The following is a 57,671-nucleotide window of genomic DNA, read 5'->3' as shown; positions in this document are numbered from 1 at the left end:
GCGGGTGTAGCCGTTGTTGGCGATGTAGGTTTGCTTGAAGCGAGCGCGCAGCGCGTCATAGTCAAAAGGAGCGACATCGCGGGGGCCACCTGTCGCGCCTTCCACGACATGCAGATAGACAATCCCGAGGGCACTGAGCTGCTCCGCGATGTAGTTGTACTGAGGCTGCGGCTCGCTGATAGAGATGCCATTGGCGGGGGAGACTGGAGAAATGCGCACACCGGTGCGCTCAGGTCCAATTTCCTGGGCAACGGCAGCGGTCACCTCTAGCAACAGTCGTGCACGGTTTTCCACTGAGCCGCCGTATGCGTCCGTGCGTTGGTTGGCTCCATCCTTGATGAATTGCTCCAGCAGGTAGCCGTTGGCACCATGCACCTCCACGCCATCGAAGCCGGCACTCATGGCATTGGCGGCAGCTTGACGGAAGCTCTCCACGATGCCAGGGATCTCATCTAAACCCAGAGCGCGGGGCTCAGATGCTTCCGCAAAGCCATTGTTCACGAAGGTCTTGGTTTGTGCTCGGATGGCAGAGGGGGCTACAGGCGCTGCGCCATCCGGCTGCACCGACACATGGGACACGCGACCCACATGCCACAGTTGCACAAAGATCTTTCCGCCCTTGGCGTGCACCGCTTCGGTGACTTTGCGCCAGCCAGCGACCTGCTCGGCTGTGTAGAGACCGGGGGTGTCTTGGTAGCCCTGCGCCTGTGCGGAGACCTGAGTCGCTTCCGAAATGATCAAGCCAGCGGAGGCGCGCTGTGCGTAGTAAGTGGCCGCAAGTTCATTAGGCACCAGGCCTGAACCGGCGCGGTTGCGGGTTAGCGGTCCCATCACAACGCGATTGGCAAGTACCAGGTCACCCAAGACATAGGGTTGAAAAAGCGTCTTCTCAGTCATTTTGCATCCACAGCAATGTTCTAGAAGACTTAATGATGATGATCGTAATCTAAAAAGTCAGCACTTTAATTACGATCGTAATCAATATATAGTAGAAGCTCCGCATGCACACAGACACTCCACGGTAGAAAAATGAAGCTCACCAAAGCACAGGCTCAGGCAAACCGAGCACATGTCGTGAAAACGGCGTCAGCGCTGTTTCGCGAGCGTGGATACGATGGCGTGGGCGTGGTCGACTTGATGGCGGCAGCGGGGTTCACTCAAGGCGGTTTCTACAAACAATTCCGCTCTAAGACGGACTTGATGGCGGAATCTGCCGCTTGCGGGATAGAGCAGACTGTTGAGTTGACGAAAGGTATTGGCCTGTCGACTTTTGTGAACAGCTATCTGTCTCGTGAGCATCGTGACAATCGGTCGGCGGGCTGCACTATGGCCGCTCTGGGCTCCGACGCAGCGCGCCAGACGCAAGAGGTCAAGAGAACATTTGCTGCAGGCATCGACAGTTTGCTGCAAGCCCTTGAGAAGGAATGTCCGACCTCGGAGCGAACAGGAAATAACGAGGCACGGGCCAAGTCCATCAATACCTTTGCGCATATCGTCGGAGCCCTGGTCATATCTCGGGCCTGTCCCGATGATTCACCACTTGCCGACGAAATCTTGGCGGTGTGCCGGGACAAGATCCTTGACACGCTGGCGGAGCAAGAAGGCGTACCGCCTCCCGCAGCGGCTCACGCTGCTCAATCTGATGTGGCCTGAGCTTTAACGTTCATCGCTTTACTGCGGCCCCAAACGTCACCAACGCCATCAGCAAGCTGGTGGCGATGACAGCGCTGAATGCCAAATAGGGAGAAAGCGGCAGTGCAGAGGTAATTGCAATGGAGATAGCAGCACAGCCCATTTGCAGAAAACCCAGTAAAGCAGAGGCTGCCCCAGCGTTTTGCCCAAAGGGTTGCAGGGTCACGGCAGTTCCTAGGGGATTGATCAGGCCCATTCCAATCAAAAACACCGTCAACGCCGCCGAAAAGTAGTAAACCTGCTCCGGGGCAGCCAGCAAGGTCGCACCAGCGGCAAAGGCAATGACAATGCCTGCACGGGCAGCGCGCAGTGTGCCAAAGCGGTGCGCAAGTCGAGGAGCGAGCAGGCCAGCTCCAAAGACAACAAAGACGGTCGACGCGAAAAAAAGTGCGAGTTGCAAGGGCGAAAAACCAAACCCTTCCATCAAGATCGCCGGCGCCATTGCAAAAAACAGATACAGCGAGCCCAAGACCAAGCTGACAGATACTGCAGGTGCAATGAAACGGCGGTCAAACAAGAGTGCTTTGTAGGTCGCGACGACAGCACTGAGCGCCAACGGGCGGCGTAAGTCACAGCTATGTGTCTCCCCAAGTCGCGACACATAGTGGATACCCAGCAAGATGGCGAGAACCCCGACAACGCCAAACGTTGCGCGCCAGCCCAAAAAACTGTTGAAGGCACCACCCAGTAGCGGAGAAAAGCCAGGTGCAGCTGCCATGGCGACCATGACCAGTGAAAGCGCACGCGCAAGCGTATCGCCTTCAAACAGGTCACGTGCAATGGCGCGAGATAGCACGGACGTCGCGCAAACGCCAAGGGCTTGAATCACTCGTCCGACGATGAGCTCAGGAAGGCTTGTGGCAAAGGCACATACCGCGCTACCGACCACAAACACGCACAAACCGCATACCACCAATGGTTTACGTCCAAAGCGATCTGACAAAGGCCCGACGAAAAGCTGACCCAACGCGAAAGCCACAAAGAAGGTGCTAAGAGTGGAACTAAGGTCTTTGACAGATGTCCCAAGCTCGGCGCCCATGGAAGGAAAGGCAGGCAGGATGATGTTGGTGGCCAACGATCCCAGCGCTGCCAGTCCAGCGAGCATCACCAGCAATTCGCCTGAGAGGGATTGAGTGGATTCAGCCGGCTTTTGCATCATTGCCTTCCTCATCTCCGTCAAGGCATTCAATGCAGGAGTCGAGTAGGTCATGCAGCGCCGCCACACGCTCCGTGCCCAACTGCGCGTTCAAAGCAAGCTGTGCGGCTTTCCAAGCCTGTTGTGCTTGTGCTTGTTTGTACACGCCAGTTTCTGTTGTGGCGACTAGACGACTGCGCGCGTCGGCTCCAGCGCCAATCGTCAGCAATCCCATCGCCGACAGCGGCTGAAGATTGCGCGTCAATGTTGACGCGTCCATCTGCATGCACTTAGCCAGATCCACCGGCCGTATCGGCCCCAGTTTGACGACGTGGGAAAGCAGGGAATACTGCGTGATCTTCAAGCCCACCTCCGCAAAGAAATGGTCGTAGTGCCGCGTCACCATACGGCTGAGTTGGCGCAACTTCAGATTGGTGCACCCCTGGGGCTTGATGCTGTTCTTCATTTGATATATTGTAATTACAACTGTTGTAATTACAAGTTTTAAAAATGAAGGAGACTGAAATGTCTGTGGATCAAGTTATCGAGAGTTGGCGAGCGGATGAAGCTGCGGTGCGTGCTCATCTAAGAGCTGTGGATACGGGGCTGCACGGAAGTGTCACTGGTCGTTCTGGCATGGAAATGTTCGAGGCCATCTTTGCTGGCGAGCTTCCGCCAGCGCCTATAGGCGATACGCTCGACTTTGTTCCCATTCGCATGACGACTGGGGAGGCGGTGTTCCAGGGGAGCCCAAAGCGTCGTCACTACAACCCGCTCGGTACGGTGCACGGGGGCTGGTTTGCGACCTTGCTCGACTCTGCAGTGGGTTGTGCCATTCACACGACCTTGCCGGCGGGAAAAGCCTTCACCACCTTGGAGCTGAAAGTGAACATGGTGCGTGCGTTGACCGACGGTGTGCCGTTGGTGCGCGCGGAGGGCAAGGTGATCCACGCAGGCCGGCAGGTAGCCACAGCGGAGGGGCGCATCGTTGGACCCGATGGAAAGCTGTATGCCCACGCAACCACAACCTGCTTGATCTTTGATCAGCCCACTGGCGCGGAGCCATCATGAAGAATACCGACATTTTCGGCGTCCAGAACGAGGAACAGTAAACCTTGCATAGCGGTCATTGCCTGTCGAATCTCGAAGGTCCGCAAAGGGTCTATAGCACCACTTCTGCGCACGCCAAAGCTCTGACTCCGCCTGAGTAAGCTCCGGTGACAGCTTTGGGGAGTAGAGCGGACCAGCAACAAAGATTAAGTCCAATGACCGGCTTGAAAAGCAGCAGTCATTCGGTTTGCGGACTTGACCGACTGCAATCAGCCTTTAGCCGCTTGGTCAGCGGCAAGTCTGCAGCGATTCCGATGTTTCAGGGAATCTGCATGGACGACAGACTGGGCTGCGGCTAGTTTGGAAGAAGCCGTGCCTGAGCCACAACGCAATGGCGGACAAACCGCGGCTTCTGCCTCTCTCAGACAGGCCAATGGTCTGCTCTTCGGTCAATTGCTTCTTCAAGCTCAATTTCCTGTCATTGGAATTGAATTCCAAAGGCATGCGCTACTTAAATATAAGCAGTCACCGGGCACGGCTGGTTTTTTGTGGTGAATCATTTCAGCCCGGATGCACTCAACTGCGCCACTCTCACTATTGCAAAATTTTTAATAATAGATTTTTTTATTCAAATTTACATCAAATTCTTTTTAAAAGAAGATGAATGCATGAAAAAAAGCATTCCATGTACCTTAATGAGAAGTGGCACTTCCAGAGGACCATTCTTTCTAAAAGATTGGTTACCTGAGAAAGAGCAGCAACGTGATGCTGTTTTGTTAAATATCATGGGGGCACCCCATGCTTTACAAATTAGCGGTTTGGGGGGAGGAAGCAGTTTAACCAACAAGGTGGCAATTGTTTCTAAATCAACACAACCCGATTGCGATGTTGATTATCTGTTTGCACAAGTTTCTATTGAATCCAATACTGTAGATACGAAGCCAAACTGCGGAAATATGCTGGCGGGCGTCGGGCCATTCGCAATTGAACAAGGCTTGGTTGTGCCCGAGGCTTCGCAAACATGCGTACGTGTCTACAACATTAACACGCGCTCAAAAACTGATTTACTTGTTTGCACACCACAGGGCAAAGTCGCATACGAAGGTGATGTTCTGATTGATGGTGTACTCGACCCCGCTGCGCCTATTCACCTTAATTTCAAGCAAATGCTGGGAAGCTCCACCGGACGACTATTCCCAACAGGGCTGCTCAAGCAGAAGATATTGGGAGTCGATGTCACCTGCATTGATGCTGCCCAGCTCATGGTGCTTATTGATAGCAAGCAAATGGGCTTGCAAGGCGATGAGACACCTTCCCAATTGCATGCGAATGCCGATGTTATGGCAAAAATTCGCGGTATCCGACTTGCGGCTGCGCAAGCTATGGGTTTAGGCGATGTTACACACACGGTATTACCAAAACCTGTATTAATCGGCAAAACCAATGATTGGAAAATCATTAACTCTCGTTACTTCACGCCACATGTGTGTCACAGCACCCATGCCGCTACAGGTGCAGTTGGAATTGCTATTGCCGCATTAATCAATGGCACGATTGTTTTTCATGAATCCACAAAAATCAAAGATAAAAACCATTTATTTATTGCTCACCCCAGTGGAAAAATAGAAGTTTGCGTTGATTACAATTCAAACCGACATGGTTTTGAAAAAATAACAAATGCAAGCCTGATAAGAACGGCAAAAAAAATATTTGAAGGCCAAGTTTTTGTGGGATAACCCGGTTATTAAAAGGAGACAAACCATGCCAACAAAGTTTTTAAAAAATATTTTGACAATTTCTGCATTGAGCTTACCTGCTTTGGTCTTGGCACAATATCCAGAAAAGCCTATCACCATCGTAGTGCCCACCGCAGCTGGGGGAGGCAATGACGCCATGGCACGCATCATTTCGCAGCGCATGGGCGAAAAACTCAAGCAAAGCTTTATTGTGGAAAACAAAGCGGGGGGCAACGGCGCTATTGCTTCGGAATACGTAGCCAAGGCTAAACCCGATGGTCACACCATTTTGTTTGGCTACATTGCAACGCACGGCATGAACCCCGTATTGCAAAAGCTTCGCTATGACCCCATTAAAGATTTTGAACCCATCGGTTTGGTCTCTGAGTCCCCCACTCTTATGGTGACAACCAAGGGCTTCAAAATTGACAGCATGCAAAGCTTTATCGCTGAAAGCCAAAAGCATCCCGACAAGTTCAACTACGCATCAGCGGGCAATGGCACTGCACCCCACTTTGCAGGGGAGCTATTCAAAGTCATGACAGATGCACAAATGCTGCAAATTCCCTATAAGGGCTCTGCACCTGCCATGACTGATACGGTGGGTGGGCAGACGCAAATCATGTTTCCCAGTCTGTTTTCTGCCTACCCCTATGTGGAATCCGGTCAAGTCAACGCTGTCGCTATCGCTGGCAAGCAACGCGTTGCAGTATTGCCCGAGGTACCTACTTTGGCCGAGCTGGGTGTGAAAGGTGTGGAAGTGGAGCAGTGGTATGCCCTTTTCGCGCCAGCCAGTACACCCGCCCACATAGTGCAAACGCTCAACACCACGCTGAATGAAGTACTACAAGAAAAAGAAGTCATGCAAAGGTTCGTTGCTCAGGGCGCTTATGTAAAAACAGGTACACCCGAAGACTTGAAGCAGCTCGTGATCGCCGAGTTAGAAAAATGGCGTGGCGTTGTCAACACTGCCAAGTTGCAAAGTCAGTAATACACCCATCAATTTTGAGATTGAGTATGGGTGCCCCGCAGAGGTCAACACCCATGCGTCACCATCCATGCGGCCACATCGCTGAGAGCCAACTTCCGGGAGAGCAACAGCTCTCCTTTTTTTATTCCACTGCGCTGGCCCGCAGGATGGCGTCATAAAAATCTTGCGCAGTCTCCTCCAGAGCCATGCCTTTACGCTTGATCAACCCAATATTGCGTGTAACTTTGGGTGCGACCAACGGCACAGAAGCCAATACTGGGTGATTCAATGCTGGCATGGCCAAACTAGGTACAGCCGCCACCCCTATTCCGGCCTCCACCATTCCCACCACCGTAGTCACATGTTTGGCTTCAAACTGCAGCGCCAGCGAAACCCCATGGCTGGCCAAGGCAATGTCTTGCAGCACACGGTTGCCCGATGTCTTGCCCACACCGATGAGCGTCAATCCTTCCAGCTCTTTCCAGTCAATACGTTTGCGCTGGGCTAAGGGGTGGTCTTGCCTGCAAGCCAGCACAAACTGATCCGTCGCAATCGGCAGAAAGTCCAAGTCCAGCTCTTGGTTGCCAATGAAGTTAATGCCAAAGTCCACTTCACCTTTGGATACGGCAATCAGCACATCGTTGGCGCTGGCATCAAAAACATTGATTCGCACATTGCCGCGTGTACTGGTGAATGCGCTGATGTACTTTGGTAAAAAGTAATACGCCACCGACGGCACACAGGCGATGGTGATCGTGATAGTTCTTTGCTGTTGCAACGCACTGGATTTGGCAACAATGTGATCAAACCCATCAATCCACTGTGAGACCTCTCGGTAGAACTCACGTCCAGTGACGGTCAACTCAATGCTGCGGGTATTGCGCTCAAATAATTTGACACCCAGCGAGTTTTCCAGGTTTTGGATTCTGCGCGTAAAAGCGGGCGCGCTGATATGCATCTTATCTGCAGCTAATTTAAAGTTCTTGGTCTCAACCGCTTTTAGAAACGACTCAATCTCTAGCAGTTTGAATTTTTTTCTAAGACCCATACTCACCCTAAATTCTGCATATTTGCAGTAGCTCATTCTAGGGCTGCGTCAGCCGCAAGCGGCTACGGGTTTGGCTCTACTCCAAGCTTCTGGTCAGGGTGAAAGAAGCAATGACCTGCAGTCAAAAGTGCTGAGATTATTTCAATTTCAGCTTCAGCGCGGAACTCAACACATGTTCAAACTTTGGGTAGAAATCAAAGTCAATCCGCATACGACACGCAAGACCTCTGCATCAACCGGCATTTTCCTGGGCGCCCCATCCATTGAACCAGATGGCATCAGAGACAAATGTGGGCTGCGTGACTCTTGATCGCCCCACCGCATCGAACTGCGCACTCACAGCACCGGGCTGAGCATGGCCAGCAGGTTGTTCCAGATGCGCTGTCTGCGGGGCCAGCCGTGCACTTGCTCTGCCGTTATCTGCAGGGATTGCGCAATGTACGCCGCCTGCCGTGCGCGAATGGCTTGCGTGGTGTCCGCATCCTGCAGCAGCACGTTGTTTTCAAAGTTCAAGTCAAAGCTGCGCAAATCCAGATTGGTCGATCCAATCAGGCTGACCTGCCCATCCACACACAGGGTCTTGGCGTGCAGCAGGCCCGGCTGGAACTCGTAGATCGTAATCCCCGCTTGCAACAACCGGTGGTAGTGGCTGCGGCTGGCTGCGCCCACAATGGCTGAGTCATTGCGTGCAGGCACGATGAGGGTGACTGGCACGCCACGCCAGGCTGCAGCGCACAGGGCATCAAGCACCGTGGCATCGGGGACGAAATATGGGGTGGACAGCACCAGCTCTTGGCGGGCACTGGTGATCAGCGTGGCAAACAGTTGCGGGCAGGCACGGGCACGCTCGGATGGGCCTTCGGCAATGGCCAGCGCCACAAAACCCGGCGATGCCAGCGCCTGCGGCTGGCTTTGCGGCAGATATGGGGCATGTTCGGCCGTGGCGTACTGCTGCCAGTCACTGGCAAACACCAACTGCATTTGTGCCACAACCGGCCCCTGCATGCGAAGCATGATGTCCACCCACGGCCCATAAGCGGCCTTGGCTGCAAACACTTCGTCCACACAGTTCTGGCTGCCGCAATACGCAATGCGTCCATCAATCAGCGTGAACTTGCGGTGGTTGCGCAAATCCAGACGGCTGTTGAGCATGACCTGCAAAGGCCGATTGATGGGCAGTGCCACGGCCAGTTGCACGCCTGCCGCGCGCAGGCTCTCCCACAGTGCAGAGCCGACCAAGGGGCGAGAACCCAGTCCATCGACCATGGCCCTGCAAACCACGCCGCGAGCAGCGGCACGTATCAAGGCCTGCGCCACTTGCGTGCCCATCTGGTCATCGCGCCACAGGTAGTACAGCAGGTTGATTTCGTGCTGTGCGGCATCCAGATCCATCAGCATGCGCCGCAGTGTCTCGCCGCCATCGGCCATCAGCTGTGCACTGTGGCCGGGCTGCGGCTGAAAACCGTTGACTGACGCTGCATAGCTGAATGCCGCCTGCCACTGCGGCGCAACGTGCGCAGCCATGCGCTCTGTGGCACCGGCCACAGCAGGGTGTGGCCGAGATTTACCCACCAAAGAGGCTTGCTGCACAACGTGCGCCTGCACTGCAAAATCTTGCACCTGCAGCAGGTGCCCGCGCCCCCTTCTGCGCTGTGCAACCTCGCCAAACAGGTAATACAGCACGCAACTGACATACGGCAGCAAAACCACCAAAGTGAGCCAGCCCATGCGCACATCGGGCTGCAGGTCATTGCGCAACAAAATACGCAAGCCCAGGCAGACGATGAGCGCAACATGCAAGGTGAGAAACAGCCAGGTCATGGGGCCAGCATATCGGCTCCATGAATAAACAGCGAACGTGCTGCCACCAACGCATCTACCGGCCAGAAGGTTATCAATCCTCTGGTGCTTGCCTGCGTTGCACAGGCAGCTATATTTTTCAGCTGCTTAGATAGAGGTTATTGCGGCAGAGGATCTTGCGGCAGGCACAGCTTCTGCAGCACATCCCGTACTTTTTGCCCCCGCACCAGATAGCGATGGCTTATGTTTTCTGAAACACCAGGCTGCGGTTATTGGCTGGCATAGGGTGGTCGTGCTGCAGGCTCCAGCCATGCTGCTGCGCCAGTTGCACCACGGCTTCAAAGTCACGAATGCCACTGGCCGCATCCCGCGCGCGCAGCCACGCATCAAATGCCTGATTGCTTGCGCTGGTGAACGTGCCGCCGTAGTTAAACGATCCGTACACCACAAACACCCCACCTTGCGGGACATAAGCCCCAGCCAAAGCAAACAATCGTTGCACCAGCGGCCACCCGACAATGTGCAAGGTGTTGCTGGTGAAAACGGCGTCAAAGACTCCTTGTGCCGTCTGCGGCCATGCGCTGGTGCGCACATCAAAATGCAGCGGCGTACGCAGATTAGGGGCTGGCAAATGCGCATGCCAGGCGGCAATACCGGCATGGTGCTCGGGCAGCTCACTGGTCTGCCACACCACATGCGGCAAGCGCGGTGCAAAGTACACCCCGTGCTGGCCAGTGCCACTGCCTACTTCCAGCACATGGCGGCTGTGGGCAAATGCGGTTTGCAGCACTTTCGCAATAGGTGCTTGGTTGTTCTCACAAGATTGGGCAAAGGGACGTGTCATGCGCGCCATCATGGCATGCATGCACTGAATGACACGGGCACACAGCCTGTACCTGTAGACCTTGTGTGCAAAGCACTGGCGGCCGCCTTGCATGGTGAGCAACCCTTATCACCCAGCAAGTCGAGGGTGAGCGACCAAGTCAAAGCAAGTACCTTGCAAGCACATAGCAAGGGCCACGTTAACCGCTCCAGGATTATTTAGATAGCTACTAACGATTACAAACAAAGGACTTCAGATATAAAACTATCTGAAGTCCTTATTGGATAAGCGCTAACAGCTCTTATTTTCGCCTATTGCTTGCTGTGCTCAGCCAGCACAAGGCTAGCGGTGCGGCGCACCAAGGCTTGTGTGAACGGCCCCAGGCAATGCGTTGCTGGCCAGCCCAGCCGGCACTGCCCGGTGGCCCATGGGCATCAGCCGCCGCGCACCATCGACAAAATCTTGGCCGTATTCAGTCCACGCGCGGTTTCCTGCATCTGCGGCAGGTAGCGCGCCTGAAGCTGGCGGCCATCTTGCATGACATGCTGGTACGCGTCTTTGAGCATATCGGTGGACAATGTGCGCCCGCCAGCGTAGTACTGGTTGGCTACATGGCCCAGCGCATACGTGCTGGCAAAGCTCATGCCGCTGCTGACGGCCTGTTTGCCCAGCCCGCCAAAAATGCCCTTGCCCGCCTTGCCCAGCAAGCCACCCAGCAGTTTGCGCCCGGCTTCTTCCAGGTACTGCGAGGTCAGACCCACACCCAGCGCGGCCAGCAGGTCTTTGATGTGGCCACGGTCCAGCTCATAGCCGTAGCTCTGCCCGATCTGATAGACCAAGCGCATCTGCAGCGGAATGATGGCCAGTGTGGACAGGTTTTCGGGCAGTAGCTCAATGGCGCCATTCATGATGGACGCCTTCAAAATTTTGCTGTCCATCTCTGGCGCAGACAAGGTGCCGGGGCGACGCTGTGCAGCCGTGGAAGGCAAGGCATCGACCGCCGCAGGGTGCGGCACAGCAATGCCCTGAGGCAGCGCCGCTTCGGGCACAGCCACTTGCAGCGGTGCATCGGCCACCGCCTGGGCTTGCTGGTCAAAACTGGCATAAGCGCCCACTGCTGCGGCACCCGCAGTCACAGAAGCTGCGGCAGACCCACTCGCCTGTGCTGTGGTTTGCGATGCCCCACCCATGCCCCAGGCTTGGCGTACCTGCGCCAAAAAGGCTTCTTCCTTGGGGCTGGTATGGCCGTCGGCATCGCACACGCACACGGCCATTTCATAGGCAAGCTGGCGTGCTTCGGTGCCCGTCAAACGGGCCAGCACATCTTGGAGGCTCACGCGGCGCAGCAGCACATCCTGGTACAGGCCGGGCAAATTTACATGGCTGTCGCCAGCCAGCCCTTCGGCTACCTGGCGAATTTGCTCGCGTTCGCGGTCATGTTTTTCACCATCAGCGAACGAAGCCAGCAGACACAAAGTCAAGGTAGCGCGAATATCTTCAGTGGTCATGGTGTTCCTAGATTGGCACAAAGATTGGAGCCCGGCAAAGATGGCTGGCTCCATATCGTACGATCGCTATCAAAAAAATAGCTTCTCGCGCGCATCTGGATTTGACTCTTGGCCCATTTTGTTGTGATTTTTGAAAGCCAAGCCACAGATGACGCCCTCTGCACATAAGGGCAGGCAGCGCTTATTTCAAGCCCGTAGCCCCAGCGCGGGCGCTGCTAGCTGCCACAGCACGCGCCCCCCATCGCCTGCCCTGTCACAACACATACCTGGCGAATGCGAACAAATCAGCCCCTGCTGCCATGCATGGCCTGCTCAGCCAGCGCCTGTGCGCGTGCAATGCTGATGCCTTCATGCTGGTCCATCACCAGCGCATCGCTGTCTGCGCCCTCGGCGTTGCGGTGCAGCACCACCAGCGGGCGTGTACCGTCGGCCTGAATATAGACATTGGCCGGGCGCGACTGCTCCCAGGGGTAGACGCCGATGTGGTTGCTCAGCCAGCCAAAGAAGCCATCGCCCTGCACCGCATGCTCGTAACTCTCCACATAACGCTCAAAGCTGCTGGCGCTGGCCGACACCCACACACCCCACAGAAAAGGCTCATCCACGCCATGGATGGGTACCTCCAGAATGGCACGCACAAAGTACTGCGTCCCTTCGGGGTGCTGTATCACGCACAGGTCATCACTCAGTTCAGCGATGGAAGCCTGCTCGGCCTGCGTCAGCCGGCTATAAGGCGCAGGAGCCGCAAAGCCAAAGCTGGGAGACCCCTCATGCACCTCGCCACAGCAGGTGCAGGTGAATGCAAAGATGGCAGCCATGGTTAAAGCACCGGCACGGCAGTCCAAGCGGCCAAAGCTTCGGTGCCAGCGCAGGCATCCATCAGCAAGAACTGGCCTGGCTGGCTCTGGTAGCCGTTGATCTGTGGCACCAACCGCTGAAAATGTTCGGTGGCGCAATGCATATCCAGCGCAGCACGGTCCGGCCAGGTTTCAATAAAGATGAAGTGACCCGGGTCCTTGTGGTCCACAAACAGCTCATAAGACAGGCACAGCGGCTCTTGCCGGGTTTTCTCTACCAGCTCTTTGTACAGCGGCATCACGGTCTCAATGTGATCGGGGTGTATGAAATCCTGGGCAATGACTTTCAGCATGCAGTGCATCTCCTGTTCAAGCAGCAAATTGGTAAAAAACTGAAATCTCGACAGACCGCCGGGTGAATCACCCAATGCCCAAAGCCGTGTAAAACCGTGCAAAGCGGCACTGTTCACACAGCAATCAAGCCGGGGTGGAAAGCATGTCAACGCAGGCAGTGCTTACATGAAAAAAGCGTTACGCAGCCTCGTAAATGGCGCGCGCCACTTCCAGCTGGCCGTTTTGGATCAGGTAGAAAAACCCACGCTCCACATCCACCGCGCGCGGCTGACCATCCAGGTACTGCTGGCTGATCGCCTGGCACTCTGCGCACCAGCTGGCATAGGCCGCGCAATTGACTGCAGTTGGTGTGATGGCGCTGTGAAACCGCAGCGTATTGAGCGCCTTAGGGCCGCCCTCGCGGCGCATGCGGGCAATCAGCAAATCCAGCACACCGCACTGCGCGGGGTTTAAAAATGCCGTGATCTTGGAGATGAATGAAATACCCGAAAACTGCGGCATGCCCAGCTTCTTGATGGCGTCCAGCCCCGGCACCTGCGCCTGCCGCACCAGCGCCTGAAACGCCTGCACCTGCTGGGCAGTGACGCCCTGCTTGAACTTCATCACCCGGTGCATTTGGTAGCCCGCATTGGCATTGCCCCAAAACACAATATTGGCCAAGCCGTTTTCTACCTCCTGTGCCACCGGCGACGTCAGCAGCGCGTGGATATAGCGCTCCACCTCGGGCATGCCCTGCACCACACACTCGGCCTGCTGTGCAAAGTCGTAATACGTGGCCGGAAAGTTATAGGCAGCCATGGCAGCACGCAGTTGTGCCACCTGTTCAGAGGTCAGAGACATAAGCGAAAGGAAAAGCGATCAGGTCAGTCCGTGCAAAGTTGCACAGAGGGGGCAAAGTATGCCTTGCCCACCATGGCTGCAAGGCTTCGTTATCTGCAAAGCTTGCTTCTTTGGCATTCACACGCAGGCATGTCTGCACGCCGTGTTTTCAATCAGCCGGTGTCTGGGCCGATTCAGCCTGGCGCGAGCGCGCCAAGGCAATCGCTGCCTGAATGGCGGCCCGCGCCTGCGGGCTGTTTTTCCAGCAGCTAGAGCCAACAATGGCCGATGCCTTGGCCACAATATCCAGCGCGTTGGCCTTGCTCAACTGCGCCAGTGATTGAAACCCCATCTGCTCCAGACGTGCCACTACGGTGGGCCCAACCCCTTTGACGGCCAGCAAGGCCTTGCGCTCTTCGTGTGAAAACGGCATGCATTCCCTCTCTTGTGTGTAATTTCTCGCGTCTTTGATTTTCCGCACCAGGATTGGTTGCAGGCACAGGTACGAGCCAGCGCCCCCATCAACCTAGGTGTGCATCAGGTATCGCTGCGGCGCAAAACCACCTCCCACAGCGCCTTCTGGTGAATGTACTTTGTCGTGACCCTGTGTTCTTTGGACAGCACCTGCCACCCACGCTCAAACAGTTGATCGACACTGGCCTCATCAAAGAAACGCTTGGGCTGACCATCAACCAGGTAGTAGCTGGGCTCAATGACCGCATGCCCGCAAGCGCCAAAATGCTTGTCGTGCGTAGAGTTCAAGCGGCACAGAAAAATGCCCCCCGGCTGGAGCGTGCTGCGCACCCGGTCTACCAGGTCCAGCGTCTGCGCCCATGGAAAGTAGTGCAGTGTCAAGCTGGCAACAACACAGCCAGCGCTGCCCTCAGCCATCGGAAATGGGTCACGGATATCGCGGCATTCCACCGTCGCTGCCGGGGCGCGCAGCCGTGTTGCGACAACACCGGTTAACGCCTTGTCAAAGGCCGTCACGGTCAAACCTGCACCAACCAGCGTGACGGTGTCATCCCCCATGCCACACCCAATCTCCAGCACAGGCGCTGCGCCATTGCTTTCAAGGACCAAAGGAAGCCAGCGGTGAAGCCAAGGATCAGAAAACATGGTGTTTGTACCGCCTGAGAATCAAAAAAACTACGCCCCAGCACTCAACGCTGTCAGCAGCCCTGCGCATTGCGCTGAACGCAATGTACTCATCGAAGAGGCTCGGGCCCGGCCAGTCACGCATCCAGCGCTTACTTTGCAGCCTGCACTGCCCGCTTGAACTCACTGGCTTGTGCTGCAGATACCGACAACACAGCAGCCTCGCGAACGCGGTCATCCACCACGCGAGACTTCTGTGCGAATGCACTCACGTCATGCAAGGGCGCAGGCACGCGTTGCAGATCCATCATGACCTGACCTTCTGACATTCCAAAGAAAGCACAAGCGTGCCACACGCTGACGGACTCGCGCCAAAGATGGGTCACCCATTCTCCAGCTGCAGCTCCAGCCCCAGTCCCTGCGGTAACTGGTGACAAGCATCCAAGGCTTTTACCCCCTAATGCCACCGAACTGGCAAGTTGCGACAACAATCCCAACATCCGTGTACACCACGCAAGTGAACTTGCGTTCACCGCCAGCGTTGCAATCTGCATCGCTCCAGCTGCAAACACAACACTATTCATAGCCATGCAAAAACTGACAAGATCGCAAAAGGCACAGTTGCCTTACACCTTGCTGCTCGACCCCGAAACCGGTCGCGCTGCCGCCTACAACAGCACCAACCAGCTCATCACAGAACGGGCCAGCAAAGAGCTGGTGGCCTTTGCCCTGGCCAATGCCCGCCAGGATTTGCCTTTTGACGTGGCAGGCCACGCCGCCACGCCTACCCGTCGCCCTCCTCCTGCCTGGGCCACCGCAGAGGTGCAAGAACGCATGCGCCTGATCTGGATTCAGCGCCCTGCCAGCGATGCCCCCGCGCAAGAATGGCTGGAGATTCCTGCCAAATAATGGGCTTTGCCTCCCACACTGCGCCATCAGTCTCAAGCCGCAAGACATGGCAATGTCTGGGGTATCCATCAAAAAACCGCCTTTCGGCGGTTTTTTGATGTTCACACTGACGTGATCACGCTTTGAGCAAAGCTTGCAGCCCAACAGCGCAGAGACACGCAGTCTGAAAGAAAATCGTTGCGTGAATGCGCACGGCCCGCCCGACAAGGCATGCCCCTCAGGTTGGTGCACCAGTGGTCTGAGTCGCGCTCACCGCGACTTCTTGCGGCTGCACAGGCACAGAGGCTGACTCTGGCTGATGGATACGAACAATGCGCACCGCTTCTGGCTGCTCAACCACCACACAAGCCTTGCCTGTGCGCTTGCAGTGGTCTTGCACGCGCCAATAGGCACCATGGCTCAGGCAACCGGTCTGGCAGATCACCAGATCGGCAGCAATCAGGCTGGCTTCCAGTTGGGCGATGTCATCGGCGGCTTGCTCCAATACGGCTGGGCCAGTCAGCCCATGCGCCTGCACAGCGCTGGTGGCCGTTGATGTAACTGCCGTGCCCGTGCTGTGCATGACCACCGCATGCTGTGCGGCATCCCCCCACTTCCAGCGCAACCGTTCCTGCATCAGTGATTGCACCTGGGCGGTGAGATTTTTCACCTCCTGCAGCAAGCTGGTGCGGCGTGGCAGGTCAAGGATGCTGGCTTGCAGCTCGGCACGGTCCTCACGCGCCCAGGCCAGAGCAGATTGACTGACAATCGCGTGACCGCGCTGGCGCATCAACTGGGCCTGCAAGTGCGCAATCTCGGCCGCCTGGCGAAGCAGCAGGTCACTGCAGTGCTCTTGCACTCGTGCATATTGGCACAGCAGCGTGTGGTGCTCGGCAATCAGCTGTTCCAGATCAATATCGTGCGTAGTTGTGTGCATCGGAGCCCCAAGGTACTTGGTCAAGGCGCAATCGGCAGCCAGCCTTGTGCATAGTGCGACGACACAGATCGACGCAGTGCTGCGCTGACAGAAGTGACCATGTCCGAATGTCCCTAGCGCGCAGGCCCCAGGCAAGGGCAGCACCATCTTATATGAGAACAACTCTCATTTACAAAACAAGCACAGCAACCGTATGGACACTGGGCCTTAGGGCTGCGAGGTCATAAAAAAACCGCCCGAAGGCGGTTGAAGGGAAATACGCAGCGCGCAGTGCTTACTTGGCACCCGCCACTTCAATACCCTTGAATTGGCCCGTCGCAATCTTTTCCTTCCAGACAGCGGGGCCTGTGATGTGTGCGCTGGTGCCGCCAGCATCCACAGCCACAGTCACGGGCATATCGACCACGTCGAATTCGTAGATGGCTTCCATGCCCAGGTCTTCAAAGCCCACCACCTTGGCGTGCTTGATGGCTTTGGAGACAAGGTAAGCTGCGCCGCCCACAGCCATCAGGTAAGCGCTTTTGTGCTTCTTGATGGCTTCGATGGCAACCGGGCCGCGCTCGGACTTGCCGATCATGGAGATCAGGCCAGTCTCGGCCAGCATCATCTCGGTGAACTTGTCCATGCGGGTAGCGGTGGTGGGGCCTGCTGGGCCAACAGCTTCGTCACGCACGGGGTCCACAGGACCGACGTAGTAAATCACGCGGTTGGTGAAATCCACAGGCAGTTTTTCACCCTTGGCCAGCATGTCCTGAATGCGCTTGTGGGCAGCGTCGCGGCCGGTCAGCATCTTGCCGTTGAGCAGCAAGGTGTCGCCGGGTTTCCAGCTGGCTACTTCCTCTTTGGTCAGCGTGTTCAGGTCGACTTTTTTGGACTTGTTGTAGTCAGGCGCCCAGTCAATCTTGGGCCATGCGTCCAGCGATGGTGGGTCCAGATACACGGGGCCGCTGCCGTCCATCACAAAGTGGGCATGGCGGGTGGCTGCGCAGTTGGGAATCATGGCCACGGGCTTGCTGGCTGCGTGCGTGGGGTACATGTTGATCTTGACGTCCAGCACGGTCGTCAAGCCACCCAGACCTTGGGCACCAATGCCCAGGGCGTTGATCTTCTCGAACAGCTCCAGGCGCAGCTTTTCCACGTCATCCAGCTGTGCACCGCTGGCAGCCTTTTGCTGCAGCTCGTACATGTCCAGGTCTTCCATCAGGCTTTCCTTGGCCAGCAGCACGGCTTTTTCCGCCGTGCCACCAATGCCAATGCCCAGCATGCCCGGCGGGCACCAGCCGGCACCCATTTCGGGGACGGTCTTGAGTACCCAGTCCACGATGGAATCGCTGGGGTTCATCATGATCATCTTGGACTTGTTCTCGGAGCCACCGCCCTTGGCAGCCACGGTCACGTCCACCTTGTCGCCGGGCACGATCTGCACGTTGATGACGGCGGGGGTGTTGTCCTTGGTGTTCTTGCGCTTGAAGTGGGGGTCTGCCACCACCGAGGCACGCAGCGTGTTGTCTGGGTGGTTGTAGCCACGGCGCACGCCTTCGTTGATGGCGTCTTCCAGGCCCATGGTGAAGCCGTCCCACTTCACGTCCATGCCCACCTTCAGGAAGACGTTGACGATGCCTGTGTCCTGACAGATGGGACGCTGGCCGGTCGCGCTCATCTTGGAGTTGGTCAGGATTTGCGCCATCGCATCCTTGGCCGCAGGGCTTTGCTCGCGTTCATAGGCGCGGGCCAGATGCTGGATGAAATCCGGCGTGTGGTAGTAGCTGATGTACTGGAGGGCACCTGCGATCGAGTCGATCAGGTCCTGCTGGCGGATGGAGGTCGTCATCGTGAAGCTTCTCTGGTTGTTATAGCGCCGCTTGCGCGCAAGAAATCTGCTCGATTATCGGCGCAACTGACTGGCTGCGTCAGCCAAAGACCGACAAGTCTTATAGAGGACTTGGGGCTTGTGTAGCCGCCATGCCCGGCATTGAGAATGGCTCTCAAAGACTGCGCTAACATGGCTGCCTTCTTCCCCCATTCAGCGGCAAGAGAAGGCAGCCAGAACTTGCGTTCCAGCAACCCATGCCGCAGCACCCTTTCAGGAGCTTTGACCATGTCTGCCACCCGCCTCGAAAAAGACACCTTCGGCCCCATCGCCGTACCCGCCGACAAACTGTGGGGCGCGCAAACCCAGCGTTCGCTGCAAAACTTTGACATCAGCGGCGAGCAGCAGCCGCGCGAAATCATTGCGGCGCTGGCGCAGGTCAAGAAAGCCAGCGCCACGATCAACTGTGCGCTGGGCCTGCTCAATGCCAAGACGGCCAGCGCCATCAACGCCGCCGCCGATGAAGTGCTGGCCGGTCAGCACCCCGACGAATTTCCGCTGGTGGTCTGGCAAACTGGCTCGGGCACACAAACCAATATGAACGTCAATGAGGTGCTGGCCAACCGAGCCAGCGAGCTGCTGGGCGGTGAGCGCGGTGAAAGCCGCGTGGTGCACCCCAATGACGATGTGAACAAAAGCCAGTCCAGCAACGATGTGTACCCCACCGCCATGCACGTGGCGGCAGTCACGGCCATCGAAGCCCAGCTGCTGCCCGCCATTGCCAAGCTGCGCGCCACCTTGCATGCCAAGAGTGAGGCTTTCGCCAACATCGTCAAAATTGGCCGCACGCACCTGCAAGACGCAACACCACTGACGCTGGGCCAGGAAATTTCAGGCTGGGTGGCACAACTGGACCACTGCGCCAAACACGTGCGCGCTGCCCTGCCCCATTTACATGAACTGGCGTTGGGCGGCACCGCAGTAGGCACAGGTTTGAATGCCCCCAAGGGCTATGCTGAAGGCGTGGCACAAGAGCTGGCCAAGCTGACGGGTTATGCGTTTGTGACCTCGCCCAACAAGTTTGAATCGCTGGCCTCCTGCGATGGCTTGGTACACGCCCACGGCGCGCTCAAAACGCTGGCCGCCAGCCTGATGAAAATTGCCAACGATGTGCGCTGGCTGGCCTCTGGCCCGCGCAGTGGGCTGGGTGAAATTGCCATTCCAGAAAATGAGCCCGGCTCTTCCATCATGCCCGGCAAGGTCAACCCCACACAGTCTGAAGCCGTAACCATGCTGTGCGCCCAAGTCTTTGGCAATGACGTGGCCATCAACTTTGGCGGGGCATCAGGCAACTTTGAGCTGAATGTATTTCGCCCCATGGTGGCGCACAACTTCCTGCAAAGCGTGCGCCTGCTGGCCGATGGCATGGTGAGCTTCAACGACCACTGCGCCATGGGGATTGAGCCCAACATTGCACGCATTGAAGAGCTGGTCGGCCGCTCGCTGATGCTGGTAACGGCACTGAACCCGCACATTGGTTACGACAAGGCCGCTTTCATTGCCAAAAAAGCCCACAAGGAAGGCAGCAGCCTGCGCGATGCAGCCATTGCCAGCGGCCACGTGACGGCACAGCAATTTGATGCATGGGTGGTGGCCGAGCAGATGGTGGGCAACCTCTAAGGCCTTGCACCTGCTTTGCGCACACAGGCAAAAGGCACTCTGAAGAGTGCCTTTTTTACTGCATGCCATTCAGCCCGGCTGACAGGGCCTGCGCCTTACTCCGGCTGCTTACTCCGGCAGATTGCCCAGCGGGCGGCCCAGATACTTTTGTGAAATAGCGTTCAGCGAGCCATCGGCTTTGGCCGTGCGCAAAATGCTGTTGACCTGCTCCAGCAAGGCCTTGTTGTCTTTGGCTACTCCAATGAAACAGGGCACATCCGTCAGCAGCAGCTTGTATTGAGCATCCAGCTTGGGGTTGCGCTGCATGGTCAACCCCGCCACGGCGGCGCTGTGGGCCAGCACCTGGCTTTGACCGGTGACAAAAGAGGCAATGGTCGCTGTATCGTCTTCAAAGCGCTTGATCTGTGCGCCTGCAGGGGCCAGTTTGGTCAGCGCATCATCTTGCAGCGAGCCACGCGTTACCGCCACACTTTTTCCAGCCAGATCACTGAACTGGGTAATCGCCAGCCCCTTGCTGGCATAGATGCCAGAAAAGAACGGTGCGTAAGAGATCGAAAAATCCACCACCTTCTCGCGTTCGGGGTTCTTGCCCATGGAGGAAATAATCAAATCCACCTTCCCGCTTTGCAGCGCAGGAATGCGGGCTGGTGAGGTGACCGTCACGATATTGAGCTTCACACCCAGCTGCTTGGCGATCAGCTCAGCAGTTGCCACATCTGACCCCTGGGGTTTGAAGCTGGCATCGATGTAGCCGTAAGGCGGATAGTCGGTTTGAATGCCGACATTGATGCTCTTGCGTACCTGAATATCGGCCAGCGATGCGGCGTGGGCAGTTGCCAGTGCACTCAAACCCAAAGCGGCAAAAGCGCCCAGTGCACTACGGCGAGACAGGGGGAAATACATAAAAGGCTCCGGCAATTGAAACAAGTGCCCGGTGCGACATGCTGGTGCATGCCTTGCGGGCCCCAGCCCTCTTAATGCATAGACCGTGCCTGAGTGCTTCGCAGCATGTCAAAGCTGACTGACTTGCTAACGCCCCCCACTTCAGAGCAAGCCGCTGTCCACAAGCGAATGCCGTTTTTGCAGTGCTCTGCCGGTATGCCACATGCCTGCCGTACAACGCCTGCTGCGCCGTGTTCAGGTGGCTTTCAAAGCATCGCCCAGTTGCGCAACTACACGGCTCCAATGGCTGATTTCGCGTTCCATAAATTGTGCGTACTGACTTTGGCTGGCGCTGGCAGCAATATCCACAATCAAGCCTTGCAACTGCTGCACCACCTGGGGCTGGCGCAAGGCGGTGTTGAGGTGCGCATGCCATGCCTGGGCAATTTTCTCGGGCGTATGTGCCGACGCAAACAGGCCAAACCAGCCTTCGTTGCTCACATCCGGCAGTCCCGCCTCACGCAGCGTGGGCAATTGCGAGTAATAGCTGCTGCGCGTGGCCGATGCAACAGCCAGTGGCACCAGCTTTTTGCTGTCGATATAAGCGCCTACAGCCCCAGCGGTGGCGAACATGGCATCCACCCGCCCGCCTACCAGGTCCTGCAGCGCAAATGGACTACCGCGGTATGGCACGTGCAGGCCCTGTGCATGCAGCCGGTCGGCCAGCAAATGGCCCAGCAAGTGCGCGCCAGAGCCCAGACCTGTTGAGGCATAGCTGAGGCGGCCTTTTTGCTTCCACAATGCCAGCGCTTCTTGCAAGGTACTGGGGCCTGCTGCCGGCACCAAAAGTACCGACGCCGTATTGCCAATTTGTCCAATCGGCGTAAAGCCACTCACCGGATCGTAGGGCTTGGGGGTCTGCATCAGCGGCGAGAGCACGTTGGTGCCGATGTGCCCCAGCAAGAGCGTATGCCCATCATTCTTGGCTACCGAAACGTACTTGGACCCAATGGTGCCGCCTGCGCCCGGCTTGTTCTCCACAATCACTTCGCGCCCCAGCTGGCTGCTGAAAGTCTGGGCCAGCACACGCGCAACGCCATCGGTGGCGCCCCCTGCGGGGCCACCCACCACAATGGTGATGGGCTTTGTTGCGGTCAAAAAATCTTGAGGCAATGCGTTATCGGCCATAGCATTGGCAGCCAGCCAGGGGGCCGATGCGCCCGCCGTTGCGGTCAGGGACCATTGCAGCCATTGGCGGCGGTTGACAGTAGAAATGAACGTACGGGACATGGTAAGAGCCTGAGGTGAATATCGGACTGCTGCGCCAAGGCAGACGCAAGCAGCCACCACCAGCGGCAAGCCAGTGGATCAAGAAACGATGGAATGTGCGCTGCGTGGGTGGCGCGTTATTCGCTCACTTGCGTGCGCTGCATGTATCGGCGCGCACGGGGATCAAAGGCGTCGCGGCGGTGCAAAGTGACGCGGTTGTCCCAGGCCACCAGGTCACCCACCTGCCACGCTTGTGCCCAAGCAAACTGGCTCTGCGTTGCATGCGCCCACAGCGCGTTGAGCAGTGCCTCGCTCTCTGCAACCGTCAGCCCTCGCACATAGGCACCACGGCGGCGGCCCAGATACAGACTGTGTTTGCCCGTAGCAGGATTGACTCGCGCCAAAGGGTGCACAGCACCCACGGTTTCGCGAGGATCCGTGGTGTCTTTAAACCCCAGGCGCAACTGGCCTGCACTGTTGCGGCTGGCATCGTGCACGCAGTCGTATTGCAGCGCCTGGGCCTTCAGGTCGGGCGGCAACGTGTCAAAAGCGGCATACATATTGGCAAAGTGGGTGTTGCCACCTTGCGCAGGCACCTCACGCGCCAGCAGCAATGCGGCCTTGGGCGGCACGGGCTGGTAAGTCATGTCGGCATGCCACACCGATTCACCATCTCCCAGCCCACCCAGTGGCTGCCCGTCTTGCACCACGTTGGAGATCACAACCAACTCACGCGGCAATGCCTGTGTGCTGGCATGCAGCGCCTGTGCGCTGATGGGCCGCTGATCCAGCGGACCGAAGTAGGCCGAAAAGCGAATATGGTCTTGCTCACTGAGCGACTGCTGTCCCCGAAAACGCAGCACCAAATGCTGGTTCCACGCTTGTTGCAAGGCAGCGATCGTGGCTGGCTGCAGTGGCTGACGAAGATCGAGGCCCACGATGTCAGCCCCCAAGGCATGACCAGTGGGCTGTACATCAAAAGTCTGAGGCACCGTGGCACGGCGGGCATGAACCACTGCAGAGGCAAACGGGGATAGAGACATGGCAGGCGGCTTTCTTCGGAAGGAATGCACGCATGCTAAAAATACCGGCCGCTGGCGTGAACGAAGCTTTTCGCGCTTGCTTATCTGTTTTTTGCTGCAAGGTGGCCTTGCGTGCCCAAAGCACGCATAAAAAAACCGCTGCGGCCTGCGCCCAGCGGTTTTTTGTAGAAGGTCAGTCAGAGCATCAAGCCTGCGGGCAGTGCCTGCGCAGACTGTGCCATGTGAGCCATGCACAGCACCAGTGCAACAGCATCAGTGCCAGCACCTGCGCCTGTTTGGCCAAAGAAGCCGATTTGGCCAGCCACTGCGGAAACACGCCATAGTTGAGCAGTACTGCAGAGATCACGCCACCCAATACATAAATAAGAATAGCGCCCTGCGCCCACTCCTCTTCACTTTCAGAATGCTTTCGCCTTGAAAGCATGAGCAGGCCTACGCAAGCAGCTATAGAAACCCATGTTTGAACACCGCTGACCATCTGCAGATAGCGTGTGATGGTGTGCCAGCCAGGCACCGTTGCAATGGTGAAGGGCACCGCCAGCACGCTCACGCTGGCTGTCAGCAACCAAAGGCCCGCAAGGGCCATGGGAACTTTCACGGAAGCGGTGCCTTGCGACATGTGCGCCTAGACGTTAAACGTACTTGACCGCAACAATCTCAAAACGGCGCTCGCCTCCAGGTGCCTGCACCACGGCCGTATCGCCCTCTTCCTTGCCAATCAAAGCGCGGGCAATGGGGCTGGAGATATTGACCAGACCCAGTTTGATGTCAGCCTCGTCTTCACCCACGATCTGGTAGGTGACAGCGGCGCCGCTGTCTTCGTCTTCCAGCTCCACGGTGGCACCAAACACCACGCGGCCACCCGCGTCTACGGCAGTGGGGTCAATGATCTGGGCAGCAGACAGTTTTCCGTCGACTTCCATGATGCGACCTTCAATAAAGCCCTGGCGGTCTTTGGCGGCCTCGTATTCAGCGTTTTCGCTCAGGTCACCCTGTGCGCGTGCTTCGGCAATGGCCTGAATGATGGCGGGGCGCTCAACAGTCTTGAGCTGGTGCAGCTCAGCCTTGAGCTTTTCTGCGCCGCGCTTGGTAATTGGAATGGTTGCCATGTCAGTTTCTCCACATACGGCTGGGCGTACACGTGCCCATTTGCACAGTCGCGCCACAGGGGCATGTCCAGAGCACCACAACAACGTGGCTGTATGGATGGGACGCCCCAAAAGCAAACCGCCGCGCAGTGAGCCACGCGGCGGTGTTCCTAGGTTTAAGGGTTGATTATGCCGTGTTTGACACGGCATGCCCTCCGTAAAACCCGCTGGTATGACTTATGCAGTCAACATTGCGTGTAACTCTTGTACAGAATACACATCCAGATTGCTGCGCATGGCCTTCATACCTTCAACGGCCGCTTCTGCACCGAAGATGGTTGTGAAAGTGGTCACACGTGCCAGCAGTGCGCTGGTGCGGATCTGGCGCGAGTCCGCAATGGCATTGCGGCGCTCTTCCACCGTGTTGATGACCATGGCGATATCGCCATTCTTGATCATGTCCACGATATGGGGGCGGCCCTCAGTGACCTTGTTGACGACTTGTACCGAGATGCCAGCCTCTTCCAGAGCCGCCGCGGTTCCGCGTGTTGCGCACAGGTTGTAGCCCATAGCTACCAGCTCTTTGGCCACGGCCACGGCACGCGCCTTGTCGTTGTTCTTCACCGACAGAAAGACCTTGCCTGTTTCTGGCAAATGCACGCCTGCGCCGAGCTGACTCTTCACGAAGGCTTCACCAAAGGTCTTGCCCACCCCCATGACTTCGCCAGTTGACTTCATCTCAGGGCCAAGAATGGTGTCCACGCCGGGGAACTTCACAAACGGGAACACCGCTTCCTTGACGCTGAAGTAAGGCGGAGTCACTTCCTTGGTCACACCTTGGCTGGCCAGAGTTTGGCCGGCCATGCAGCGCGCAGCCACCTTGGCCAGTTGCACGCCAGTGGCCTTCGAGACGAAAGGCACCGTACGCGAGGCGCGTGGGTTCACTTCCAGCACGTAAATCACGTCCTGGCCGTCCACTTCCTTGATGGCAAACTGCACGTTCATCAAGCCCACCACGCTCAGACCCTGGGCCATGGCAGCGGTTTGACGCTTGATTTCAGCCACAGTGTCGGCCTTCAGGTAGTAAGGCGGCAGCGAACAGGCGGAGTCACCAGAGTGCACGCCCGCTTGTTCAATGTGCTCCATCACGCCGCCGATGTACACGGCACCAGTATGGTCACGCACGCAGTCCACATCGCACTCAATGGCGTTGGACAGGAAGTGGTCCAGCAGCACGGGAGAGTCGTTGGAAACCTTCACGGCTTCGCGCATGTAGCGCTCCAGATCACGCTGCTCGTGTACGATTTCCATCGCACGGCCACCGAGCACATAGCTGGGGCGCACCACCAAGGGGTAGCCCAGCGATGCTGCTTTTTCCAGTGCCTCAGGCTCTGTGCGGGCCGTGGCATTGGGCGGCTGACGCAGTCCCAGGTCGTTGAGCAACTTCTGGAAGCGCTCACGGTCTTCGGCAGCGTCAATCATGTCTGGCGTGGTGCCAATGATCTTCACGCCTTCGGCTTCCAGCCCCAGAGCCAGCTTCAAAGGTGTTTGTCCGCCGTACTGCACGATCACGCCTTCAGGCTGCTCGACAGCAACGATTTCCAGCACGTCTTCCAGCGTCAAAGGCTCAAAGTACAGACGATCGGAGGTGTCGTAGTCGGTAGAAACCGTTTCAGGGTTGCAGTTGACCATGATGGTTTCGTAACCGTCTTCGCGCATGGCCATGGCGGCATGCACGCAGCAGTAGTCGAACTCAATGCCTTGACCAATGCGGTTCGGGCCACCGCCCAGCACCATGATCTTTTTCTTGTTGGTTGGCGCAGCTTCGCACTCTTCGTCGTACGTGGAATACATGTACGCAGTGTTCGAGGCGAATTCAGCCGCACAAGTGTCCACACGCTTGTACACGGGGCGCACGTTCAGGGCCTTGCGCGCTTCGCGCACGGCCTTGTCGCTGGTGTGCAGCAGCTTGGCCAGACGGCGGTCCGAGAAGCCCTTTTGCTTCAAGGTACGCAACGTAGCAGCATCAATAGCAGCCAGCGCTTGCTCACCCTTTGCTTCAAACAGCTTGTCCAGATCCAGCTCGATCTTGATGATCTCTTCGATCTGCACCAGGAACCATTTGTCGATCTTGGTGATGTTGTGCACTTCATCCAGCGTCCAGCCCGCAGCGAAAGCATCGCCCACGTACCAGATACGGTCAGGACCGGGTTCACCCAGTTCTTTTTCCAAGATTTCGCGGTCTTGGGTTTTTTCGTTCATGCCATCCACGCCCACTTCCAGGCCACGCAGGGCCTTCTGGAAGGACTCTTGGAAAGTACGGCCCATTGCCATCACTTCGCCCACAGACTTCATCTGTGTCGTCAGGCGGTTGTCGGCGGTGGGGAACTTCTCGAATGCGAAACGTGGAATCTTGGTGACCACGTAGTCGATCGAAGGCTCAAACGACGCGGGGGTTGTGCCACCCGTGATGTCGTTCTTGAGTTCATCCAGCGTAAAGCCCACGGCCAGCTTGGCCGCGATCTTGGCAATCGGGAAACCTGTAGCCTTGGAAGCCAGTGCGGACGAGCGCGACACGCGAGGGTTCATCTCAATGACGATCATGCGACCGTCTTTGGGGTTCACCGAGAACTGCACGTTGGAGCCGCCAGTGTCCACACCAATTTCACGCAGCACTGCCAGCGAGGCATTGCGCATGATCTGGTATTCCTTGTCGGTCAGCGTCTGGGCTGGGGCCACGGTGATGGAGTCACCAGTGTGCACACCCATAGGGTCCAGATTTTCGATCGAGCAAACGATGATGCAGTTGTCAGCGGTGTCGCGCACCACTTCCATCTCGTACTCTTTCCAGCCCAGCAGCGACTCTTCAATCAGCAGCTCGTTGGTGGGCGATGCCTCCAGACCACGCTTGCAGATGGTTTCGAATTCCTCTGGGTTGTAGGCAATGCCGCCGCCAGTGCCACCCAGCGTGAAGCTGGGGCGGATGACGGTAGGGAAACCCATTTCTTTTTGCACAGCCCAGGCTTCGTCCATGGAGTGGGCGATGCCGGAACGGGCCGATCCCAGACCAATCTTGGTCATGGCGTCCTTGAACTTCAGGCGGTCTTCTGCCTTGTCAATGGCTTCGGGCTTGGCACCGATCAGCTCCACCTTGTACTTGTCCAGTACCCCATGCTTCCACAGGTCCAGCGCACAATTGAGCGCGGTCTGGCCCCCCATGGTCGGCAAAATGGCGTCGGGGCGCTCTTTGGCAATGATCTTCTCGACCGTCTGCCAGGTAATGGGCTCAATGTAGGTAACGTCCGCCGTGGCGGGGTCCGTCATGATCGTGGCGGGGTTGCTGTTGATCAAGATGACTTTGAAACCCTCTTCGCGCAATGCCTTGCAGGCTTGCACTCCAGAGTAGTCAAACTCGCAGGCCTGGCCAATCACAATGGGGCCAGCGCCAATGATCAGGATGCTTTTAAGGTCGGTGCGCTTAGGCATTTTTGTGGGTCTCCATCAGCGCAGTGAAGCGGTCGAACAAATAGGCAATGTCATGCGGGCCGGGCGAAGCCTCGGGGTGGCCCTGGAAGCAAAACGCGGGCACATCCGTGCGCTCCAAGCCTTGCAGCGTGCCGTCAAACAAACTGACGTGCGTGGCACGCAAGTTGGCAGGCAGCGTTTCCAGCTCTACAGCGAAACCGTGGTTCTGGCTGGTGATGCTGACGCGCCCTGTATCCAGGTCTTTGACGGGATGGTTGGCGCCATGGTGGCTGTTTTGCATCTTGAAGGTTTTGGCACCCGAGGCCAGCGCCATGATCTGGTGACCCAGACAAATACCAAACAGCGGCATACCAGCGGCCATGATTTCTTGCACTGCAGCAATGGCATAGTCGCAAGGTGCTGGATCGCCAGGGCCATTGGACAGAAACACGCCATCGGGATTCAGCGCCAGCACATCCTTGGCAGGCGTCTGAGCCGGCACCACCGTCAGTTTGCAACCGCGCTGTGCCAGCATGCGCAAAATGTTGCTCTTTACACCAAAGTCATAGGCCACAACGTGGAACTTGGGATTGTCTAGCTGGCCATAACCTTCACCCAGCTTCCACTCCGTTTCAGTCCATGCATACGACGCTGAGGTAGTCACAACCTTGGCCAGATCCAGGCCCTTCATGGCCGGTGCTGCTTTTGCTGCTGCCAGTGCAGCATCAATGTGCGCTTGGGTTACTGCCTCGCCAGCAGCCAAACCAACGATGGCACCGTTTTGTGCACCTTTTTCACGCAGCAGACGGGTCAGTTTGCGCGTGTCCACATTCGCAATCGCCACGGTGTTGTTGCGCACCAGATATTGCGACAGGGTTTCGCTCATGCGAAAGTTGCTGGCAAGCAAAGGCAGGTTCTTGATGATCAAACCTGCGGCATGGACTTTGTCAGCCTCAATGTCCTCGACATTGACACCGTAGTTGCCAATATGGGGATAGGTGAGTGTGACGATCTGCTGGCAATAGCTGGGATCCGTAAGGATTTCTTGATAACCCGTCATGGCAGTGTTGAACACCACTTCACCGACGGTAGTGCCTTGCGCACCAATCGAATTGCCAACAAAGACCGTGCCGTCTGCGAGCGCCAAGATGGCGGATGGGAAGCTTCCCTGAAGAGACAAAAGCACTGGATTCTCCGGTTTTAAGTACGGTTACGCCCAGCGCAGCCGGGACGTTGCGTCACGCGGCAATAAAGCTTGTCTGCAGAGGTGGCGAGGAAGCGGTCGCTAGGCGTAAGGAAATAATGCTGAAAAGCCTCTCATTATATCTACTTCGCCGCGCAATGTCGGTCAAACCCTAGCCCGGCACAGGCTCACTTGAGCGCTGACACAGCACTCGCGTGCAAGCAAATAGCGGCGGCAGCACCGACATTGAGGGACTCTTCTCCACCGGGCTGGGCAATACGCACCGACTGCACCGCCAGCGACTCAACCGCAGGACCTACGCCCTGCCCCTCATGTCCCATGGCCCAGGCACAGGGCCATGGCAAGGCAGATTCGTGGATCAAATCACCACGGTGCGAGCTGGTCACCAGCAAAGGCACGTTCAGCTGCTCCAGAGCGTCCGCCTCTACGGCCTCTACCAAGTGCAATGCAAAATGGGCTCCCATTCCCGCGCGCAGCACTTTCTGACTCCACAGCGCAGCAGTACCTTTCAGAGCAACCACCTGCTTAAAGCCAAAGGCTGAGGCAGAGCGCAAAATCGACCCCACATTGCCTGCATCCTGCACACGGTCCAGCACTACCGTAGGTACGCCTGACAGCACCTGCACATCTGCTACCCAAGGCAAGACATAGCCCATCCGTGCAGGCGACTCCAGCCCACTGATATCAGCAAACAAGGCATCATCCAGAACGACTATTTTGGGAGCTGCCTGCGCCCATTCACGGGGAGCCTCAGGCCAAAAAGACTTGGAAAAAACCGCCACCTTCGGCTGCAGACCTCGCGTGAGGGCTGCACGGCACAGGTGATCACCTTCAAGCCACACATAACCCAGCTTGCGGTACATACCGCTTTCACGCGAAAGACGCCGTAATTCTTTAACAAACGCGTTATCGCGCGAACTGATTTCTGTGATGCTCATACCGTAGCGGCAGCCACTTGGCCTGCTGAAAATCTATGAATAACATGCGTGACTGGTGCAAAGCTGCGGCGATGCTCCGGGGTCGCCCCTAAACTGTTGAGGGCGACCAAATGCGCAGCCGTTCCGTAACCCTTGTGTGCAGCAAAACCGTATTGCGGATACATGCGGTCGAAATCTTCACACCAGCGATCGCGGTGTACTTTGGCCAGGATCGACGCCGCCGAGATGGCTTGAATCAACGAATCACCTTTGACAATGGCCTCCGCATGCATATCCAACAAAGGAATGCGATTACCGTCCACCTGCACCAGCGCAGGCTTCAAACGCAAGCCATTGACTGCACGCTGCATGGCAAGCATGGTGGCCTGCAGAATGTTCAGGCGATCAATCTCTTCCACAGAGGCTTGCGCTATGCAAAAACACAGAGCCTTGGCGCGAATCTCGTCAAACAGCTTTTCGCGGCGGTTCGCCGTGAGCTTTTTAGAGTCTGCCAAGCCCGCAATGGGATTGAGATCATCCAAGATGACTGCCGCAGCCACCACCGGACCTGCCAAAGGGCCACGCCCAGCTTCATCCACCCCAGCCACCAAACCCGGCGCATGCCAGGGTAACGTGCTCTGATCAGGAAGAAAGGACTTTTTGGATGGCATGGGCTGATAAGGTAGTGGTGTCTTTGCACAGCTCTTGGTGCAGAGCAGTAAATCGTTGTTCGACTGCGTGGATTTTGAGCCGCGCTTGATCGCTGTTATCCAGCCATTGCGCCACAGCATCAGCCAGTGCGCGCGGCGACGCCTGGTCTTGCAACAGCTCGGGAACCACAAATTCTGAACACAGAATATTAGGCAACCCCACCCATGGTTGCAATTGCTTGCGCTGCATCAGGCGGTAGCTCAAAGGGTGCATGTTGTATGAGACCACCATCGGACGCTTAAACAGCGCCGCCTCTAAAGTAGCAGTGCCACTGGCAATCAAGGTGCAATCACATGCGGCCAATACATCGTGCGACTGGCCTTGCACAATCTTGAGCCAGTCCGCAATACCAAGCTCATGCGACAAGGCCTGCAATTTCTCATACAGCGCCGGAACTGCTGGCAAAACGACTTGCAGCTCAGAAAACTCTTGCCTGAGTAAGGTAGCAGCCTGCATAAAAGGCTTGGCAATGTACTGCACTTCCGCCCTGCGACTGCCCGGCAACAAAGCCAGCACCGGATGATCATTACTCAACCCCAGCCGCCCACGAGCGGCCGCACGGTCAGGCTTCATCGGAATCACCTGTGCCAGAGGGTGCCCGACATAGGTCGCGGCAATATCGTGCTTGGCCAGCAAATCCGGTTCAAATGGAAAAAGACACAGTACATGGTCGGCAGCCGAACGAATCTTTTGGACACGCTCGGGCCTCCAGGCCCAAATTGACGGGCATACGAAGTGGACCGTTTTGATGCCTGATGCCCGCAGGTCTTGCTCCAGCCCCAGATTGAAATCCGGAGCGTCAATCCCCACAAACACATCAGGACGATCCTGTAGCAGCTGCGTACGAAGTTGCTTGCGTATGGAAACAATGTCCCACAAACGCATCAGCACTTCAAAGCTGTAACCGTGGACAGCCAAACGTTCGCTAGGCCACAAAGCATTAAAGCCCCGCTGCTGCATGTGCGCGCCGCCAATACCAAAGGATTGAATCTGCGGCCATTGGCGCTGCATACCGTCCAAAAGCAAACCGGCGAGCAAGTCTCCTGACGTCTCGCCGGCCACCATAGCAACACGTGGTTGCGAAATATCGATCAAGGACATGGCTCTACCGTGCTATCCCCCGGGTGGACGAATCAAGAAACGACTGCATCAATGCGATATCTTGGCGGGCCTCTGGCATCTCTGGCACCAATGCTGCAATCGCTTGCTGCGCGGCTTCAAGCGAAAGCCCTTGACGGTACAACAGTCGATGCATTTGCTTTACCGCCTTTAACCGCTCTGGCGTAAAGCCGCGTCGGCGAAGCCCTTCGATATTGAAACCGCGAACCGCCAGTGGATTGCCTTCAATCAGCATAAATGGCGGCACATCTTGTGACACGCGGCTGGCAAAGCCCGCCATTGCATGTGCACCAATTTTCACAAACTGATGCACACCAGTCAGCCCTCCAAGAATCACCCAATCGCCAACGTGCACATGGCCGGCCAAGGTGGCGTTGTTTGCCAAAATGGTCTGATCGCCCACAACGCAATCATGTGCCACATGCACATAAGCCATGATCCAGTTGTCGTTGCCAACACGGGTCACACCACTGTCTTGGCTGGTACCTGTATTGAAGGTACAGAACTCACGAATGGTATTGCGATCACCAATCACCAATTGTGTGTGCTCACCCGCGTACTTTTTGTCCTGCGGCTGCGCACCCAGCGAAGCAAATTGGAAGATGTGGTTATCGACACCAATGGTGGTGTAGCCTTCAATTACGCAATGAGGACCAATGCGCGTCCCAGCACCAATAGAGACGTTGGGCCCAATGATGCTATACGGCCCGACAGTCACAGAAGGGTGCACTTGTGCACCCTCGTGAATGATGGCCATAGGATGAATATTGGCGTTCATCAAACCTGCTTTTCAGGACCCACGTAACGCATGGTGCACATCAGCTCTGCTTCGCATGCCACCTCGTCACCCACGCGTGCAACACCTTTGAATTTCCAAATGCCGCCACGTACACGGTCAATCGATGCCTCCAGAACCAGCTGATCACCCGGCTCCACAGGTCGCTTGAAACGTGCCGCATCAATCCCTACAAAGTAGTAGATGTTATTTTCATCAGGCACCTGCCCCATGGCATCAAAAGCCAGCAAGCCTGCAGCTTGCGCCAATGCCTCAAGCATTAGCACGCCAGGCATCACGGGACGCCCAGGAAAATGGCCCTGGAAAAAGGGCTCATTAAACGTGACGTTTTTGATTGCGCGAATGCGCTTATTGCTCTCAAGCTCAACCACTCGATCTACCAATAAGAAAGGATAGCGATGCGGGAGTTGCTTGAGAATTGCGTGAATATCCATTATGAATTTCCGTTGTTGCTGTTTTGCGCGTAGAGCGCTTTCTCCAGCTTTTTGATGCGCTCACGGAGCGTATGCAATTGCTTTAAAGAAGCAGCGTTTTTTTCCCACTGCTCGTTCGTCTGCAGTGGAAAGATACCAGTGTATAGACCAGGCTGATGGATAGAACGCGTCACCATCGACGTGGGGGAGATGCTTGTGCCGTCAGCAATAGACAGATGGCCCAATATGTTTGCCGCACCGCCGATTGAACAATTTCGACCAATTTTCGCGCTACCAGCCACGCCTGTATTTCCAGCGATCACTGAATGCGCACCAACTTGCACATTGTGTGCAATTTGAACCAGATTATCGAGCTTGACACCATCTTCAATGATGGTGTCGTCCAGAGCACCCCGGTCAATACAGGTATTAGCACCGATTTCAACATCATTGCCAACCCTGACACAACCGAGCTGCTCAATTTTTATCCATTGCCCCGCATCATTGGCAAAGCCAAATCCATCAGCCCCAATCACTACCCCTGGATGCAGCAAGCAACGTTCACCAATCTGGCAGTCCTTGCTCAAAACCACATGGGAGCGCAACACTGAAGCGGCACCAATTTTGGCATTGGCCTCAACCACGCAATGGGGCCCAACATAAGCCGTAGGATCCACCATTGCGGTCTCGTGAACTACTGCAGATGGATGAACACCCGTCAGTCTTACTCCGTCTTGCTTTGCTTTCCAAAACTGCGTGAGCTTTGCAAAGTAAACATAGGGGTTCGCCGCAACAATACAAGCGCCACGAGCTTGCGCTGCAGAACGCATGCCCGGAGCTACAACGACACAGGCCGCCTTAGAGGCGGCCATTTGCGCTTCATACCTTGGGTTGCTCAGAAAGCTGATAGAGGTGCTATCCGCTGTTTCAAGCGGTGAAATACGAGAAATCTCAATTTCTCGTACTCCGCCTACTAGCTCTCCACCCAAGGCATCAAGGATTTGTCCTAGATGAACAATCACATTGACGCCCTGAGCTCGCTTACTTAGAAGCGCCGTTCAAAGCCTTGATCACCTTGTCAGTGATGTCATGCTTAGGATTCACATACACAGCTTCCTGCAAGATTACGTCGTACTTTTCGGCTTCCGCAACTTGCTGAACAACTCGGTTTGCTTGCTCCAAGACGCGTGCCAGTTCTTCGTTCTTGCGCGCATTCAAGTCTTCTTGAAACTCGCGATTTTTGCGCTGAAAGTCACGATCTTGCTCAACCAGATCGCGTTGCTTGGCAACACGCTGACTCTCAGACAAAGTAGGCGCGTTACGCTCAAACGACTCCGAGGCAGCCTTCAACGCTTTACCAACGGCAACCAGGTCACGCTCACGCTTGGAGAACTCCTGCTCCAACTTGCCTTGCGCTGCTTTGGCCGAATTTGCTTCACGGAAAATGCGGTCTGTATTTACAAAACCAGCTTTAAAGTCCTGCGCGTACGCAGTCAATGTCAAGCTAGCCAACAAGGCAGACACTGCCAATGTGCGATACATATTTTTCATCAGAAAGACGTTCCAATTTGAAATTGAAGCTTTTGCAGCTCATCACCATTTTTCTTGCGAATAGGGTTTGCCCATGCAAGACGCAGTGGTCCCAGCGGAGAAATCCAGCTCAAACCAATACCTGCAGACGCACGCAACTCGTTCGCACGAATAGGGTCATTTTCACCATAAATGCCACCCACATCTACAAAAGTAAACCATCTGAGCGTCTTGTCATTACCTGCGCCAGGAAACGGCGCAATCAATTCAAAGTTCATCACAGCTTTTTTAGCCCCCCCCAAATAGGAGTAGCTGCCTTCACTATACGTCTGCTCAATACCATTGACGCCTATGTACTTATTAGCACGAGGCCCCAGGCTACCTTGCTCAAAACCTCGCACAGAGCCCAGACCACCAGCATAAAAGTTCTTAAAGATGGGGTAAGGTTTACCGCCCAAGCCTTTACCCCACCCCAATTCTGCATTCATGGCGAATGTCATTGACTTGGTGATAGGCAAATATTGCTGGAATTGGTAATTGGCTTTTACATATTTCAGATCACCAGCCGCAGACCACTCCGCATTAAACCGCTGATACCGACCGGAGTTAGGTGCCAACGCACTATCTCTGGAATCACGTCCCCAGCCCATTGTCAATGGTATAGCGGTGTTACTTTTATCAGCGTAATCTTTATACTGAATTGGCATATACACACCATTATCAATAGATGTCTGCTCGAAACCAACTCCGAAATAGACAGTATCGATCTCAGTGAATGGAACACCGAAACGAACCGACGCACCCTTAGACACAATCTTGTATAAGTCTTCCGACTTCACAAGGCTGTCATCAACATAAACATCGCCAGAATACGGGCGTGATGTTCGATAGTATGCATCAATGGTTCTTGAAATACCATCCTGTGTAAAGTAAGGATCTGTAGTACTTACAACCAATGTGCGATTGTATTTACTGGTATTAACATCTAAACCAAGATAATTACCAGAGCCAAACGCATTTTCCTGCTTAATACCGAAACTCAAAGAAACTTTTTCAGCACTAGAAAATCCAGCCCCCAAAGTAACTGCACCCGTTGGCTTTTCCTTCACATGGACCACAAGGTCCACTTGATCCGGTGAACCGGGGACTTCCTGAGTATCAACATCCACTTCAGTAAAATACCCCAGTCGGTCAACTCGATCCCGAGATAATTTAATCTTATCCCCGTCATACCAAGACGATTCAAACTGACGGAACTCGCGGCGGATCACCTCATCACGCGTGCGATCATTGCCTGTCAACTGGATGCGACGCACATAGGCGCGACGCGAAGGTTCTGAGCGCAATACGAAAGCAACTCGGTTATTTTCCCGATCAATTTCCGGAACTGCTTCCACTCGTGCGAACGCGAAACCAAACTTGCTGAAGTGATCCGAAAATGCTTTGGTAGTTTCGGTAACTAAATCAGCGTTATATGGCTGTCCTGCACGAATTTTCACCAGGGACTTGAACTCATCTTCACGTTCTAGGTAGTTGCCTTCCAGGTTAACGCCAGAGACAACAAATTTCTCACCTTCGTGGATATTCACAACCAGTGAAATTTTTTGCTTGTCTGGAGAAATCGCAACCTGTGTGGAATCAATCCGGAAATCCAGATAACCACGCTGCAGATAGTACGAGCGCAGTGTTTCAAGATCAGCATTCAGCTTGCTGCGTGCATACCGATCGGACTTGGTGTACCAGCTCAACCAGCCACCAGTATCTTGGTCAAACTGCTTTTTCAACGTTGATTCGCTGAAAGCCTTGTTTCCAACGATACGAATATCATTGATTTTTGCAGCATCTCCCTCTGTGACAGAGAAAGTTAAATTTACACGGTTACGCTCAATAGGAGTTACTGTTGTAACAATCTCAGCGCCGTACAAGCTGCGATTGATATATTGACGTTTGAGTTCTTGCTCTGCGCGATCTGCCAGCGCTTTATCAAAAGGACGCCCCTCGGCCAGTCCGACATCACGCATCGCTTTTTGCAAAGCTTCTTTGTCGAATTCTTTGGTACCAACAAAATCTACGCCCGCAATGGTGGGTCGCTCTTCAACGACCACAACCAAGACGTTGCCATTGGCTTCCAAGCGCACATCTTTAAATAATCCAAGAGCGAACAAAGCCCGGATCGCAGCCGCGCCCTTGTCGTCGTTGTAGTCATCGCCAACGCGCAACGGCATCGAAGCAAAGATCGTCCCTGCTTCTACGCGCTGCAAACCTTCGACACGAATGTCTTGAACCTTGAATGGCTCCAACGCCCAGGCAGCTTGGGCCGCACAGAGCAAGGCAGCTACAGCAGTCGCAGTGCGAACGCTAAATCGATTTTTTGTGAATTTCATTTGTGATGCAGGCGCAAACATCAAAGTTCGGCAATGACTTAGCCCCAGATGCGGCTGATATCGTTAAATAAAGCAATGGACATCATCACAAGCAAAAGGCCTATGCCCACCCGCTGAAGACGCTCGACCCACACGTCACTCACCGGATGCCCTGTGACACCTTCCCAAAGATAATACATCAGGTGCCCCCCATCCAACACAGGAAGTGGCAACAGATTGAGCACGCCAAGACTAACGCTGATCAGCGCCAAGAACAAGATGTACTGTACCAACCCCATACTGGCTGATTTTCCAGCGTAATCCGCAATTGTTAAGGGACCACTGAGATTGTCCAAAGATGCCTGGCCAGTCACCATCTTCGCCATCATTTGCAGACTCAGCAGCGATACCTCCCAGGTTTTAACAACCCCGGCAGTCAAGCCATCAACAAAATTTTTCTGGACAAGCACCAGCTCCGGCGCACCACCAATCATGGCACCAATGCGAGCTACCGAACCCTCTGGGGTCTCCAGCAACTCAGGCTGCACCGCAATATCCAATATTTTTCCTTGACGCTCAACCTGCCACTGCTGAGCCGGCGCACGCTGGCTGTCGTCGACTTGACGAATCATCGCCCTGAGCTGCGCACCATCTTTGACGCTGCGACCATCTACGCGCAGCACCAGATCACCCGCTTGCAATCCGGCTGTCTGCGCAGGCATTCCAGGTGTCAAATCACCAACCACAGCGGGCGTCCATGGCATGGTGATGCCGATCCGATCCAATGCAGATTGATTGAGCTCAGCACCAGCAAGCAAAGACAGCCTCAGATCACCTTGACCTGTGGATCGAGCATCTTGAGCCAGCCAAGAGAGCCTGACATCGTGCCCATCCAACGCAGCTTGTGTAATTTTCCAGCGCAAATCTTCGAAAGACTCTACGGCGGCTGGCTCAGCCCCCGCCACTTGCAGTGACTGCACCCACTCTCCCCCGCGCAACCCGGCCTGCTCAGCAAGCGTACCGACCTTCGGTGCTGAAACAATGGCTTGGGGTTGCTGCATGCCCACCCAATTCACCAGACTATATAAAACAATAGCAAGCAGTAGATTGGCCAAAGGGCCTGCAGCCACGATTGCAGCTCTTTTATGCAATGGCTGGCGATTAAAAGCGCGATGCAACTGCTCTGGTGGCACAGGGGCCTCACGCTCATCCAGCATGCGCACATAACCACCTATAGGCAGTGCAGCTATTACAAACTCAGTGTCTGCATTGCGTCCCCTCCATCTCAGAAGTGGCTTACCAATACCAATCGAAAAACGCAACACCTTGACACCACAGGCAACTGCCACACGGTAATGCCCGTACTCATGAATAGCGATGAGCAATCCAAGTGCAACGATGAAAGCCACCAAAGTCAGCATGGAATCCTCACTCTCTACTGCAAATAACCTAAATCAGGCAACAAAGCGTTCAAGAACACTGGATGCAACACTGCGCGCTTCATCATTCAGGGCCAGCAGATCTCCCAGCGAGTGCGGGCGGGCGGGTTGTAACTTTTCTAGCGTCGCTAAATTCACCGCGTGAATTCGATCAAAACGCAACTGGTTCCCCAAGAAAGCCGCCACAGCAACCTCATTTGCAGCATTTAACACTGCTGTCGTACCTTCCGGAGCCTGCAATGCCTGCCAAGACAGATGTAAACCGGGAAAGCGATGCGCATCAGCTTCTTCAAATGTCAAACCAGCCAAACTGGTGAAATCCAGTCGTGCAACACCACTTTCAATACGCTCTGGCCATGCAAGACCGCAGGCAATCGGTACACGCATGTCTGGCGTTCCAAGCTGCGCCAAAATTGAAGCATCTTTGAACTGCACCATCGAGTGAACGATTTGCTGCGGATGAATCACCACCTTGATCTTTTCAGGTGCTACATCAAACAGCCAGCGTGCCTCAATCACCTCCAAGGCCTTGTTCATCATGGTGGCTGAATCCACCGAGATCTTGCGGCCCATGGAAAAATTCGGGTGCTTGCACGCTTGCGCTGGTGTGATTTCAAACAGCGTCGCAGGATCACGCTGGCGAAAAGGCCCGCCTGAAGCCGTCAGCAGCAAACTATCGATGCGAGCTCCCCACGTACTGCGGTCTTCCGGCAAACATTGAAAAATGGCCGAATGCTCACTATCAATAGGCAGTAACGTGCAACCATTGGCATGCACTGTTTGCATGAACAGCGCACCGCCGACCACCAGCGCTTCTTTGTTGGCCAGGAGCAAGCGTTTACCCGCCTGGGCAGCAGCCAGGCACGGCGACAGACCGGCCGCTCCGACAATGGCACCCATCACGGCGTCCACATCAGGATGGGATGCTATTTGTTCAAGCGCATCTTGCGCCTGCAGCACCTGCGTTTGAAGCCCGTTGGTCTTCAATAGATCAGCCAAGGCTTGTGCATGGGCGCCACTCGCCATCACCGCAAAACGAGGCTTAAATTCTGCGCACTGCGCCAGCATCGCATCTACCTGGGTCGCTGCACTGAGGGCGAAAATTTCATAGTCCTCAGAGTGCCGGCGCACGACATCCAGGGTATTCGTACCAATCGAGCCTGTTGAGCCCAGAACCGTCAAGCGTTGTTTCATCACTGCACCAAAGAAATCAGCATCATGGCCAAAGGCAAAGTGGGTAATAAAGCATCAATGCGATCCAGCACCCCACCATGGCCCGGTAAAAGTTGGCTGCTATCTTTAACACCGGCACTACGCTTGATCAAAGACTCCACCAAATCACCCACCACACTCATGGCTGCCATAAACAGCGCAGCCACAACCAGCATCCACCAGCCTTGCTGAAAGATACGACTATAAAAACTGGAAACACTGGCTTGCGCAACGCCATCTGCCCACACCCAGACAAAAGCCACGAGCAGAACCCCCAAGGCGCCCCCCCAGGCACCTTCCCAGCTTTTCCCCGGGCTGATGGCTGGCGCCAGCTTTACCTTGGTGAACTTCAGACCCAAGGCCCGGCCAAAAAAGTACGCAAAAATATCGGCAACCCAAACAAGTGCCAACACAGACAGCAAGAAATTTACGCCTATCAGGCGAGCCTGCACGATGGCAAGGCCTGCTGCCCATAACGCCAGAACGCCCACCGTCCAACGGACAAACAAAGGAATTTGCGCCCATCCAGCCACCCCGGCTTTGATCAAACCGACGCTACCCAGCACCCACGCGCCACCGACCACAAGCCATAGCACTGAATGTGATTGATGCACCCACCCAAGCTGCCAAGAGACCACCCCCAGTAGCAACGTGACAACGGCAGTGGCAATCGCCCCCCATTGACCCAAGTGGTTAAGACGCCCCCACTCCCATCCGCCCGCAGTCAGCATGAGCAGAACAAGCAAAGTAAACGGAAAAGTGTTCGAGTAAAACAATGCTGGCAACAAGATGGCCAGCAAAATCAAAGCTGTAATGACACGCTGCTTGAGCATGGGATGCCCCCCTTCAAACAGTCACCTTCTGCGCAGATGACCGTATTACTTGTTCTGACGTTTGACCGAATCTACGCTCGCGCCGCGAAAAATCGCCGATAGCTGCATCCAGCGTCGCAGCGTCAAAATCAGGCCACAGCACAGGGCTGAAATACAACTCCGAGTACGCTGCTTGCCATAGCAAAAAATTACTAATCCGGAACTCACCACCCGTACGAATCAACAAATCCGGATCTGGCACATGCGCCATTCCCATTGCAGCATTCAAACTATGTTCAGTGATCGCCTGGCCTTGCCCGGCAACACGTGCCGCAGCCTGCACGATATCTGCACGTCCGCCGTAGTTAAAGCAGACGTTGAGCACGAGGCGCTCATTGCCAGAAGTGTGCGCTTGAGCCTGTAAAAACCCATCTTGAACTTTGTCAGACAACCCCATCCGATCGCCAACAAAGTGCAATTGCACCCCTTCTGCATGCAGGCCGGGAACCTCGCGTGCCAAAGCCCCAGCCAACAAACTCATGAGGCCAGAGACTTCATCCTCAGGACGGTTCCAATTCTCAGAAGAGAAAGCAAACACCGTCAGCACCCGCACGCCGCGTTCAATGCACAGACGCACACAGCGGCGCAAAGATTCTACGCCCTGCTTGTGCCCCGCCAAACGCGGTAAAAACCGTTTTTTGGCCCATCGTCCGTTGCCATCCATGACGATGGCAATATGGCCGGGAATTACAGTGGTTTGGGTCATTGCTCTTCCCCGCACAGACAGCCGTTATACCGCCAAAATTTCTTGCTCTTTCGATGCCACCAAAGCGTCTACGTCTGCGATGTGCTTGTCCGTCAGCTTTTGGATTTCGGCTTCAGAACGCTTTTGGTCGTCTTCCGACGCTTCCTTGTCTTTCACCAAGCGCTTGACCGCCTCATTCGCATCACGACGCAGATTGCGCACAGCAATCTTGGAAGCTTCGCCTTCATTGCGCGCCAGCTTGGTCATTTCCTTGCGGCGTTCTTCGCTCATCGGTGGCATTGGCACACGTATCAGATCACCCAAGGATGCTGGATTCAAACCAAGATCGCTTTCACGAATGGCTTTCTCCACTTTGGCAGCCATGCTCTTTTCCCAAGGCTGAACACTCAGTGTCCGCGCATCCAGCAGCGAAACGTTTGCCACTTGCGACAACGGCACCATGGAGCCGTAGTAGTCCACTTGAATCACATCCAGCAGTTGAGGGCTAGGACGACCTGTGCGAATGCGCGACAGGTTGTTCTTCAACGCATCAATGGACTGGCCCATCTTTGTTTCTGCGTTCTTTTTGATCTCAGCAATCGTCATATCTATTACCTCTGAAAGCAAATGGCCTTCCATTGCTTACACAAGGAAGGCCCAATGTCGCGTTGAATCTATCAAGCGTGTACCAATGTACCCTCGTTTTCACCCATTACCACGCGCAACAGAGCGCCTGGCTTGATGATAGAGAATACGCGGATTGGCAATTTCTGGTCACGGCACAAAGCAAATGCCGTGGCGTCCATGATGCCCAAGTTTCGGCCAATTGCCTCATCAAAGGCCAACTGCTCATAGCGCGTAGCATTGGGATTTTTTGCAGGATCGTCCGTGTAAACGCCATCCACTTTGGTGGCTTTGAGCACCACTTCAGCACCAATTTCAGCGCCGCGCAATGCAGCTGCTGTATCGGTTGTGAAGAAGGGGTTACCAGTACCGGCAGCAAAAACCACCACCTTACCTTCTTCAAGGTACTGCAGCGCTTTAGGGCGAACATAGGGTTCAACCACCTGCTCGATCGCAATGGCCGACATGACACGGGCCGTCAGACCTTGCTTGTCCATGGCATCAGCCAAAGCCAGTGCATTCATCACGGTGGCCAGCATTCCCATGTAGTCAGCCGTCGCCCGATCCATGCCAGCCGAGCCACCAGCGACTCCGCGAAAGATATTGCCCCCGCCAATCACCACCGCAACCTGCACACCAATCTTGGAGACTTCAACAATCTCGGCAACCATGCGCTCGATAGTGGCGCGGTTGATGCCGAACTGATCGTCACCCATCAGTGCCTCACCAGACAACTTAAGCAAGATGCGCTTGTGGGCTGGTTTAACTTGTGTCATGGGTAACTCCGTTGTGGTGTGCAGTTTTTGAAAGAAATCGGTCGAGAGCAAAAAAGCCAGACGCTAATTAAGCGCCTTTAGCGGCAGCCATTTGGGCCGCTACTTCAGCTGCGAAGTCGTCTACCTTCTTCTCAATGCCTTCACCCACAACGTACAGCGTAAAGCTCTTCACGGTGGTGTTTGCAGCCTTGAGCATTTGAGACACGGTTTGCTTGCCGTCAGCGGCCTTCACAAACACTTGGTCAGCCAGAGAAACTTCCTTCAGATACTTCTGAACGGAACCTTCCACCATCTTGGCAACGATCTCAGCAGGCTTGCCAGATTCTGCGGCCTTGGCAGCAGCAACGGTACGCTCTTTTTCGATCAGGTCAGCAGGCACATCAGCGCTGGTCAAAGCAGCTGGCTTCATGGCAGCCACGTGCATAGCCACATCCTTGGCTGCAGCAGCGTCGCCGTCGAATTCGACGATCACGCCAATGCGCGAACCGTGCACGTAGGCGGCCAAATTGCCTTCCAGGCGCTTGAAGCGGCGGAAAGACATGTTTTCACCGATCTTGCCAATCAAACCCTTGCGCACATCTTCCAATGTGGGACCGAAACCGTCCTGCTCATAAGCCAGAGCACCCAAAGCTGCTACGTCAGCAGGATTGTGCTTGGCAACCAGCTCAGCGGCAGCAGCAGCCATGGTCAAGAAGCTGTCGTTCTTGGACACAAAGTCTGTTTCGCTGTTCACTTCAATCAAAGCACCTACGTTGCCGTCGATGAAGGAAGTCACCACACCTTCAGCGGTCACGCGCGAAGCAGCCTTACCAGCCTTGGTACCCAGCTTCACACGCAGCAACTCTTCAGCCTTGGCCATGTCGCCGTCAGCTTCTGTCAGTGCTTTCTTGCATTCCATCATGGGCGCATCGGTCTTAGCGCGCAGTTCAGCCACCATGCTTGCGGTAATTGCAGCCATTTTCTTCTCCGTATTCAGTTCAAATCGTTACAGGATTTCAGCTTAAAAAAAGGGGGCTACCTAGAGCCCCGCTTTTTTATCGCGACAAGTCGCGCAGCTAGAGCTTAGGCAGCGGAGTCTTCCACTTCCACAAACTCGTCAGAGCCTTCACCAGCAGCAACCTTAGCCACGTCATTCAGACGGGCTTCGCGGCCTTCAACAATAGCGTCAGCAATGGCGCGGGCATACAAAGCCACAGCCTTTGCGGAGTCATCGTTACCAGGAATCACGTAGTCAATGCCTTCGGGATTGTGGTTGGTATCCACTACACCGATCAATGGAATGCCCAGCTTCTTGGCTTCGGAAATAGCAATCTTGTGGAAGCCCACGTCGATCACAAAGATAGCATCAGGCAAAGCAGCCATATCCTGGATACCGCCGATGTCCTTTTCCAGCTTTTCCAGTTCACGAGCAAACATCAGTTGCTCTTTCTTGGACATGGATTCCAGACCAGCTTCTTGCTGAACCTTCATATCCTTCAGACGCTTGATGGAAGTCTTCACTGTCTTGAAGTTGGTCAGCATGCCGCCCAACCAGCGCTGATCCACGTAAGGCACGCCAGCGCGCTGGGCTTCAGCAGCAACCAGATCGCGGGCTTGACGCTTTGTACCAACCATCATGATGGAGCCGCCGTTAGAAGCCAGCTGCTTAGCAAACTTCTGCGCGTCCTGCAGCATAGGCAGGGACTTTTCCAGGTTGATGATGTGAATCTTGTTGCGGTGACCGAAGATGAACGGAGCCATCTTGGGGTTCCAGAAACGTGTTTGGTGACCAAAGTGGACACCGGCTTCCAGCATTTCGCGCATAGTAACGGACATAATTTTCTCCAAAGGTTGGGTCTTAAATGCAGCTCGATTTTGTTAACACGTTGGTTAACAGCACCTTGAGAGAGCTGATTTGCGATTTACTTTGCAACTGCACCCAGCACAACGCCGGACAACCAACTGCAAAGCCGAAAGATTTTAGCACAAGACAGGCGCCACTCTCGTGAAGGATTGAAAGCCTTCACACACAAGCTTGCAGCCAGCATCGCCAGCTTGTTGATATTTCTTTGCGAATTGGGTGATTGTCAGCTACGTTTGCGCGTCAAAATCACGACTTCCCGAATAGCGCCTACATGCCATGAATATTGCCATCGTGGGAGCCGGAATTACCGGCATCTCCACGGCCTTGGAATTTGCCCGAGACGGGCACCAAGTTACCGTCTACGAACAAATGAACGCCGCCGCCGAAGATGCCAGTTTTGCGCCTGGCGGCTGGCTGCTGCCTTGCGCCACCCAAAGCCTGGCCACGCCCGGCGCAGGAATGCCATTCAAGCAGCTCAAAAGCGGTGCCGGTCTGACCCAGGCATCCAGCATGATTGGCTCCCCTGTTTGGCGATGGGCGCGCCAGTGGAAGAAACACGAGAAGAACGCCAGCAAACACGGCAACAACGCACTATTGACTTCACTGTCGACCCTGAGTGCGTACAGCGCGAGCTTGCGCTGGCAAGACTGCGAGGACACTGACATCGCAGCAGAGAGAAAGTCCGGCACACTGATCATGCTGCGCACGCCACAAGAAGTGGCATTTTGGAATCAGCAACTGCCACTGCTTGAGGCACAAAATGTGGCGTGCAAAATGCTCCCCCCCCCACAGGCACAGGCACTAGAGCCTGGCCTAGGCCAAGAAATCACATGGCTCAACGCCGTGTATTTTCCGGATGGCGAATCCATCAATCCACGCCTTTGGGCACAATACCTTCGCCTGCAGGCTCAGGAAATGGGCGTGGCAATTCGCACGGGCATTCAGATTCAATCCATCAGCAAACAACCTGTTGGCGTTGAAATAACAGGCACGCTGCAACGCCACGATGCGGTCGTGATTTGTACTGGCACCAACCACCGTTTACTGCAAAACCTGCAACTGAATCTACCCATCATGCCCACCTGGGGCTACAGCGTGACAGCCCCGGTACGCGACGGGCTGCAAGCACCTCGCTCGGCCATCATGGATTGGGCTCAGCAAGCCACGATCAGTCGCGTGGGCCAACGCGTGCGCATTACAGCAGGTCTGGAATTGGGCAGCAGCGCAGAGGCACCCCAGCACACCCATACACTGCAACGCATGTACCGCCTGCTAAACGACTGGTTCCCTGGCGGCGCACAGCTATCGTCTCCCCAAGTGCAGGTCTGGCGCGGCAGCCGTGGCCACCTGCCTGATGGCCTACCCTTGACCGGCCCCAGCGGGCACCACGGCATCTGGCTCAACCTGGCGCATGGCAGCCACGGCGTCAGCCTTGCAGCGGGCTGCGCTCGCGCCATTGCCGACATGGTTGCAGACCGCGCCACGGCCATCGACATGCAAGCCTTTCACCCATTGCGCTTTTAAAAGCACCCACACGTCGGCACCCACAACCCACGCCCACCATCGGCCAGAGGTACGCACGGTTTCATTCACCGCATACATTGAGCGCGCGAATGAACACGATGACCGGGCACTCACGCCCCATACACAAGCAACAGAGCTTTATTACTTGAGCATTACCCCGCCAACTCAAGTCAATACATGATGGGGCAGCGAAACTTGGCATTCGCCGCCCCGCACTGAAGATATAAAAGAAATGAGCTGCTAACGCTTGACAGGCAAAGGTTTCAATATCAAAAGTATTTAAAACCAAGCAAACACAAGCGCTAACAGCTCACTTTATATTTCAATACAGTCTATCGACGCTTTCTCGACGATTTGCTCGCTGATTTGGTGTCGCCATTATTTTTACTGCGCAGCACACCAGAAGATGCGCCTGCAGCATCGGAGCGTGCAGGCGCAGCTTTACCACCAGAGCCACGTCGCGTCTCCTGCGCACGTGCACGGGGAGCAGGCTCAGCATAAGCTGCAGGCTGCGCGTCTGCATCGCGGTGTTCACGACGGGGATTGCGCTGACGCCCGCCCGCACTACGCGCTGGAGGCGCAGCCGACTCGTCTTGCACAATACGGAAGTCAATCCTGCGGCCGTCCAGATCCACACGACTGACTTGCACCTGCAAGCGCGTACCAATGGCGTAGCGAACACCACTGCGTTCACCACGAAGTTCTTGCCGCTGCTCATCAAACTTGAAGTAGTCGCCACCCAGCTCGGTGATGTGCACCAAGCCTTCTACATACATGGCATCCAGCGTGACAAAAATACCAAAGCTGGTCACCGCAGTCACCGTGCCAGCAAACTCTTCGCCCAAGTAATCGCGCATGTACTTGCACTTGAGCCAGGCCTCCACGTCGCGACTGGCCTCATCCGCCCGGCGCTCGTTCGCACTGCAATGCAAGCCCGCAGCCTCCCAGCCCTGTATTTCAGCCTGCGCCACACGGCTGCGAGGCTTGATTTGCGGATCAGCCACACGACTGGCCAAACGCTTGGCCATCTTCTCTTGCGCTTCTCCCGGCGCAGGCAGCTTGGGCAGCTTGTATTTGGTTTCTTCCAGAATGGATTTGATGACACGGTGCACCAGCAAATCCGGGTAACGCCGAATAGGGCTGGTGAAGTGCGTGTACGCCTCAAACGCCAAACCAAAGTGCCCGCCGTTATCAGGCGTGTACATGGCTTGCATCATGGTGCGAAGCAGCATGGTGTGAATTTGCTGCGAATCGGGACGATCCTTGGTAGCAGCTGCAATCGCCTGAAACTCTGCCGGGCGCGGCGTATCACTGACCGACAGCGGAATACCCAAGGCTTTCAGGTATCCACGCAACAGCTCCAGCTTTTCGATGGAAGGCTTGTCATGCACCCGAAACAGTGCATTGCGGCCATTTTGCTCAATGAAATCTGCACTGCAAACGTTGGCCGCCAGCATGCACTCTTCAATCAAACGGTGTGCGTCATTGCGCGTGCGAGGAATGATTTTTTCGATGCGGCCATTGTCATCACAAACAATCTGCGTCTCCACCGTATCAAAGTCCACCGCACCACGCGCTTGCCGCGCCTCCAGCAAGGCGCGGAACACACCATGCAAATTCAGCAGATCTGGCACGCGCTCTGCCCGCTGCTGCGCCTCAGGGCCGCGGGTATTCGACAAGATCGCGGCCACCTCGGTGTACGTAAAACGCGCATGACTGTGCATGACGCCCGGGTAAAACTGGTAGGCATGCACCTCACCTTTGGCCGTGATCAGCATGTCGCAGACCATGCACAAGCGGTCTACATCAGGATTCAAAGAACACAGGCCGTTGGACAGCTTCTCCGGCAGCATGGGAATCACTCGGCGCGGAAAATACACACTGGTTGCACGCTCATAGGCGTCAATATCAATTGCATTGCCGTTTTGCACATAGTGGCTGACATCCGCAATCGCCACCAGCAAGCGCCAGCCCTTGCTGCGCCCGACCTTGGCAGGTTCGCAGTACACCGCATCATCAAAGTCACGGGCATCTTCACCATCGATGGTGCACAACGGCACATCACGCAGATCCACACGCCCCTTGCGATCTTTGGCCATCACCTTCTCAGGCAATGCCTTTGCAGCAGCCAGACATTCATCTGAAAAAATATGCGGCACACCGTACTTGCGCACCGCAATTTCAATCTCCATGCCGGGGTCATCCATTTCACCCAGCACTTCAACAATGCGCCCGACAGGCTGACCAAACAAGGCCGGCGCCTCCGTCAGCTCCACCACAACCACCTGCCCGGTCTTGGCTTTGCCGATGGCGCTTTGCGGCACCAGCACATCCTGACCGTAACGCTTGTCTTCAGGAGCAACCAGCCACACGCCACTTTCTTGCAGCAAACGGCCAATCAACGTCTTGGTGGGGCGCTCAATAATCTCGACAACATGCCCCTCCGGGCGGCCACGCCTGTCTTGTCGCACGATGTGTACGCGCACACGATCCTTGTGCAGCACAGCACGCATTTCATTGGCCGGAAGGAAAATATCGGCACCTGCATCGTCACGAATGACGAAGCCATGCCCATCTCGGTGCCCCTGCACAATTCCTTCAATCTCCTGGAGCGAAGCGCGTGCGTTGGTGCGAGGGTCCATTTTTTTGCTATACAATCTAAATCTTTCCTGAAAAGCCCAGGTGGCGGAATTGGTAGACGCACTAGTTTCAGGTACTAGCGGGTAATTCCGTGGAGGTTCGAGTCCTCTCCTGGGCACCAAGTTTAACGACAACTGCTTGCAGTGTTGGAAAACAAAAAGTTCATAAATTACCAAATGAACGCTTTGTTTGGAAGTAAACTTCCTCTTTCAGTGAAATATGAAATTTATTGTTCACCTTAACAGGTTTCAATAAAAATCAGCCCAGATGGCGGAATTGGTAGACGCACTAGTTTCAGGTACTAGCGAGTAACATCGTGGAGGTTCGAGTCCTCTTCTGGGCACCAAAATTTGCGATGTTTGCTTGTCAAGCAAACATCAACCAAGAGCAGATTGTTGAGTGCTACCTCACTTAATTTAAAAACAATCTGACTTTTGCCCAGGTGGCGGAATTGGTAGACGCACTAGTTTCAGGTACTAGCGGGTAATTCCGTGGAGGTTCGAGTCCTCTCCTGGGCACCAAAATTTGCGATGTTTGCTTGTCAAGCAAACATCAACCAAGAGCAGATTGTTGAGTGCTACCTCACTTAATTTAAAAACAATCTGACTTTTGCCCAGGTGGCGGAATTGGTAGACGCACTAGTTTCAGGTACTAGCGGGTAATTCCGTGGAGGTTCGAGTCCTCTCCTGGGCACCAAACATTAAAAGCCGTTGCATGTAAATGCAACGGCTTTTTCCGTTCCACACCCATCTTGTCTTGCATGACGAAAAAAACCAGCCCCATCAAGGGGCTGGTTTTTAAAACTCGACAAGCAGCAAAGACTGCTTGCGGATTTGTTACTTGCGAAGCAAAGGCTTCAGTACATTTTGCAAGCGACGTGCATTCGCATCTGAATGTGCAGACGCCAACACCACCGCCACATCTTGCGCCCACGTCTGCTCTGGTGCAGGAGCATTGCGACGCGTCAGCAGTTGCAGCTGCAGCATACGGCGTGCGGCAGCATGCTCTGCAGGTGTTGGGGTTTCGGACGCAATTTCCAAACGCAGCAATGCATCGGCCACATCAGAGGACTTGGCTGGAGCAGTCGCAGCTTGCGCCCAGGAATTGCGCACTTGCGCAGTAATCTTACCGCCCAGCTCCTGCGCCGTAGGAAGCGCCTGTCCATCGCGCTGGCTCCAGGCATCCACCAGCTTGGTCAGCGCCTCTCCATGGGCTTGTGCAGCCAGCTTGCGCAATGCAAATTGCGCAGACTCTACGGCATCACGCTGAGCACGGAAAGCGACATCACCCAAGCGAGGACCCCGCTCTGGACGCTCCGATCGCTCTGCACGAGGTGCACGCACATCCTTGCGAGCTGCAGGTCGTGCATCCCGTGCAGGAGCAGCAACATCCTTCTTCGCGCCCGGGCGATCATCCCCGCGCACAGCCACCACAGGCCGATCTGACTTCACCGCTTCGGCAACCACCTCGGCACTGCTAGGAGTTGACATGCCTTCAGAGGTCAGCTCTGCAGGCTGGCGGCGCACCACATGTTCCAGCGCATCCATGGCTGCACGAATTTGCTGCACATCACCCGATGCATTGGCGGCCTGCAGTGCCTTGGATGCCTCGACCACAGCACGATCGTGTTGCGACAAATCTTCCAAAGAAGGCGCACGGCTGCGCTCTGCACCCTTACGATTGAATGCATCGTCCAAAGGCTTGCGGAATGCATCCCACAGCTTTTGTTCATGCTTGCGATCCAAAGGCACGGCTTGCGCCTCTGCTTGCCAGCGCTGCTGCAGCTCCTTTACCGCATCAATGCGCAAAGAAGGGGCGTCAGCCAGGGCTTGCGCCTCAGCGATCATGGCGTGGCGGCGGTCCAGACTGGATTTTTGAGCAGCATGCAAAGGTGCTTCTGCCACATGCATTGCCTGCTTCCAGGCCGTCTGCAGCTCTGCAAATACCTTTTCACCCACATGCCCGCTATCGCGCCAGCGTTCGGCAAACTGACGCAAAGATCGCGCTACGCCCTTTAGATCCTGCGTATCAACCTGGGTCGCTGCCCAAGCCTTCACCTCTTCAATCAACGCCAGCCTGGAAGCCTTATGTTGGGAGGACTCGGCGCGCACACGCTCGAGCCACACCTCCACTTGCTTGTACGCAGCGTTACAGGCTTCATCAAATTTTTTCCACAGCGAGTGATTAGGGGCCGCACCTTGATCGGCCAGCTTCCACTGCTCACGCAATTGGCGCAAAGTTTCTTGCAACTTGCGACCACCCAAGGTTTGTCCATCTGGGCGATTAAGCAATGACTCAGCCTTCATCACCAGCTCTTCGCGCTGGCGATCCACATTTTTGGGCTGCCAACCTTGTGCGTCACCTGCAGCCAGCAATTGCTCATGCACTTGCAAAGCCAGTGTGTCATCAAGCCAGCGTCCCTGCTGCTTGAGTACTGCGCGCAGTGCGCTAACAGCCTCAGATTTTTTATCTTCGGTTGCCTCAGTCAGCGCCTGCAAGGCAGATGTCACCATCTGGGTAGCAGCTTGCTGCTTTTGTGCAGTATCAGCCTTAGCCATTGCAGGCTTAGCTGCAATCTTCACCGCAGCTGGTGCCACCAACTCGGAAGGCAAACCGCGTGCCACACGAATTTCATCAGCCCAGACAGGCACGGGGGGCAGCTCAGCCTGCTCACTCGCGGCTGCCGCCTGCGTCAGAGCCAGAGCCGACTGGTAGGCCTCCCACACAACCAAAAGCTGGGCGCGCGATGCATCCAGCTGAGGAGGGAAACGATCATTTACGCTGCTCCAGCTTGCATCATTGGTCAGCTCTGTCGCCTGGGCTTGCCAGTGGGCAACATCGCTGCGCAAACCCTCTTGAGCTGCTTCTGCATCACGCCATGGCTTAGTGGACAGCACTTCAATGCGCTGCGCCAGCAACACAGCCGCTTCGCGCTGCACCTGAACACGGTGCTGCAGATCTTCAATGGTTTTTACACGCTCGACCAATTGCTGCTTCAAGGCCGACAGAGGCTCACGGGACAAAGGAGCCCCCGCTTTGGCGGCATCGCGCTGCCACGCTACAGCCTCAGCCACATTCAACGTAGCCCCCGCCAGAAGGGCTTGTGCTTTTTCAGCCCACTCGACTGCAATCACTTCTTGATCTTTGGCACGACGGATGTCATCCATACGCTCACGCACCAAACGGGCAACGCTCTTGTCGCGAATGCTCAGCTCTTTAAAGACTTCTTGCAGTTGCTCGTCGGTGGGTTGCGCGGCCAACCAGTCACGGATGCGAGCAGCACGATCACCGGATGTGGCGGCTGAAAACGCGCCACCAGTCAGAGCATCCAGCGGATGTGCCTCAGCGTTCTTGGCAGGGGACGGATTCAGTTCAGGTGCATCAGACATGTTGCTGCGAAATAGAAATTAAGAGTCATAAATAGGAAAACAGCCCTTCATCCCATGGCATGAAGGGCCCAGATCATTGGGAGCTGCTTCACATGAAGCATGCTCTCTTGTTAGCACGTATTTTCGCCGCTATTTGAAAAGACCCCAAGTATCACTGGACAGAAATATTCAGCAACACGGATGGACCAGCAGGATTTTTCGTCTTTTCAGAAGCTCTACCCAAAAAGACTCTTTGCGCATCAACACCTTGCGCTAATAAATAGTCACGTACCGTCTGTGCGCGGCCAGCCGCCAAATCATCCCAAGCAGCAGCAGGAATAACCATATCTTTCAAAATTAATGCCTCCATCTCCTCGGCTGGCAAATCTTTGGTCAAACCCACCATATTACGAGGCCTGTCTTTCACGGTATTGCGATAGACCTGCTTTAAGGCCGCCAGCTTTTGCTTATCTGTGCGCGCGCGCCCTTCTGATGTGGTGCCGTCCCCATCCAGTAATCGATCTAATTGCGCACGCTTCCATCCCTGTGCTTCTGCCGTTGCGTCAGCTTGACCAATCAAAGTCAGTTTGAGCTGCGGTTTACTGTTCATTGCCTTGGCTAGCTGCTGCAAGTTGGCTTGCGCCTGCTCGTCCAGGGTCGGTCGCCCTGCCTCAAAAGTGATATCGCTTTTGTCATCCCCGGCTGCAAACGCGCCCGTCAGCAAACTGAACGGAGCCGTTATGGCCTTGCGAATAATGTTGCCGATGATTTTGAAAATCACCGGTGCCAGACGAAATTGCGGGTCGTTGAGCGAGCCACTTATCGGCAAATTCAGATCAATGACCCCATTGCTGTCAGCCAGCAGGGCCACCGCCAAACGCACAGGCAAAGAAGCAGGTGCACCCTCCACAGGATCGGTGAACGTCAACTGCTTTAATACCAGTTGATTGGCAGCAGTCAATTGCCCATCCGGTTGCACCTGGTAGTGCACATCCATGTTGAGCTTGCCTTTTTCAATGCCGTGCCCCGCATATTTGATTGCATAGGGTGTCAATGGTGACAAATCCAATCCATCTACTTTGGCGCGCACATCTAAGGCCAAAGGCTGGGCCAGAGGATTGATTTGGCCTTCAATACTCAATTGAGCAGTGCCTTGTGCAATGCCATCCAGCTTCAACTGGGCCAACGCCACAGCCTCACCAGGCGCTGGAGGCTGGGAAGAAAATGCATCCAAACTGCCATTCAAAGATGTCAGATCGGCCGAGTAGTTGGGCTGAATGAAGTAATCAGAAAACTTGATCACCCCTCCACGCAGTGCAATAGGCCCCATATCAATACGAGGTGAAGTCACTGGCTGTGACACCTCGTCAGAGTTCACAGACTTTTCTGTGGCCACAACAGCATCAACTGATTGGGGATCAGCCTTGGCCGAATCGTTTTTAACCAAATTTTGTAAATTCAATCGCCCTTCGGGCAAGACCACCACCCGAGCAAAAAAATCCTGCAAATCAGTGCTCCGCACTTGGATGTGCGCAGGCTGCGCGGGCTGCATGTTGACGCGCACGCCCTGAACGCGCAGTTGCTTCCAGCGCAACAAGTCTTCCGCACCGAGCGCAGCCGACGCTTGCGGGCCCTGCACCGCTTGGGCTGCACGGGCATCACCGACCACGCTCTGCACATGCATATCCGTGACACGTCCTTGGCCTTGCAATTGCAGTTGCGGACCTTTGGATTGCTGGGCAAAGTGCACATCTCCATCAAAACTGGCCAGTGCACGCACCAAACGCACATTCAAGTACGGCGCCATATAGGGCTCAAAAGCTTGCAACGGCAACGCATTGATATGAACGCGCCCTTTGGTGAGCAAGGGATCTAACTGCAAGCTGCCCTCATAGGACAGTGCGCCAGGCTTTCCCCAGCCGCCTCGGCGCGTGCGTTCAGCCATACGGGCAGACAGATAAGTCTGGGCAGTACCTTTGACGCTGTCCATGTTTTGCATGCGCAATTGCACATCTGACAGATTGATGGCCAAAGGCATATCACCTAACGAGGCATCCGTAAGCTCAACTTGGCCTGCAGCCAGCTCCAAGTCTTGCACAAGCACCTGCCAAGGCTTGCCAGCAGGTGATGCAACCGTTTCTTTGCCCTTGGCCGGAGCACCCACCACAGGTTGCAGCCACTGCTCATACATCCAGCGGCCCTGAGCATTGCGCTGCACGCGCGCACGGGGGGCCTGCAATGCAATGTGTTCAACATTGACCTGCTGCAAGGCTGTGTCTAGCTGCAAATTTCGCAACTGCAGCCCTGTCCATGCTACGTCGGGTGAAGACACCCGACCGAGCGTCACCGACTCAATGGCCAGCACCGGCACCTTGGCATGAACCTGGCCTTGCTGCCAAGCCACACCAGCGGTTAACGATGCCAAGCCGCCGACTGGCAGCTTCAGCCATTGCCTGGCATAGGCTTGAACGGCCTGAGCATCGAACTTATCGACCACGATGGAGGCTTGACCACGCTCCATACTGCCTGTACCCGAGCTATGCAGGCTCCCGCGTGCAATGCGGTCTTCCCCCTGCAGGCGGGCCATCAGTGTCCACTGGGCATCATTTCCCATCGGCCACGCCAAGCTGTGTGCTTGCAATTGCAATTGATCTACACGCAAAGCGGCACCAGCTTGACCCACATCATCGCGCCATTGCGCCCACCCATTTTCTACATTCAATCGATCAACCAACAGCTTCCAGCCATCATCAATCGCTACGTTTTCTGCTGTTTTCTCTGCTGTTTTTTCAGCCTTTGCTCTCTCCACCGGAACTGCAGCCACGGCAGCAGGTGGCAATAGACGCCCATCGGCACGCCGATGTAAATGTGCGAACGGTTGCTGCACCGTCACTGTTGCCACATGCACCTGCTGCTGCAGCGGGCGTGTGTCCCCCAGTTGCACCTTCAACTGAGACAACCCAGCCAAAGGCTGCCCCTCGCTGTCTTGCAACTTCAGGTTAGACAGCTGCAACGTGCTGCCTTGCAACTGCATTGTGGGCTGCTCAGTCTGCTCAAAAGCCACCAAAATCTCGGCATCCAGCTGCCCCTGATGCAGCCGAAGTGGAACGCTGGCTGGCACATAGGGTGCATAAGGCGATAAATCAAACTGCTTGATCTCCAGCTTGGCTTGCGTGCTGTGCGTCACATCAAAAGGTGTACTCACCGCCTGCGAGGCAACTTCACTGCCATTCAGGCGCATGGACAGCTGAGGCTGCACTTTCACTTCACGCTGCGAGGCCAGAGTACTAATAAAAGGCAGCTGCAATTGCAAGGCATCAATCGTGTGCTGCACACCTGCTACCTGGTCGTCGAGCTCGACCCGGCCATCCCTGATTTGAATGTTGTAGAGCGCAACACGCGCTGGCGCCGCACCCGGATCTCTGGGTTCCGAATTTTTTTGAAGCGTTTCAAGGATGTCTGCGAAGTCCCATTGCCCTGATGCATCTCGGCTGACTTGCACCACAGGCTGATCCAGCTCGATAGCATCCAGCACCGGGGCCCAGCGCAACAGGCTCGACAGCGATGCATTGATATAAGTACGCTCAACCGAAAGTGCGGGGCCCTGTCCGGGCACTCCAGCCACCTGCAGGCCATGCACCGTGACTGCCAGTGACCATGGCGCCACATCCACACTGCGCACAGTCACTGCACGCCCTAGCGCATCCGAGGCTTTTTCTTGCACTTGCTGCGCAATCACGCCAGGCAGCCCTAACCACAGCCCCCCCATCACCACCAGCACTGCGCCAGCAACCAAACTTAGCGCGCGACCGCGGCCTGCACCCCAGCGCAATCCTTGGAATTTTGTATTAGCCATGTATGTATTACCTGTAAGTCGGCACTCCCGCCTGAGAACAATACCGCACGGCCTCTTCGATTGGCCACAAAGTCATAAAAATTGACACTGCTCTTGGCACCTACACGCATGAATGTCATCGCGAATACATGGCCATTCATCCAAGTTTTTCCCTATAAATTTCATAAATTAATTTAAATACCAAATCAGCGACACGTCGCTTTGATAGCAAGCAGCGCCCAACACATAGCTTTAACCCAAGGGTTTACAAGCAGTTACAGGCAAAAAAACACCTTGGATAGCGCCCTATTAATTACATTTAGATCTAAAAAACAAAATCATTAGTATTGACCAGTAATTTAGGCGGCTTTTAAAATCCGCCCACATTGAATCGCAAGATTGTTAAACGTCGTAGCTTGAATCCCTCCTCAGGGATGTTCATGCGTCTCTAGGCGCTGAGTTAGCGCATGAAACAGTAACGACTGGACTCAGGCTGGATGGTTAGGCACTCCTGTACGGACACCGCCACACCAGACCGCAAGAAAGGAAACGCCATGTCTAAGCCAGGAAACTGGGTGAATTCTGTGCGCGCAATTGCGTCAGATATCACCGAGGGTTTTCTTGAAATTACCCACAATAGCTTTGCACTGATCGGTCTGATCGTCGCATTTGCTTCTGTGGCTCTGTTCGCTCACCCGGATTTGCGTGCGCAAGGCGAAGCACAACTGCGCACATGGCTGCAAGACCGCCATGTCGCTGTCGTTGGCTTCACCCCAGCACCCGAAGCTGTTGAGCGCACCACTGCAGCCAATCCCAAAGAGTTGCCCAAGGATCAGTCCGCGGTGGCTTACTGGATCAGTAAAAAGTACCGTGTTGCAGCCGAACCTATTGCTGCCATCGTTGCTGAAGCCTACAAGCAAGGCGCGCAACAAAAGATTGATCCGACCCTGATCCTGGCCGTCATGGCCGTGGAGTCGAGCTTCAACCCATTCGCCCAAAGCTCTGTGGGAGCACAAGGCTTGATGCAGGTGATGACCCGCGTTCATACCGAAAAGTATGAAAATTTTGGCGGCACTCATGCAGCCTTTGATCCTGTCAGCAACCTGCGCGTAGGAGCATCCATCCTCAAGGAATACATACAGATCACAGGCTCTGTGGAAGGTGCGCTCAAATACTATGTTGGCGCCGCCAATATGCAAAACGACGGTGGCTATGCATCCAAGGTGCTGGCAGAGCACCGCCGCCTGCGGCAAGTTGCGGGTGCGTCCACTCCGACCACACAGGTCAAGCCAGCCTTGATCGCCAAGCGCCAGATCACACCTGCAGCGAACCTGGAAACAGAAGCGGTAGCTGCCAGCAGTGTGCAGGACAATACCCAGGTAGCTTTAAGTTCTAATCTCTGACCGTTTAAAAGCGGTTGCGCCCTTAGCGCAAGCACATGCAAAGGCACATTAGCCCTGCAAGTGCTTGCGCTTCGTTGTTTCCGGGGGTTATCGCCTACGCTACACTTGCGGGGTACGCAACTGGCGATAGGTGCGGCCGGGTTTTACCGGCGCAGCACTGACGTGGAATCGATGCAAAGGACTTTTCACAAGCCCTGCGCCAACCACCGGGGAGCGTACCGCCCAGATGACCGGGCGTCTTAGCCGTTCGCCTGGGCAGCCCTTGTCTTCAAGGGAATTCAAGTTCACAGGACTGCCAAATCATGTTTCAACGCACCAATACTGTCGCGATCGTCGACCCCGAAGTTTTTGCCGCCATCGAGGCCGAAAACCACCGTCAGGAAGAGCACATTGAGCTGATCGCCAGCGAGAACTACTGCTCGCCCGCCGTCATGGAGGCCCAGGGCTCCCAGCTGACCAACAAGTACGCCGAAGGCTACCCCGGCAAGCGCTACTACGGCGGCTG

The 57,671-nt window shown here is 55.4% G+C and carries 49 protein-coding genes, 4 tRNA genes, 1 pseudogene and 1 riboswitch (1 of these 55 running past the window's edge); of the genes and pseudogenes, 13 read left to right on the top strand and 41 right to left on the bottom strand.

Translation table 11 applies throughout. The annotated features are described in order from the left end of the window. Positions 1–897: the 5' portion of an alkene reductase gene (locus H9646_RS12630; protein ID WP_191723741.1), read on the bottom strand. 186 nt of this gene lie to the left of the window's left edge; only the first 897 of its 1,083 coding nucleotides appear in the window; its start codon is at positions 895–897; its stop codon lies off the left edge, out of view. A 132-nt stretch (positions 898–1,029) separates the two neighbouring features. On the opposite strand from H9646_RS12630, the gene H9646_RS12625 reads away from it, so the two are divergent. Beyond that, the gene (locus H9646_RS12625; protein ID WP_191723740.1) at positions 1,030–1,653 is read left to right on the top strand and encodes a TetR/AcrR family transcriptional regulator; all 624 of its coding nucleotides are present in this window, start codon (positions 1,030–1,032) and stop codon (positions 1,651–1,653) included. A gap of 10 nt (positions 1,654–1,663) precedes the next feature. Here H9646_RS12625 and H9646_RS12620 read toward each other — a convergent pair whose 3' ends face one another. Beyond that, positions 1,664–2,848 carry a multidrug effflux MFS transporter gene (locus H9646_RS12620; protein WP_263598952.1) on the bottom strand — a complete coding sequence of 395 codons (1,185 nt, stop codon included), beginning with the start codon at positions 2,846–2,848 and terminating at the stop codon, positions 1,664–1,666. Next, entirely contained in the window at positions 2,832–3,293 is a 462-nt protein-coding gene (locus H9646_RS12615) for a MarR family winged helix-turn-helix transcriptional regulator (protein WP_191723738.1), read from the bottom strand. Before H9646_RS12615 ends, H9646_RS12620 begins: the two co-directional genes overlap by 17 nt. A 59-nt stretch (positions 3,294–3,352) precedes the next feature. On the opposite strand from H9646_RS12615, the gene H9646_RS12610 reads away from it, so the two are divergent. The 3 genes from H9646_RS12610 to H9646_RS12600 all read left to right on the top strand — a co-directional run bounded on the left by H9646_RS12610 (position 3,353) and on the right by H9646_RS12600 (position 6,604). Continuing rightward, positions 3,353–3,898 (top strand): PaaI family thioesterase, encoded by a 546-nt coding sequence (locus H9646_RS12610; RefSeq protein WP_191723737.1) that lies wholly within the window; start codon positions 3,353–3,355, stop codon positions 3,896–3,898. Between the two features lie 530 nt (positions 3,899–4,428). After that, positions 4,429–5,613: a 4-oxalomesaconate tautomerase gene (locus H9646_RS12605; RefSeq protein WP_318244918.1), complete on the top strand. Its 1,185-nt coding sequence runs from the start codon at positions 4,429–4,431 to the stop codon at positions 5,611–5,613. Between the two features lie 157 nt (positions 5,614–5,770). Continuing rightward, on the top strand, positions 5,771–6,604 hold the full coding sequence (locus tag H9646_RS12600; RefSeq protein ID WP_225214181.1) for a Bug family tripartite tricarboxylate transporter substrate binding protein: 834 nt from the start codon (positions 5,771–5,773) through the stop codon (positions 6,602–6,604). A 121-nt stretch (positions 6,605–6,725) separates the two neighbouring features. Here H9646_RS12600 and H9646_RS12595 read toward each other — a convergent pair whose 3' ends face one another. The 10 genes from H9646_RS12595 to H9646_RS12550 all read right to left on the bottom strand — a co-directional run bounded on the left by H9646_RS12595 (position 6,726) and on the right by H9646_RS12550 (position 15,216). Next, on the bottom strand, positions 6,726–7,631 hold the full coding sequence (locus H9646_RS12595; RefSeq protein ID WP_191723735.1) for a LysR family transcriptional regulator: 906 nt from the start codon (positions 7,629–7,631) through the stop codon (positions 6,726–6,728). A 336-nt stretch (positions 7,632–7,967) separates the two neighbouring features. Next, positions 7,968–9,452 (bottom strand): cardiolipin synthase, encoded by a 1,485-nt coding sequence (gene cls / locus H9646_RS12590; RefSeq protein WP_191723734.1) that lies wholly within the window; start codon positions 9,450–9,452, stop codon positions 7,968–7,970. Positions 9,453–9,672: 220 nt separating this feature from the next. After that, positions 9,673–10,275 (bottom strand): DUF938 domain-containing protein, encoded by a 603-nt coding sequence (locus H9646_RS12585; protein ID WP_191723733.1) that lies wholly within the window; start codon positions 10,273–10,275, stop codon positions 9,673–9,675. A 413-nt stretch (positions 10,276–10,688) separates the two neighbouring features. Further along, complete coding sequence (locus H9646_RS12580; protein ID WP_191723732.1) at positions 10,689–11,762, bottom strand: TerB family tellurite resistance protein; 1,074 nt, start codon at positions 11,760–11,762, stop codon at positions 10,689–10,691. Positions 11,763–12,046: 284 nt separating this feature from the next. Further along, on the bottom strand, positions 12,047–12,580 hold the full coding sequence (locus tag H9646_RS12575; protein ID WP_191723731.1) for a DUF2199 domain-containing protein: 534 nt from the start codon (positions 12,578–12,580) through the stop codon (positions 12,047–12,049). Between the two features lie 2 nt (positions 12,581–12,582). Continuing rightward, positions 12,583–12,912 carry a putative quinol monooxygenase gene (locus tag H9646_RS12570; RefSeq protein WP_191723730.1) on the bottom strand — a complete coding sequence of 110 codons (330 nt, stop codon included), beginning with the start codon at positions 12,910–12,912 and terminating at the stop codon, positions 12,583–12,585. A 178-nt stretch (positions 12,913–13,090) separates the two neighbouring features. Continuing rightward, positions 13,091–13,753, bottom strand: coding sequence for a hypothetical protein (locus H9646_RS12565; protein ID WP_191723729.1), 663 nt, complete (start codon positions 13,751–13,753; stop codon positions 13,091–13,093). Positions 13,754–13,901: 148 nt separating this feature from the next. After that, positions 13,902–14,165: a helix-hairpin-helix domain-containing protein gene (locus H9646_RS12560; RefSeq protein WP_191723728.1), complete on the bottom strand. Its 264-nt coding sequence runs from the start codon at positions 14,163–14,165 to the stop codon at positions 13,902–13,904. A 104-nt stretch (positions 14,166–14,269) separates the two neighbouring features. Beyond that, a complete protein-coding gene (locus H9646_RS12555; RefSeq protein WP_191723727.1) occupies positions 14,270–14,851 on the bottom strand; it encodes a class I SAM-dependent methyltransferase in 582 nt (193 codons plus the stop codon). Positions 14,852–14,982: 131 nt separating this feature from the next. Then, complete coding sequence (locus H9646_RS12550) at positions 14,983–15,216, bottom strand: hypothetical protein (RefSeq protein WP_191723726.1); 234 nt, start codon at positions 15,214–15,216, stop codon at positions 14,983–14,985. A 202-nt stretch (positions 15,217–15,418) separates the two neighbouring features. Between H9646_RS12550 and H9646_RS12545 the strand changes: the two genes are divergently transcribed. Further along, entirely contained in the window at positions 15,419–15,739 is a 321-nt protein-coding gene (locus H9646_RS12545) for a hypothetical protein (protein ID WP_191723725.1), read from the top strand. Between the two features lie 217 nt (positions 15,740–15,956). Here H9646_RS12545 and H9646_RS12540 read toward each other — a convergent pair whose 3' ends face one another. Both H9646_RS12540 and H9646_RS12535 read right to left on the bottom strand, forming a co-directional pair. Further along, positions 15,957–16,655: a DUF2325 domain-containing protein gene (locus H9646_RS12540; RefSeq protein WP_191723724.1), complete on the bottom strand. Its 699-nt coding sequence runs from the start codon at positions 16,653–16,655 to the stop codon at positions 15,957–15,959. A 274-nt stretch (positions 16,656–16,929) separates the two neighbouring features. After that, positions 16,930–18,486, bottom strand: coding sequence for a fumarate hydratase (locus H9646_RS12535; protein ID WP_191723723.1), 1,557 nt, complete (start codon positions 18,484–18,486; stop codon positions 16,930–16,932). A 267-nt stretch (positions 18,487–18,753) separates the two neighbouring features. Between H9646_RS12535 and fumC the strand changes: the two genes are divergently transcribed. Continuing rightward, complete coding sequence (gene fumC / locus H9646_RS12530; RefSeq protein WP_191723722.1) at positions 18,754–20,145, top strand: class II fumarate hydratase; 1,392 nt, start codon at positions 18,754–18,756, stop codon at positions 20,143–20,145. Positions 20,146–20,253: 108 nt separating this feature from the next. On the opposite strand, the gene H9646_RS12525 is transcribed toward fumC, so the two are convergent. The 23 genes from H9646_RS12525 to rpsB form a co-directional block, all read right to left on the bottom strand. After that, a complete protein-coding gene (locus H9646_RS12525) occupies positions 20,254–21,048 on the bottom strand; it encodes a transporter substrate-binding domain-containing protein (RefSeq protein WP_191723721.1) in 795 nt (264 codons plus the stop codon). Between the two features lie 234 nt (positions 21,049–21,282). Beyond that, a complete protein-coding gene (locus tag H9646_RS12520) occupies positions 21,283–22,317 on the bottom strand; it encodes a Bug family tripartite tricarboxylate transporter substrate binding protein (RefSeq protein WP_191723720.1) in 1,035 nt (344 codons plus the stop codon). A gap of 116 nt (positions 22,318–22,433) precedes the next feature. Beyond that, entirely contained in the window at positions 22,434–23,339 is a 906-nt protein-coding gene (locus tag H9646_RS12515) for a TauD/TfdA dioxygenase family protein (protein ID WP_191723719.1), read from the bottom strand. A gap of 184 nt (positions 23,340–23,523) precedes the next feature. Continuing rightward, a complete protein-coding gene (locus H9646_RS12510; protein WP_191723718.1) occupies positions 23,524–23,958 on the bottom strand; it encodes a hypothetical protein in 435 nt (144 codons plus the stop codon). Positions 23,959–23,971: 13 nt separating this feature from the next. Beyond that, positions 23,972–24,448 carry a transcription elongation factor GreA gene (gene greA / locus H9646_RS12505; protein ID WP_191723717.1) on the bottom strand — a complete coding sequence of 159 codons (477 nt, stop codon included), beginning with the start codon at positions 24,446–24,448 and terminating at the stop codon, positions 23,972–23,974. A gap of 216 nt (positions 24,449–24,664) precedes the next feature. Further along, complete coding sequence (carB, locus tag H9646_RS12495) at positions 24,665–27,913, bottom strand: carbamoyl-phosphate synthase large subunit (RefSeq protein ID WP_191723715.1); 3,249 nt, start codon at positions 27,911–27,913, stop codon at positions 24,665–24,667. Further along, positions 27,906–29,078, bottom strand: coding sequence for a glutamine-hydrolyzing carbamoyl-phosphate synthase small subunit (gene carA / locus H9646_RS12490; RefSeq protein WP_191723714.1), 1,173 nt, complete (start codon positions 29,076–29,078; stop codon positions 27,906–27,908). Before carA ends, carB begins: the two co-directional genes overlap by 8 nt. A gap of 185 nt (positions 29,079–29,263) precedes the next feature. Next, entirely contained in the window at positions 29,264–30,034 is a 771-nt protein-coding gene (locus tag H9646_RS12485) for a TrmH family RNA methyltransferase (protein WP_191723713.1), read from the bottom strand. Beyond that, positions 30,031–30,684: a ribonuclease HII gene (gene rnhB, locus H9646_RS12480; RefSeq protein WP_191723712.1), complete on the bottom strand. Its 654-nt coding sequence runs from the start codon at positions 30,682–30,684 to the stop codon at positions 30,031–30,033. The genes H9646_RS12485 and rnhB overlap by 4 nt, the downstream gene beginning before the upstream one ends. Then, entirely contained in the window at positions 30,656–31,825 is a 1,170-nt protein-coding gene (gene lpxB / locus H9646_RS12475; protein ID WP_225214180.1) for a lipid-A-disaccharide synthase, read from the bottom strand. Before lpxB ends, rnhB begins: the two co-directional genes overlap by 29 nt. Positions 31,826–31,829: 4 nt before the next feature. Continuing rightward, positions 31,830–32,621 carry an acyl-ACP--UDP-N-acetylglucosamine O-acyltransferase gene (gene lpxA, locus H9646_RS12470; RefSeq protein ID WP_191723711.1) on the bottom strand — a complete coding sequence of 264 codons (792 nt, stop codon included), beginning with the start codon at positions 32,619–32,621 and terminating at the stop codon, positions 31,830–31,832. After that, the gene (gene fabZ / locus H9646_RS12465) at positions 32,621–33,076 is read right to left on the bottom strand and encodes a 3-hydroxyacyl-ACP dehydratase FabZ (protein WP_191724044.1); all 456 of its coding nucleotides are present in this window, start codon (positions 33,074–33,076) and stop codon (positions 32,621–32,623) included. The genes lpxA and fabZ overlap by 1 nt, the downstream gene beginning before the upstream one ends. Continuing rightward, a complete protein-coding gene (gene lpxD, locus H9646_RS12460) occupies positions 33,073–34,074 on the bottom strand; it encodes a UDP-3-O-(3-hydroxymyristoyl)glucosamine N-acyltransferase (RefSeq protein ID WP_191723710.1) in 1,002 nt (333 codons plus the stop codon). Before lpxD ends, fabZ begins: the two co-directional genes overlap by 4 nt. A gap of 19 nt (positions 34,075–34,093) precedes the next feature. Next, positions 34,094–34,603 carry an OmpH family outer membrane protein gene (locus tag H9646_RS12455; protein WP_191723709.1) on the bottom strand — a complete coding sequence of 170 codons (510 nt, stop codon included), beginning with the start codon at positions 34,601–34,603 and terminating at the stop codon, positions 34,094–34,096. Beyond that, entirely contained in the window at positions 34,603–36,966 is a 2,364-nt protein-coding gene (gene bamA, locus H9646_RS12450) for an outer membrane protein assembly factor BamA (protein WP_191723708.1), read from the bottom strand. Before bamA ends, H9646_RS12455 begins: the two co-directional genes overlap by 1 nt. Before the next feature lie 38 nt (positions 36,967–37,004). Then, the gene (rseP, locus tag H9646_RS12445) at positions 37,005–38,366 is read right to left on the bottom strand and encodes an RIP metalloprotease RseP (protein WP_191723707.1); all 1,362 of its coding nucleotides are present in this window, start codon (positions 38,364–38,366) and stop codon (positions 37,005–37,007) included. A gap of 33 nt (positions 38,367–38,399) precedes the next feature. Further along, positions 38,400–39,578, bottom strand: coding sequence for a 1-deoxy-D-xylulose-5-phosphate reductoisomerase (gene ispC, locus H9646_RS12440; RefSeq protein WP_191723706.1), 1,179 nt, complete (start codon positions 39,576–39,578; stop codon positions 38,400–38,402). Continuing rightward, positions 39,578–40,429 (bottom strand): phosphatidate cytidylyltransferase, encoded by an 852-nt coding sequence (locus H9646_RS12435; protein WP_191723705.1) that lies wholly within the window; start codon positions 40,427–40,429, stop codon positions 39,578–39,580. The genes ispC and H9646_RS12435 overlap by 1 nt, the downstream gene beginning before the upstream one ends. Before the next feature lie 13 nt (positions 40,430–40,442). Beyond that, positions 40,443–41,174, bottom strand: coding sequence for a polyprenyl diphosphate synthase (gene uppS, locus H9646_RS12430; protein ID WP_191723704.1), 732 nt, complete (start codon positions 41,172–41,174; stop codon positions 40,443–40,445). 24 nt (positions 41,175–41,198) lie between these two features. Beyond that, positions 41,199–41,759, bottom strand: a complete 561-nt coding sequence (gene frr, locus H9646_RS12425; protein WP_191723703.1) for a ribosome recycling factor — start codon at positions 41,757–41,759, stop codon at positions 41,199–41,201. Positions 41,760–41,830: 71 nt separating this feature from the next. Continuing rightward, the gene (gene pyrH / locus H9646_RS12420) at positions 41,831–42,553 is read right to left on the bottom strand and encodes a UMP kinase (protein WP_191723702.1); all 723 of its coding nucleotides are present in this window, start codon (positions 42,551–42,553) and stop codon (positions 41,831–41,833) included. A gap of 67 nt (positions 42,554–42,620) precedes the next feature. Further along, a complete protein-coding gene (gene tsf, locus H9646_RS12415) occupies positions 42,621–43,511 on the bottom strand; it encodes a translation elongation factor Ts (RefSeq protein ID WP_191723701.1) in 891 nt (296 codons plus the stop codon). A gap of 104 nt (positions 43,512–43,615) precedes the next feature. Further along, positions 43,616–44,368 carry a 30S ribosomal protein S2 gene (gene rpsB / locus H9646_RS12410; protein ID WP_191723700.1) on the bottom strand — a complete coding sequence of 251 codons (753 nt, stop codon included), beginning with the start codon at positions 44,366–44,368 and terminating at the stop codon, positions 43,616–43,618. Between the two features lie 304 nt (positions 44,369–44,672). Here rpsB and H9646_RS12405 point away from each other — a divergent pair, with 304 nt between their 5' ends. After that, positions 44,673–45,920, top strand: coding sequence for an NAD(P)/FAD-dependent oxidoreductase (locus H9646_RS12405; protein WP_191723699.1), 1,248 nt, complete (start codon positions 44,673–44,675; stop codon positions 45,918–45,920). 332 nt (positions 45,921–46,252) lie between these two features. On the opposite strand, the gene rnr is transcribed toward H9646_RS12405, so the two are convergent. Further along, entirely contained in the window at positions 46,253–48,562 is a 2,310-nt protein-coding gene (gene rnr, locus H9646_RS12400) for a ribonuclease R (protein WP_191723698.1), read from the bottom strand. 34 nt (positions 48,563–48,596) lie between these two features. Between rnr and H9646_RS12395 the strand changes: the two genes are divergently transcribed. The 4 genes from H9646_RS12395 to H9646_RS12380 all read left to right on the top strand — a co-directional run bounded on the left by H9646_RS12395 (position 48,597) and on the right by H9646_RS12380 (position 49,256). After that, positions 48,597–48,681, top strand: a tRNA-Leu gene (locus tag H9646_RS12395). Positions 48,682–48,821: 140 nt separating this feature from the next. Next, a tRNA-Leu gene (locus H9646_RS12390) sits at positions 48,822–48,906 on the top strand. Between the two features lie 90 nt (positions 48,907–48,996). Then, positions 48,997–49,081 (top strand) — tRNA-Leu (locus H9646_RS12385). 90 nt (positions 49,082–49,171) lie between these two features. Further along, positions 49,172–49,256: transfer RNA gene (locus tag H9646_RS12380), tRNA-Leu, on the top strand. Between the two features lie 140 nt (positions 49,257–49,396). Here H9646_RS12380 and H9646_RS12375 read toward each other — a convergent pair. Together H9646_RS12375 and H9646_RS12370 are read right to left on the bottom strand one after the other, a co-directional pair. Beyond that, positions 49,397–51,949 (bottom strand): DUF349 domain-containing protein, encoded by a 2,553-nt coding sequence (locus H9646_RS12375; protein ID WP_191723697.1) that lies wholly within the window; start codon positions 51,947–51,949, stop codon positions 49,397–49,399. 151 nt (positions 51,950–52,100) lie between these two features. Continuing rightward, positions 52,101–55,784, bottom strand: a complete 3,684-nt coding sequence (locus H9646_RS12370; protein ID WP_191723696.1) for a DUF748 domain-containing protein — start codon at positions 55,782–55,784, stop codon at positions 52,101–52,103. Positions 55,785–56,317: 533 nt separating this feature from the next. On the opposite strand from H9646_RS12370, the gene H9646_RS12365 reads away from it, so the two are divergent. Further along, complete coding sequence (locus tag H9646_RS12365) at positions 56,318–57,166, top strand: lytic transglycosylase domain-containing protein (RefSeq protein WP_191723695.1); 849 nt, start codon at positions 56,318–56,320, stop codon at positions 57,164–57,166. Positions 57,167–57,272: 106 nt separating this feature from the next. Further along, a riboswitch (ZMP/ZTP riboswitch) is annotated at positions 57,273–57,430 on the top strand. Between the two features lie 38 nt (positions 57,431–57,468). Continuing rightward, positions 57,469–57,671 (top strand): annotated as a pseudogene (gene glyA, locus H9646_RS12360) (serine hydroxymethyltransferase); the annotation flags it as partial.

Source organism: Comamonas avium, assembly GCF_014836675.1.
Lineage (GTDB): Bacteria > Pseudomonadota > Gammaproteobacteria > Burkholderiales > Burkholderiaceae_C > Comamonas > Comamonas avium.
This window is presented reverse-complemented; position numbering and strand designations above follow the sequence as displayed.

What these genes read in the sequence shown, in the direction of transcription:
- H9646_RS12625 (WP_191723740.1), top strand. Translation starts at nt 1,030, where the DNA reads ATGAAGCTCACCAAAGCACAGGCTCAGGCAAACCGAGCACATGTCGTG.
- H9646_RS12620 (WP_263598952.1), bottom strand. Translation starts at nt 2,848, where the DNA reads ATGCAAAAGCCGGCTGAATCCACTCAATCCCTCTCAGGCGAATTGCTG.
- H9646_RS12615 (WP_191723738.1), bottom strand. Translation starts at nt 3,293, where the DNA reads ATGAAGAACAGCATCAAGCCCCAGGGGTGCACCAATCTGAAGTTGCGC.
- H9646_RS12610 (WP_191723737.1), top strand. Translation starts at nt 3,353, where the DNA reads ATGTCTGTGGATCAAGTTATCGAGAGTTGGCGAGCGGATGAAGCTGCG.
- H9646_RS12600 (WP_225214181.1), top strand. Translation starts at nt 5,771, where the DNA reads ATGGCACGCATCATTTCGCAGCGCATGGGCGAAAAACTCAAGCAAAGC.
- H9646_RS12595 (WP_191723735.1), bottom strand. Translation starts at nt 7,631, where the DNA reads ATGGGTCTTAGAAAAAAATTCAAACTGCTAGAGATTGAGTCGTTTCTA.
- cls (WP_191723734.1), bottom strand. Translation starts at nt 9,452, where the DNA reads ATGACCTGGCTGTTTCTCACCTTGCATGTTGCGCTCATCGTCTGCCTG.
- H9646_RS12585 (WP_191723733.1), bottom strand. Translation starts at nt 10,275, where the DNA reads ATGACACGTCCCTTTGCCCAATCTTGTGAGAACAACCAAGCACCTATT.
- H9646_RS12580 (WP_191723732.1), bottom strand. Translation starts at nt 11,762, where the DNA reads ATGACCACTGAAGATATTCGCGCTACCTTGACTTTGTGTCTGCTGGCT.
- H9646_RS12575 (WP_191723731.1), bottom strand. Translation starts at nt 12,580, where the DNA reads ATGGCTGCCATCTTTGCATTCACCTGCACCTGCTGTGGCGAGGTGCAT.
- H9646_RS12570 (WP_191723730.1), bottom strand. Translation starts at nt 12,912, where the DNA reads ATGCTGAAAGTCATTGCCCAGGATTTCATACACCCCGATCACATTGAG.
- H9646_RS12565 (WP_191723729.1), bottom strand. Translation starts at nt 13,753, where the DNA reads ATGTCTCTGACCTCTGAACAGGTGGCACAACTGCGTGCTGCCATGGCT.
- H9646_RS12560 (WP_191723728.1), bottom strand. Translation starts at nt 14,165, where the DNA reads ATGCCGTTTTCACACGAAGAGCGCAAGGCCTTGCTGGCCGTCAAAGGG.
- H9646_RS12555 (WP_191723727.1), bottom strand. Translation starts at nt 14,851, where the DNA reads ATGTTTTCTGATCCTTGGCTTCACCGCTGGCTTCCTTTGGTCCTTGAA.
- H9646_RS12545 (WP_191723725.1), top strand. Translation starts at nt 15,419, where the DNA reads ATGCAAAAACTGACAAGATCGCAAAAGGCACAGTTGCCTTACACCTTG.
- H9646_RS12540 (WP_191723724.1), bottom strand. Translation starts at nt 16,655, where the DNA reads ATGCACACAACTACGCACGATATTGATCTGGAACAGCTGATTGCCGAG.
- H9646_RS12535 (WP_191723723.1), bottom strand. Translation starts at nt 18,486, where the DNA reads ATGACGACCTCCATCCGCCAGCAGGACCTGATCGACTCGATCGCAGGT.
- fumC (WP_191723722.1), top strand. Translation starts at nt 18,754, where the DNA reads ATGTCTGCCACCCGCCTCGAAAAAGACACCTTCGGCCCCATCGCCGTA.
- H9646_RS12525 (WP_191723721.1), bottom strand. Translation starts at nt 21,048, where the DNA reads ATGTATTTCCCCCTGTCTCGCCGTAGTGCACTGGGCGCTTTTGCCGCT.
- H9646_RS12520 (WP_191723720.1), bottom strand. Translation starts at nt 22,317, where the DNA reads ATGTCCCGTACGTTCATTTCTACTGTCAACCGCCGCCAATGGCTGCAA.
- H9646_RS12515 (WP_191723719.1), bottom strand. Translation starts at nt 23,339, where the DNA reads ATGTCTCTATCCCCGTTTGCCTCTGCAGTGGTTCATGCCCGCCGTGCC.
- H9646_RS12510 (WP_191723718.1), bottom strand. Translation starts at nt 23,958, where the DNA reads ATGTCGCAAGGCACCGCTTCCGTGAAAGTTCCCATGGCCCTTGCGGGC.
- greA (WP_191723717.1), bottom strand. Translation starts at nt 24,448, where the DNA reads ATGGCAACCATTCCAATTACCAAGCGCGGCGCAGAAAAGCTCAAGGCT.
- carB (WP_191723715.1), bottom strand. Translation starts at nt 27,913, where the DNA reads ATGCCTAAGCGCACCGACCTTAAAAGCATCCTGATCATTGGCGCTGGC.
- H9646_RS12485 (WP_191723713.1), bottom strand. Translation starts at nt 30,034, where the DNA reads ATGAGCATCACAGAAATCAGTTCGCGCGATAACGCGTTTGTTAAAGAA.
- rnhB (WP_191723712.1), bottom strand. Translation starts at nt 30,684, where the DNA reads ATGCCATCCAAAAAGTCCTTTCTTCCTGATCAGAGCACGTTACCCTGG.
- lpxB (WP_225214180.1), bottom strand. Translation starts at nt 31,825, where the DNA reads ATGTCCTTGATCGATATTTCGCAACCACGTGTTGCTATGGTGGCCGGC.
- lpxA (WP_191723711.1), bottom strand. Translation starts at nt 32,621, where the DNA reads ATGAACGCCAATATTCATCCTATGGCCATCATTCACGAGGGTGCACAA.
- H9646_RS12455 (WP_191723709.1), bottom strand. Translation starts at nt 34,603, where the DNA reads ATGAAAAATATGTATCGCACATTGGCAGTGTCTGCCTTGTTGGCTAGC.
- bamA (WP_191723708.1), bottom strand. Translation starts at nt 36,966, where the DNA reads ATGAAATTCACAAAAAATCGATTTAGCGTTCGCACTGCGACTGCTGTA.
- rseP (WP_191723707.1), bottom strand. Translation starts at nt 38,366, where the DNA reads ATGCTGACTTTGGTGGCTTTCATCGTTGCACTTGGATTGCTCATCGCT.
- ispC (WP_191723706.1), bottom strand. Translation starts at nt 39,578, where the DNA reads ATGAAACAACGCTTGACGGTTCTGGGCTCAACAGGCTCGATTGGTACG.
- H9646_RS12435 (WP_191723705.1), bottom strand. Translation starts at nt 40,429, where the DNA reads ATGCTCAAGCAGCGTGTCATTACAGCTTTGATTTTGCTGGCCATCTTG.
- uppS (WP_191723704.1), bottom strand. Translation starts at nt 41,174, where the DNA reads ATGACCCAAACCACTGTAATTCCCGGCCATATTGCCATCGTCATGGAT.
- frr (WP_191723703.1), bottom strand. Translation starts at nt 41,759, where the DNA reads ATGACGATTGCTGAGATCAAAAAGAACGCAGAAACAAAGATGGGCCAG.
- pyrH (WP_191723702.1), bottom strand. Translation starts at nt 42,553, where the DNA reads ATGACACAAGTTAAACCAGCCCACAAGCGCATCTTGCTTAAGTTGTCT.
- tsf (WP_191723701.1), bottom strand. Translation starts at nt 43,511, where the DNA reads ATGGCTGCAATTACCGCAAGCATGGTGGCTGAACTGCGCGCTAAGACC.
- rpsB (WP_191723700.1), bottom strand. Translation starts at nt 44,368, where the DNA reads ATGTCCGTTACTATGCGCGAAATGCTGGAAGCCGGTGTCCACTTTGGT.
- H9646_RS12405 (WP_191723699.1), top strand. Translation starts at nt 44,673, where the DNA reads ATGAATATTGCCATCGTGGGAGCCGGAATTACCGGCATCTCCACGGCC.
- rnr (WP_191723698.1), bottom strand. Translation starts at nt 48,562, where the DNA reads ATGGACCCTCGCACCAACGCACGCGCTTCGCTCCAGGAGATTGAAGGA.
- H9646_RS12375 (WP_191723697.1), bottom strand. Translation starts at nt 51,949, where the DNA reads ATGTCTGATGCACCTGAACTGAATCCGTCCCCTGCCAAGAACGCTGAG.
- H9646_RS12370 (WP_191723696.1), bottom strand. Translation starts at nt 55,784, where the DNA reads ATGGCTAATACAAAATTCCAAGGATTGCGCTGGGGTGCAGGCCGCGGT.
- H9646_RS12365 (WP_191723695.1), top strand. Translation starts at nt 56,318, where the DNA reads ATGTCTAAGCCAGGAAACTGGGTGAATTCTGTGCGCGCAATTGCGTCA.